The following is a 57,153-nucleotide window of genomic DNA, read 5'->3' on the forward strand; positions in this document are numbered from 1 at the left end:
TGGTCGAGTGCTGACTCAGCGCGTTGACGTCCTCCATGATGTCCAGCTCGCCGATGTTCGGCCAGTTGGTCGCACCCACCGGGCGGGCCGCGGCGCCCATCGCCCAGAACGCCGGCCAATAGCCCAGTCCGTGTGCCGGGTTGGGCTGCTGGATGGAAGCGCTGATCTGCAGCTGACCGCCGGCCGGGGCGGCGAAGTCGGTGCGCTGGGTCTCGATCCGGCCGGAGGTCCAGTGTCCGCCGGCGTCCTTGATCGGCTTGATCACCAGATGGCCCGCACCGTCCTGGTAGACGTTTGCCGTTGAATCGGTCGCCGTCTCCAGTTCACCGGTCCCCCAGTTCGGCGCCGCACCCGGGTAGTTGTAGTTGGTACCGATGTCGTAGAGCCAGTTGGCCCTGTTGAGACCGCTGCCCGACGCGCCGCTGAAGTCATCGCTGAAGACCGTGGTCCAGCCGGCCGGAGGCGCCGGCGCCGCGGCGGCCGACCCGCCCGATAGGGACAGACCCAGGGTGCCGGCGACCAGCATGAGCAGAGCACTGAAGACAGTGAGCGGAACACGCCGCATACGGCGCGCGGCGCTCGACGCGGTTTCGGGCGGGACGTTTTTCCTCATGGGCGGTCGTGGCCTTTCTGCAGAGCTCCGAGACGTACGCGATGTACGAGAGGTGCGGATGGGTTCCGGGGAGGCGACGTCAGCTGAAGGGATCGAGGATGAGTGATGCCTGCTGCGGGCTGCCGTCGTGCACCAGCGACTCGTGGTGGCCGACGTCGTCGAAGGCGAACGCGTACGCGTTCCCGTCGGCCATCTGCGCGTGGATGAAGCGCGCGTAGTGGTTGGTCACCGCGTCCTGGTAGAAGTTCGCGGAACTCGCGTCGGGCTGACCGGTGTTGACCAGCAGTGTCGAGCGGTTGAATCCCGCGCACAGCGTGCGGGAGATCGGGCCGCGCACCAGGTCGTTGGGGGCGTCCAGGAGCTTGTAGCAGCCGAAGACGCTGTCGGCGTCGGGCTTCTGGAAGCTGGTGACGACCGCCCCTGAGGTGTTGGTGAAGTTCATGACGTTCCCCGACACCCGGCCGAAGTACTTCGTGTTCGGCTGGTCGGCGAAGGGCGTCACGGTGAGCGTCGAGGTGGAGTACTTCTGCCACACCCGGTTGATGTAATCGTCGAGGACGCCGTTGGACAGCGCACCGGACTCGATGCCGTGCCCCGGCGCCAGCGCCCGCAGGACCGAACCGTCCGGCGCCGTCTGGATCAGCCCGCCCCAGCCACCGGACTGGCCGCGCAGCGCGTTGAGGACCGCGTTGTATCCGCCGGGCTTCAGATGGCCCGTGGTCTGGCCGGCCCCGGTGGTGGACTGCACCGCGACCGCGTAAGGCGCGGAGAACATGTCCACCTGAGTGCTGTTGATCCACAGCCCGCTGTCGTTGAGCGTGTACTCCGACCAGTTGAACAGGATGTTGCGGTTCGGGTCGCTCGGATTCTGTACCGCGGGCTGCACCAGACCGCCGGTGGTCAGTTTGAACGCCAGCTTCTGGCCGTAGGAGAAGTAGACCCGGCCGGAGAACTTCGGGATCTGGATCGTCACCGACTGCCCGGAGGCGGGGCCGGGGATCGACGCGTCAGGGGCGGGGGTCGGCGGATTGCCGCCTGCCGGCCAGGCGTGGAACCCGCCGTTGGCGTCCGCCCAGCCCTGCTGACCGCTCGACAGCTGGGTGCCCAGGTCGTAGATGTAGACGCTGCCACCGCGCCCCGAGTTGTTGGTGATCTTCAGCGGTATGGTCCCGGGCACCGGCTGCCCGCCACCGCCGCCACCCGTGGTGCCGCCGGTCGTTCCGCCGCCGCCCTGGGTGTAGGTGAACTGGGGGGTGTCGTACTGCGGTCCGCCCTTCTCGTAGGTGAACCAGTAGGTGAGGACCGAGCCCGTCGAGAGCTGGTCGACGGTGCGGGTCCAACTGCCCCCGCTGTTGGTCATCCGGAAGTTCTGCTGGCCGGCGCCGTTCACCTGGTAGTGCACATCGACGTACAGCGCGGTCGTCGTGGGGGTGAAGGTGATCCGCGCCTGAGTGGAACCGGTAGCGGTGACGCTCTGGGTGTAGTCGGACGGTCCGGCCGCCGCGTTCCCCGCGACGGCGGTGAGACCGAACAGTCCCGCGAGCACCAGGACGACGGCGGAGGCGAGTGCGGTGGCGCTGCGGCTCCAGCGCCGTCGGGGCCGATCAAGGCGCGGAAGTGGGGTTCTGCGCATCGGAAAACTGGTATCCCTTCTTCTGTTCACGAAGCGAAAGGGAAGTACTGGTCCGGGCAGGTCGCGCTTTCACCTCACAGCCGAAGGCAAGCGATCATCCCCAGGGATGCCTTCGAACCAGCGAGATGAGAGCGCTCTCACCCAACAGGATCGTGTTGGATTCTTAGCGCACGACGTGTTCGCGTCAAGAAGTTGAACAAGATCTACTTAACGACCAGGACATATACCGGTGATGAGGGGCGCCCCCTCCTCCGCCGGCGCTTTGGGCTTTTCGTCGGCGACGGGAAAACAAGCCACAGGGCTTGTTATTAATCGAACGACGGCCCTACCGACCGCGCTCCCGCCGGCCGAGCAGTTCGAGGGCCGCTTGGACGGTGCCGAGCAGCGTCTCCACGTCCGCTCCGCCGCGCGAGCGCAGGTTCACGCCGTAGGCGAGCAGCGCCAGCGTCTCGGCGGCGGCGTCCGGGGAGACGCCCGGGGCGAGCTGCCCCTGACGCCGGGCCGTCTCGAGTTCCGCGCACAGCGCGTCCCGCAGCAGCCGGTGGTGTTCGTCGAGCAGGGCGCGGACGGCGGGGTCGCTGCCCTCGGGGCCGATATGGGCGTTGACGACCATGCAGCCCCATCCGGCGTACTCACCGGAGCAGCGGGCCTCGATCAGACCGGCGAAGAAGTCCCGCACGGCGGGCAGGCCCCGCCCGTCCTCCGCCAGTTCGCGGAACGCCGGCTGCGCGCGATGCAGCAGATAGCGGCGCAGGGCGGCGAGATAGAGCTCCCGCTTGTCGCCGAAGGTGGTGTACAGACTGGACCGGCTGAGCCCCGTCGCGGTGGCGACGGCCTGGATCGACGCCTTGTCCGAGCCGTGCTGCCAGAACAGCCGCTCGACGCGCTCCAGCGCCGTGTCCGGATCGAAGTGCTTGATGTCGGGCATCACTCACCGCTCCCGAGTACTTGGAATGGTGATTCCAAGATAACCCTTGACGTGCGAACCGACCCGCCATCATCCTGGAACGAGTGTTCCAAGATGTTCGGGATGTGTTCCGCACTCCCCTGCACAGAGAGAGGACGGCGATCGTGAGCCTCCAGGATGAGCTGCGCGACCTGCGCGACCTGTACGAGAACGGACCCCGGAAACTCCCCGCCGAGCTGCTCGAGGTCATGGACCGGGGCGGGTCCGAGCTCGCCGCGTCCGGCCTGGCGGAGCGCGCCCTGGGCCCGGGTGCGCGGGCTCCTCGGTTCACCCTTCCGGCAGCCACCGGGGAGCAGATCGCGCTGGACGCGCTGCTCGCCGAAGGACCCGTGGTCCTCACCTTCTACCGCGGCGCCTGGTGCCCGTACTGCAATCTCGCCCTGCGCTCCCTGCAACTGCACCAGGACGCCGTCACCGCCCGCGGCGCCCGCCTGGTGGCCGTCTCCCCGCAGATCCCGGACGAGACCCTCTCCATCACCGAGAAGGAGCAACTCACCTTCGACGTTCTCAGCGACATCGGCTCCGACGTCGCACACCGGTTCGGCATCGCGTTCGACCTCTCCGGCGAACTGGGCGAGGTGTACGACCGGTTCGGTTTCGAGCTCCAGCGGGTCAACGGCGGCCATGCCCGCACCCTGCCGCTGCCCGCCACCTACGTCATCGACCGCTCCGGCGTCATCCGCTGGGCCTTCGTCAGGTCCGACTACACCGTGCGCGCCGAACCCGCCGACATCCTGGCCGCACTCGACACGCTGGACACGCTCGGCTGAACGCGCTCTTCCCGGGCGGTCGACTATGAGTGGCGGGGCCTGATGATCACCCATAGCTTCGAACCGGCGGGCGCACGCTCTGTACGGGCGAGGAATGCGGTGCCGCTGTCGAACGTCCCTCGGATCCGTCGCCGAGCCCGGCGCTGTTACGGGAGGACCATCCTGGAGAGCGGGTTCCGGTCATGGCTACGCGACGGTTTCATCAACTGGTGGGTACTGCTGTCGGCGTCGCCGCCGTAGGGCTGGCGGCGGCGCCGCCCGTACAGGCGGAGAGCGTACTTCTCGTCAGCAAGGGTCAGTCGATCCAAGAGGCGGTGAACCGGGCGAAACCCGGGGACACGGTCCTCGTGCTGCCGGGCACGTACCAGGAGAGCGTTCAGGTCACGATCCCGAATCTGACGATCCGCGGGTCCGGCGACCGGACGCTGATCACCCCTCCGGCCGTACCGGGCGGCAACACCTGCGCCGCGGGCGGCTACGGGATCTGCGTCACCGGAACGGCGGACCAGCCGGTCACCGGTGTGACCGTCGAGTCGCTCGCGGTCTCCGGGTTCACGAAGCACGCGATCAACGCGTCCGACACCGACGGACTGAGCGTGCGTTTCGTGCTCGCCCAGGACAACGGCCAGTACGGCATCAGCGTCGAGAAGTCGACCCGCGCCCGGCTGTCCATGAACCGGGCACGGAACAACGGGCAGGCCGGCATCTTCATGGCGAACCTGACCAGCGGCGAAGGCGGCGCCATGGACACCCAGAGCGCGATGATCAGCGGCAATGACGTCTCCGGGAACCGGATCGGCGTCGTCGCACGGCGGGTCCGCAATCTGACGGTCGAGAACAACACGATGACCGGCAACTGCGGTGGCGTCTTCGTCGTGGGGGACGAGGGGACGCCGAGGGCCGGAGCGATCGGCATCCGTCTCAACAAGGTGGTGGCGAACAACAAGTTCTGCCCGGCGAACAGCCGGCTGCCGGTCATCCAGGGCTCCGGAATCGTCCTGACCGGCGTGGAGAACACGACCGTGGAGCTGAACAGGATCACCGACAACGTCGGGACCTCACCGCTGTCCGGCGGCGTCGTGCTGTTCCCGAGCTTCGCGGGCGGTCCCAACTCCGGCAACACCGTCAAGGACAACACGGCGCTCCGCAACGGTCCGGCCGACCTGTCCGACCGGGACACCGGCCTCGGCAACACCTTCAACGGAAACCACTGTCTGGTCTCAGCTCCGGTGGGCCGCTGCTGACCGAGTGGTCCGCCGCGCCGCGTCCGACACCCTTCCGATCCCCAGGAGAGGCAGCCCCATGACGACCACCCCTTCCACCGCACCCGTCCCCGCGGCACCCGCATCCGCATCCGCCATCACCCCGCACGCCGGCATGCGCCTGCGGGAACTCGTGTTCGGCGCCGCCTGCGCCGCGGCCGTCCGCGCCGCGGCCCGGCTGCGGGTCGCGGATGCCCTGGGCGACACCCCCGCGACGGTCGAGGAACTGGCCCAGGAGGTCAACGCCGAGCCCAAGCCGCTGCGCCGGCTGCTCCGTGCGCTGTCGTGCTACGGGCTGTTCGCGGAGACGGAGGACGGCCGCTTCACGCACACCGAGATGTCGCGGCTGCTGCGCGAGGACTCCCCCGACAGCCTCCGGTACATCTCGCTGTGGTGCACGGAGCCGTGGACCTGGGACGCGTGGCCGCTGCTCGACGACGCGGTCCGGTCCGGCAAGGACGTCTTCCCCGAGCTGTACGGCAAGAACTTCTTCGACTACCTGCACACCGACGCGAGCGAGTCGGCCGTGGTGTTCGACCGGGCGATGTCGTCGTCCAGCAGGCAGTCCGCAGAGGACCTCGCCGAGTTCGTCGACCTCACCGGGGTGTCGAGCGTCGCGGACATCGGCGGCGGCCAGGGGCTGGCGCTCGCCTGTCTGCTGGAGCGGAACCCGGAGCTGAGCGGGACCCTGCTCGACCTCCCCAAGGTGATCACGAACGCGGACCCGCGGCTGCGGGACGGCGGCCCGCTGGCCGGGCGGGTCCGGCTCGTCCCGGGCGACTGCCGCAACGAGATCCCCGTCCAGGCGGACCTGTACATCATCAAGAACATCCTGGAGTGGGACGACGCCAGCACCCGCGCCACCCTGGCCAACATCGTCAAGGCCGCGCGCCCCGGCGCCCGGGTGCTGGTCGTCGAGAACCTGGTCGACGACAGCCCGTCGATGCGGTTCACCACCGCCATGGACCTGCTGCTGCTCCTGAACGTCGGGGGCGCGAAGCACTCCAAGGTCAGCATGGCCGCCCTGATGGAGGAGGCCGGGCTCGCTGTCGGCCAGATCCGCCCGGTCAACCCCTACCTGCACGCGTTCGAGGCCGTCGTCCCCGTCTAGGGGTCGTCACCGTCACCACGCACTGTGCGCCACGCCCCTCAGGGAGCGTGGCGCACAGTGCGTCGTACGGTCCGGTCAGCCGACCGGTGCGGATTCCTTGCTCGTGTCGCCGTCCCGGTCGGACTCCTCGGCGGTCATCGCGCCGACCAGCCCGGTGGTGTGCAGCGCCGCCTGGAACAGCGGGTGCGCCAGCGTCCTGCGCAGGAAGCCGAGCGTGGTGTGCACACCGGGTCCGCTCACCCGGAACTCGCTGAGCGCGCGGTCCATCCTGGCCAGTGCCTGTTCGCGGTCCGGCGCCCACACGGCCGCCTTCGCCAGCAGCGAGTCGTAGTCGGGCCCGACCGGCCAGCCCGGGTAGGCGTGCGTGTCGACCCGTACGAACGGGCCGCCGGGCGGCACGAACTCGGACAGCAGCCCGGGAGTGGGCGAGAACTCGTTGTCGGGGTTCTCGGCGTTGACGCGGCACTCGACGGCCACGCCGCGCAGGGTGATGTCGCTCTGCCGGAACGACAGCGGCAGCCCGGCGGCCACCGTGATCTGTTCGCGGACGATGTCGATTCCGGTGACCAGTTCGGTGACCGGGTGCTCCACCTGGAGACGGCAGTTGATCTCCATCAGATAGAATCGGTCGTCCGGCGTCACGACGAACTCGAACGTGCCGGCCCCGACGAAGCCCACCGCCGTGGCTCCGTGGACGGCGGCCGTCAGCATCGCCTCGCGCAGCTCCTGCGGCAGCCCGGTGGCCGGCGCCTCCTCGATGAGCTTCTGGTGCCGGCGCTGCACCGAGCAGTCGCGCTCGCCCAGGTGGACGGCGTTGCCGTGCCGGTCGCACAGCACCTGCACCTCGATGTGGCGGGCGTCGTCGACGAACCGTTCGAGGTAGAGCCGGTCGTCGCCGAACACCGCCCGGGCGTGGGCGCGGGTCTCGTTGTAGGCGAGGCGGAGGTCGTCGGCGGACCGGACCACGGCCATGCCGCGGCCGCCACCGCCCGCGACGGCCTTGAGGATCACCGGGTAGCCGACCTGCCGGGCGAGCTCCTTCGCCTCGGCCGGCGAGGTCAGCGCGTCCATGCTGCCGGGCAGTACCGGCAGCCCGGCCTGCGCCATCAGGGAGCGGGCCGCCGCCTTGTCGCCGAGCTGCTGCATGACCTGCGGGGGCGGCCCGATGAAGACGATGTCGTGCGCTTCGCAGATCTCGGCGAAGTCGGGGTCCTCCGAGAGGAAGCCGTACCCGGGGTGGATGGCCTGCGCGCCGGTCTGCAGCGCCGCCTCGATGACGGCGGGGACGTTGAGGTAGCTGCCCTTGGCGGGCGGCGCGCCGATGTGCACGGCCTGGTCCGCGAACCGCACGACCGCGGAGTCGCGGTCCGCGGTGGAGTACACCGCGACCGTACGGATGCCCATTTCACGGCAGGTGCGGGCCACCCGCAGGGCGATCTCCCCGCGGTTGGCGATCAGCACGGTGGAGAACACGGGCATCACCTCGACGGCCCGGAGACGGCCGCCGGCTCACGGACCGCGACCGGGTCCGCACCCGCACCCGCTTCGGCGTCCACCGGCTCCAGCGCGATCAGTTGCTGGTCGAACTCAACCGGCTGCCCGTTCGGCGCGAGCACCTCGGTCACCCGGCCCCCGACCTCCGCCGTGATGGTGCTCATCAGCTTCATGGCCTCCAGAACACCTACCGGCTGACCCGGTGCGACCACATCGCCGACGCACACGTACGGCGGCGCGTCCGGGGAGCTCGCGTGGTAGAACGTGCCGACCATGGGCGCCCGGACGTAGTCCAGCGCCTCGCCGTCCCCGGCGGGCGCGGCGTCGGATTCCGGGGCGGCGACCGGAGCGCCGGCGGCCGGCGCGGGACGGCTCAGGGCCGCCGGGTCCGGCCACTCGACCTCGACGGTGATCTGGCCGTCCTGCATCCGGATGCGGGACGGCGGATGGGCGGTGGTCCCGCTCAGCCGCACGACACTGCGGCACACGGCGTCGAGCACCGCTCCGGCCGGCATCGCGGCGTCCGGCATCACGGCGTCGCGCGTCACCGCGTCCGGTACCGGCGGTGCGCCCGGCACCTGGCCGTCCGCCGGCGGGTTTCCGTCACTGCTGTTCCGCTGCTCGTGGTCCGGCTTCACAGCGCACCTCTTTCCACGCTCAGGTTGTGTGCGGTCCCGAAGCGCTGGAATCGGCTGCTGCGGTCGCGCAGCAGCCGCTCCGGCTCTCAGGGGTCCAGTTCGTTCAGCGCCGCGGTCAGCGCGGCGCCCAGCAGGGCGGCGGACTGCGGGTGGTCGGTGTGCGCACCGCCCGGCGGTTCCGGCACGACACCGTCGACGATGCCGAGTTCGAGCAGCTGCCGGGCATCGACGCGCAGGGCCTCGGCGGCGGTCGGCGCCGCCGACGCGTCCTTCCAGAGGATGGCGGCGCAGCCCTCCGGGCTGATCACCGAGTAGATGCCGTTGGCGCTGATGAGCACCCGGTCCGCGACGGCCAGCGCCAGCGCGCCGCCACTGCCGCCCTCGCCGGTGACGACGGCCACGATCGGCACCGGCAGCCGGGCCATCAGCCGCAGGTTCGCCGCGATGGCACCGGCCTGGCCGGTGCGTTCCGCGTCGGGACCCGGGTTGGCGCCGGGGGTGTCGATCAGCGTGATGACGGGCAGTCCGAGCTTCGCGGCCATCCGCATCAGCCGGGCCGCCTTGCGGTATCCGCCCGGATTCGGCATCCCGAACTTGCGGCGCTTGCGCTCCACGAGTCCGGTGCCGCCCTTCTGATGGCCGATCAGCATGACGGGCCGGCCGTTCAGCAGCCCCGGGCCGCCGACCACCGCCGCGCAGTCCTCCGCGATCCGGTCACCGTGCAGCTCGTGGAAGCCGTCCAGCAGGTGCGCGGCGTAGTCCAGCGTCGTGGGGCGGTCCGGGTGGCGGGCGAGTTGCACCGTCGCCCATGGGTCGGCGCCGGCCAGTTCTTCCGGCCGGCGCAGGATGGCTCCGCTGTCAGTGGCCGTCGCGGCGGGAGCCGCGGTCGCCGCCGCATCCGGTTCCGGGTCCGCGGCCGGTTGCAGCGCGAGGAGCTGGCCGAGCGTCGCCCGCAGTGCGGCCCGCGGCACGACGTCGTCGACCAGTCCGTGGCTCAGCAGGAACTCCGCGGTCTGGAAGCCCTCCGGGAGCGTCTCGCCGGTGGTGTGTTCGATCACCCGCGGCCCGGCGAAGCCCAGCCGCGCACCGGGTTCGGCGATGATCACATCCGCGAGCGTCGCGAACGAGGCGGCCACGCCGCCGTAGGTCGGGTCGGTGATGAGCGAGATCACCAGGATCCCGGCCTCGTCCAGCTCGGCCAGGGCGTTGGTGGTCTTCGCCATCTGCATCAACGACAGCACGCCCTCCTGCATCCGCGCGCCGCCGGAGGCGGTGACGAGCAGCAGGGGGACGCGCATCCGCAGACTGGTGTGCGCCGCCGCCGTGATCAGCGCGCCCTCACCGCAGCCGAGGCTGCCGCCGAGAAACCCGAAGTCCATCGCGGCGACCACCACCGGCCGGCCCTCGATGGTGCCGCGGGCGCAGAGCACCGCCGTCCGCTGTCCGGTCGCCGCCCGCGCGTCCACCAGCCGGTCGACGTACGGGCGGGTGTCGGAGAAGCCCAGCGGGTCGGGTACGCACTCGACCGGGTCCAGCGGTACCGCGGTTCCGGGGTCGAGCAGGTGCTCCAGCCGTTGACGGGCGGTGAGCCGGGTATGGGAACCGCAGTCGGGGCACACCTTGAGTGCCCGGGTGAAGCGTTTGGCGTAGATGAGCGTGACGCAGCTGTCGCACCGCACCCACGCCGGGGGCTCGGCGTTGTGGGGAATCTCGACCTCGACCATGGGAGGTGGTGTCCTTCCAGCCTGCCGTGCAGGGCTCGAACGTGCGGGCATCGCAAGTTGCCTGGGGCCGGAGATCCGGCCCCAGGCTGCTCCGAACTAGTCGGCGTCGCTGCGCTCCCAGCGGTAGAACTCGCGGGCCATCGCGTCCTTGGGCTCGCGCCAGGTGGCCGGGTCGTACGCCTGGACGTGCGCGGCGAGCCGGTCGCTGACGTCCCGGAACTCCGGATGGCCCTTGAACCGGGCCACTTCGGGGCCGGGCGGCCGGTCCGCCTCGATCAGGTGCAGGTACAGGTCGCCGAACTGGAACAGACTGCGCCCGGTCACACCGATGAGGCGCGGCAGTTCCCCGCGGTCGGAGGCGGCGAAGGCCTCGGCGATGTCGGGGGCGGCGTCGGTCCGCATACGGGCGACGATGAGCGAACGGTGCATCGGGGTGGTCCCTTCGGGGTCGGAGCGGGGTCGGTCAGACGACCCGGGCGTGCTGCTCGACCTGCTCGCGGATGCGTTCCATCTGGATCAGCGAGTTGCGGTTGATGTGGTCGGTCATGCCCGCGTCGTCGACCGGCGCGGTGGGCTTCATCGCGAAGTCCTGCAGCCAGCGCATGGACGTGCCGTCCGGCACCTCCCGGTACTCCCAGCGGATGTTCATGTGCTCGAAGGGACCGGTCTCCACGCGGCGGGCCTTTACGGTGAACGTCTTCGGGTCGGCCTCCCGCTCCGAGACCCAGCTCCAGACCGTGCCGTTCTCGTCGGGGTGCATCGTCAGCCGGAAGGTGACGGTGTCGCCCTGGCGCTCGAGCACGTCGACGGACGCGTACTCGCTGAACAGCGTCGGCCAGCGTTCGAGGTCGTTGGTGAGCTCCCAGGTGAGGTCCAGGGGCGCGTTGATGACGATCTCGTTGTCGGTGTGTCCGGTCATGTCAGGCTCCGAGGGTGAGTTGGGCGTTGACGCTCTGCAGGAAGGAGTGCGGGGTCTTGCACGAGTCCGCTTCGTCGCCGATCTGCCGGCCGTAGCGGTTCTCCAGCTCGGAGACGATGCCGAGCAGGCCGAGGGAGTCGAGGTTGAACTCCTCGAACGTCGCCTCGGGCCTCTTCTCCATCTCGCCCGGGTCGACGGACAGGCCGGCGCGGCCCTTCATCAGGGACGCGAGCTCATCGAACGTGACAGGTCCGTTCATCACTGGTTTCTCCTTGGCTCGGGGGAACAGCTCCGGGGAACAGCGGTCGGGGGACGCGGGAACGGCGCCCGGTGGGCGCGCCGTTCCCGTCAGCGCCGGTCGTCGGGAACGCGGCGCAGCACCAGGGCCGAGTTGCAGCCCATCAGACCGCGGCTCAGGACGAGGGCCGTGCGCAGTTCGGTGGCGCGGGCCTCGCCGGTGACGAGGTCGAGGTCGTGGCGGACCTCGGTGATGTTGGGGGTGGGGGGCACCACGCCGTGTTCCAGGGCGAGTACCGCGGTGGCGACGTCCAGTGCCGAGGCCGCGGAGTACGCCCGGCCGAAGCCGGTCTTCGGCGCGGTGACGGGGACGTTCGCGGCGTGCGGGCCGAGGGCGTCGGCGATCGCCAGTGCCTCGGCCTGGTCGGCCGCGGGTACGCCGAGGGCGTCGGCGAAGACCACGTCGATGTCCTCGGCGGAGCAGCCCGCCTCGTCCAGCGCGCCCTGGATCGCCCGCGCCAGACCCGGCCGGGAGTGCTCCCAGCCCGCGGTGCCGGTGAACGTGGCGGCATGTCCCGCGACCACGGCCCGGACCGGGGCGCCGCGGCGGCGCGCCGCGGACTCCTCCTCGACCACGAACATCGCGCCGCCTTCGGCGGGCGAGAATCCGCAGGCGTCGTCGGTGAACGGCAGATAGGCCCGGTGCGGGTCCGTGGCGAGACTGAGCTCGGGGTAGCCGAGCTGGCAGACGACCGAGTAGGGGGCCAGCGGCGCCTCGGTGGCGCCGACGACGACCGCGTCGGTGCCCCGCCGGATCGTGCGGCAGGCGTGTCCGAACGCGTCGAGGCCACCGGCCTCGTCGTTGGCGAGCACTCCGCAGGGGCCCTGGAAGCCGCCCCGGATGGAGATCTGGCCGGTGCTCGCGGCGTAGAACCAGGCGATGGACTGGTACGGCCCGACGAAGTGCGGGCCCTGGCCCCACAACTGCTGCAGTTCGCCCTGACCGAACTCGCCGCCGCCGGAGCCGGCCGCGGTCACCACGCCGATGGCGAAGGGCGACTGCGGGTCGTGCTCCAGCTGGGCGTCGCCGAGGGCGAGATCGGCCGCTGCCATCGCGAAGTGCGTGAAGCGATCGGTCTGGACCAGATAGCGGCCTTCGACCAGGAGGGCCGGGTCGAACCCGGCGACCTCTCCGGCGACCCGCAGCGGCAGCTCGGTGCAGCCCTCGCGGGTGACCGGGCCGAGCACGGACACGCCCTGCTGGACGGCCTTCCAGAAGGCGTCGGTCCCGACGCCGTTCGGCGCGATGACGCCGAGGCCGGTCACCACGGTCTGCCGGCCGGTGGTGCTCCGATCCGGTGACGTTCGCTTCATGACGGGCTCCTCTCCGCGTGCCCGAGCACCACGGCGGACTGGAAGCCGCCGAAGCCGCTGCCGACCGACAGCACGGACCGCAGCGGGGCGGTGCGCGCGGTCCTCGGCACGTAGTCGAGATCGCAGTCGGGGTCGGGGGTGTCGTAGTTCGCGGTCGGCGGCACCACGCCGTGGGTCAGCGCCAGGGCGCAGGCGGCGAGTTCGATCGCCCCGATGGCGCCGAGCGAGTGCCCGACCATCGACTTGATCGAGCTCATCGGTACGGTGTGCGCGTGCGCGCCCAGGGAGCGCTTCACGGCCGCCGTCTCGTGCCGGTCGTTCTGCACGGTGCCGGAGCCGTGCGCGTTCACGTAGTCGATCTCGGTCCGGTCGATACGGGCCTGGTCCAGCGCCTGGTCGATGGCGTGGGACATCTCCAGGCCCTCGGTGGTGAGACCGGTCATGTGGTACGCGTTGCCGAACGTGGCGAAGCCGCGCAGCTCGCAGTAGATCCGGGCGCCGCGCTTCTGCGCGTGCTCCCATTCCTCCAGGAGCAGCACGGCGGCGCCCTCGCCCAGGACGAACCCGTCGCGTTCGGCGTCGAAGGGACGGGAGGCGTGGGCGGGGTCGTCGTTGCGTGTGGAGGTCGCCTTGATCGCGTCGAAGCAGGCCACCGTGATCGGGGAGATCGGTGAGTCCGCGGCTCCGGCGACGATCACGTCGGCCTTGCCGTCCTGGATGGCGTGGAAGGCGTGGCCCACCGCGTCCAGCCCTGACGTGCAGCCCGTCGAGATCGTCTGGACCGGGCCCTTGGCGCCGAGGTCCTCGGCCACTTCGGAGGCGAGCGCGCTGGGCGAGAAGGCCCGGTGCAGATGCGGTCCGGCACCTTCCGGCCGTACGTCCCAGCGCCCACCCGAGTCGCTGACCTTCACGTAGTCGTGTTCGAGCCGGGTGGTACCGCCGACGGCCGACCCGAGGGAGGCCCCGACCCGCCAGGGGTCCTGGGCCTCCATGTCGAGCCCCGAGTCCCGGACCGCTTCGCGGGCGGCGACCAGCGCGAACTGGACGTACCGGTCGGCGCGCTTCTCGAGGTCCGGGCCGAGACCGCAGGCGGCGGCATCGAAGTCGACCTCCGCGGCGATCCTGGAGCGGAAGCCCTCGGGGTCGAACAGCGTGATGCCCCGGGTCGCGGTACGCCCGGCGGTGAGCAGGTCCCAGAAGGCAGGAACCCCCACGCCGCCGGGGGCGACCACGCCCAGTCCGGTGACCGCCACCCGCCGGGTCACGTCCTCGCCCCCGCGGGGTCGGGGGGAGCCATCGTTCCGGCTTGGACGTGCTCGGTCTCCTCGGTGTCCACATGGCCCAGTTCCGGCCGGGGCGCGAGCGGCCCCAGATGGAAGACCATCCGGGCCTCTTCGGTGCCCACGTTGCGGAAGCGGTGCCGGACGTCGAGGGGAACCAGCAGCCCCTGGTCCGGGCGGAGCGAGTGGCTGACGCCGTCCAGGTCCACTTCGAGCGCGCCCGAGACGACGTAGACGAACTCCTCGGAATACGGGTGGTAGTGCTCCGCGATCTGCTCACCGGGCTGGATGATCGCCAGCCCCATGAAGCCGCTCGTGGAGCCCACGGACGTCGGGGTGAGGACGGCGCGGATGTCTCCGCCACGCCGGGTGTTGGGGCTGGTGTCGTCGAGGTGGACGATACGTGCCTGCTGAGGTGTCATGGCCGCTCCTTGGTCGGTGCCGTCCGGTTGCGGAGCCGGACGCGCTGGGGGTTTCAGGCGGCCTGCGCCCGGCGGTCGGTGATGAGGTCCATCGCCGCGACTCCGTACGAGAGTTCACCGGCGGCGGACGGGTCGTGGTGCTTGCCGAGGTCGAGCAGCCGGTTCAGCTCCTCGGGCACGACATCGGCGAGCTCGCCGGCCGGCGAGCGCCGCTGCGGGTCCGCCAGGTCGACGACACGGACGAGGACGTCGTCACGGTGGAAGACCGTGCTGCCCACGAGCCGCTGCCCGGGGTCCGCGGCGGCGGCCGCGTCCAGCTCGGCGAGCAGGCGGGCCGCCTCCTCGCCGCGGCCGGGCTTGACCGGGTAGAAGTACGCCCGGCGGGTGACGCCGTCGTCCGGGGCGGTCGCGGAGCCGGTGACGTGCTCGACGGCGGGGAGCGCCGCGCGGGCGAAGAAGGCGCGGGCGGACGACCCGTCGGTGAGGTCCCGGGCCTCCTCCAGGTACGGGTTGATCGCTTCCTCGACGGCCCTGACCTCGGGCTGGGCGGCGACGTGCCGCAGCGCGTTGCCCAGGTCACCCGTCACCTCGACGGCCCGCACGACGCGGTTGCCGTGCATGAAGAGCGACGTGCGGCGCAGCTGCGTGGTGTCGTCGACGCGGGCCTGCGGCGAGCGGTAGCCGGCCAGGATCTTGGCCACGGCCGGTTCGCTGCCGGGCTTGACGGTGAAGGTGATCGCGTGGCGCACGACGCCGCCGGAGCACAGCGGCGGTGCCGGCAGCGGGTCGGTACCGGCGGCGCGCTTGGCGGCGGCCTTCCCCTTGGCGGGGCCCGGCCGGGCCGCACGCCGCTCCGGGCGGGCCGGGGGGTCCAGCGGGTCGGGGGTCTCCCGGGCGATCACGAAGCGCAGGGACGTGGTGTCCCGGACGCAGCCGTGCAGCGGTTCGACCATCTTGCGGTGGGCCGCGCTCTCCACCCAGGCCAGGAAGGGCTCGCTGCCCTCCCATTCGCTGGTGATGAGCCATTGGGACGAATTTCCGAGCGACTGGCAGAGCTGGTCGCTGACGTGGCCCGGTACTCCGGCCACCTGGTGCCTGATCTCCTCGTACGCCTCCAGGAAGCGCTCCTGTCGGCCGTCGAGGACGTCCAGCAGGAGCACGACGCGCAGTCGCGTCGTCTCCAGGGTGGGGTCCGCTATGCGCCGGTCGTCCAGAGTCGTCACCGTGATCGTTCCTCTCTGTCGGGGGACGGGCGTACCGCCCGCCACGGAATGCGGCTTCGATGACGGGTCGGGAAACTCCGACACCCCTGCCGACTGCCGCAGGCCTTGCCCTCTGCATATGCACCAGGCGTGCTCGGCTACGGCCGATGCTCACATAACGGCATGAATCGCGCACGGTACGTGAGGCGGGCGAGTGACTTCCCGGTCAACAGGCTTGCGACAGGGAAAGGAGGAACGCAGCCGAACGGCCGTCACGAATCCGTGGCGGACCCGCTCCCGCACAACCCTCTCTGGAGACCTCATGACGTCGAAGATCGACGATCGCGTGCCCGTCCTGATCGTTGGTGGCTCCCTGGTGGGGCTGTCCGCCTCGCTGTTCCTGGGCCGGCTCGGCATCGAGCACCTGCTCGTGGAACGGCACGCCCAGACCTCGCACCACCCCCGCGGCCGGGGCAACAACGTCCGCACGATGGAACTGTTCCGGACCGCGGGGGTGGAACCGCTGATCCGCGAGGCCGCCTCCGTCCTGGCGGAGAACCACGGCATCCTGCAGGCCGACACACTGACCGGCTCGGAGCAGGAGTGGCTGTTCAAGCAGATCGACCCCGGCGGGGCGCTGGCCAAGTTCAGCCCGTCGGGCTGGTGCCTGTGCAGCCAGAACGACCTGGAGCCGGTGCTGCTGCGCAGCGCCCGCGAGCTCGGCGGCGACATCCGCTTCGGCACCGAGCTGATTTCCGCCGAGCAGGACGCCGAAGGAGTGACGGCGGTGGTCCGGTCCCGTGAGACGGGTGAGGACCGGACGATCCGGGCGGACTACCTCGTCGCCGCGGACGGGCCGCGCAGCCCGGTGCGCGAGCGGCTCGGCATCGGGATGACCGGGGCCGGCGACCTGTTCCACAACGTGAGCATCACGTTCAAGGCCAAGCGGCTGGCCGACGCGGTCGGCGACCGGCGCTTCATCGTCTGCTACCTGACGAACCCCGAGAGCCCCGGCGCGCTGCTGCCCGTCGACAACGACGAGAACTGGGTGTTCCACGCACCCTGGCGCCCGGACGACGGCGAGACCCTGGAGGACTTCACCGACCAGCGGTGCGAGGCACTGATCCGCACCGCGGTCGGGGTGCCCGACCTCGAGGTGGAGGTCACCGGGAAGGCGCCGTGGCATGCCGCCGAGCGGGTGGCCGAGCGCTACGGCACCGGCCGGATCTTCCTGGCCGGGGACTCGGCGCACGAGATGTCCCCGACCGGGGCGTTCGGCTCCAACACCGGCATCCAGGACGCGCACAACCTCGCCTGGAAGCTCGCCGCGGTGCTGCGCGGCTGGGCGGGCCCCGGGCTGCTGGAGACGTACGACGCCGAGCGGCGGCCGGTGGCGCTGGCCACCGGCGCCCGCGCCTCGACCCGTTCCGCGGAACACCGTCACCCGGGTTACGACGTCAGCCCCGGCGCCGGCCGGAAGCCCGGGATGCTCGCGGTGGTGCTGGGCTACCGCTACCTCGACGGCGCGGTGGTGGGCGCCCCGCAGGACCAGCCGGCCGTCCCGGAGGAGTTCCGTCCGCTGGCCCAGCCGGGCGGCCGGGCCCCGCACATGTGGCTCAGCCAGGAGGGCCGCCGGCTATCCACCCTCGACCTGTACGAGCGGACCCCGGTGCTGCTCAGCGGTCCCGACGGCGGCGCCTGGCACCAGGCCGGTCTGAGCGTCGCCGGGCGCACCGGCATCCCGCTGGCCTGCTTCCGGGTGGGCCCGGACGAGAATCACGACCTCGTCCCCGAAGAGGGCGCCGACTGGGCGCAGTTGCACGGGGCGGAGAACGACGGGGCGGTCCTGATCCGCCCCGACGGATTCATCGCCTGGCGGTCGCGGACCGCGGACGCGAACGCGGAGCGGACGCTGACGGACGTGCTGGAGAAGGTACTGGGCGGCGTTCCCGGCAACGGGTGACGGCTGCCACCGGGAGCGGGCCGCGCGGACGCCGCGCGGCCCGCTCCGCCGTGTCACGCCGGGTGACGCCGCATTTCCCCGTGGTCCGGCCCGCGGGCCGGGGGTGCTGATGCCCCGTCGGGGTGAGGCACCGTCAGCCCGGTGCCGCCCCACTCCCCCACGGCCGGCACCACCCGAAGAGAGCACTCCGTCACCCATTGTGCTCTCTCCGGTGGCACAACCTCGGTATATGACTGACGGTGATGACGTCGCTACTGCGCTTCCTATGGCTGATGCCCTGTCAGCCAGCGCACGTCGCGGCGGAAGGAACCTTCCCATGCGCACTGCTCGCACCCTGCTGGCCGGAGCAACCCTCTCCGCTGTCCTCGCCATCGCCGCTCCCGCCGCCCACGCCGCCACGGGTGCCCACAACGCATACGACCCGAGCGGCTCCTCCAGCTCCAGCTCCAGCGACAGCTGGTCGCCGTCCGAGCAGGGCGCCAAGTCCGAGAACGGCTGGAAGGGCGAGGAGTCCAAGAAGGGCGCCAAGTCCGAGGAAGGGTGGAAGGGCCAGGAGGCCAAGAAGCCGCACGGTGGCATGCACACCGGCGGTGGCGGCATGGCCCTCTCGGGCGGTGGCCTGGCCGCCGGTTCCGTTCTGCTGCTCGGTGGCCTCGGCGCCGGCGCCTTCGTCCTGCGCCGCCGCAACACCTCGGCCGGCGCCGGCCTCGCGGCCTGATCCGACGCACGTTCCGCACCACGCGTTCCGTCGTTGCCACCGTCGTCCCACGATGACGGTGGCAGCGCCGGTTCCGGGCCCGGCCCGCCGCCCCGCTCGCGGGCAGCAGAACCACGAACCGCAGAGCTGATGAAAGGCATCACCGAATGGCCCAGCAGTCCGCACAGCACAGCGCCCGAGCGGCGGAGAACGCACCGGGCGGTGACGGCTCGTCCCGAGTCCTGGGCTGGGCCACCGGCGCGGCTCTGCTCGGCGCGTTCCTGATCTACAACTCCGTCGACGCCTCCGAGGCCGCGCCGCCCCCGGCCGCCGTCGTGGCGCAGGCCACAGCGCACGCGGCGGCCCCGCCGCCGGTCAGCGCCGCCCCCGGACTGCCCGCCTCGCGCCCGACCCTGCTGACGATTCCCGACATCGGCGTGAGCGCACCCTTCACCCCGCTGCACATCGGCACGTCGGGCAAACTGGATCCCCCGCCGTCGGACAACAACAACCTCGCCGGCTGGTACGCGGAAGGCCCCACCCCCGGCGAACGCGGCAACTCCATCGTCGCCGGCCATGTCGACACCAAGACCGGCCCCGCGGTGTTCTTCCTGCTCAGCATGGTCAAGCCGGGCGCCACCGCCGAGATCACCCGCGCCGACGGCGTCATCGCGAAGTTCAAGGTCGATTCCGTCGAGACCTTCTCCAAGAACAACTTCCCCGACCAGCGCGTCTACGCCGACACCCCCAACGCCCAGCTGCGCATCATCACCTGCGGCGGCGCGTACGACCACTCGAAGAAGGACTACACGGACAACGTCGTCGTCTTCGCCCATCTGGAATCCTCCCGCCAGGGCTGACCACCCGGCGGCACACACCCGGGGCAGGGCCGGGGGCGGTCACGGTATCGTCCCCCTGCGGGTCCATGAACCGGACACCGGCCCCGCGGTGTTGCCGCTGGTCCTTCACACCCGGTGGTTCCGTCGCGTCGAAACCACCGGAAGAGGGACGAGGTTCCAGAGATGACCGTCTACGAATCGGTCACGGACGCGATCGGCGGGACGCCGCTGTTCCGGCTGGCGCGGCTGGGCGCGGGAATCGTGACTCCGGTCTACGCGAAGGCGGAGTTCCTCAGCATCGGCGGCAGCGTCAAGGACCGTGCCGCGCTGTCGATGGTGCGGGAGGCCGAGCGTACGGGTGAGCTCCGGCCGGGCGGCACCATCATCGAGGCGACGTCGGGGAACACCGGCATCGGGCTGGCCATCGTCGGACGGCAGCGCGGCTACCGGGTCGTGATCGGGGTGTCCGAGCGGGCCGCCCCGGAGAAGAGCGACATCCTGCGGGCCTACGGCGCCGAGGTCGTGCTTGCCCCGACCGCGCTCTCCAAGGACCATCCGGACCACCTCTTCCATGTCGTGCGCCGGCTCGCGGAGGAGATCCCCGGCGCCTGGCTGGCGAACCAGTACGACAACCCGGCCAACCCGGACGCCCATGTGGTGACCACCGGGCCGGAGATCTGGGAGCAGACCGGCGGGCGGGTCACGCACTTCGTGGCGGGCGTCGGCACCGGCGGCACCATCAGCGGCACCGGCGCCTTCCTGAAGAAGGCATCCGACGGACGGGTCACCGTCGTCGGCGCGGACCCGGAGGCGTCGGTGTACGCCGGCGGCGACGGCAGCTCCTACTTCGTGGAGAGCATCGGCCACTTCGTCCATCCGGAGACCTCGGAGGACGTGTGGCCCGAGTCGTACCACCGGAGCGTGGTCGACGTGTTCGAACGGGTGCCGGACCGGGAGTCGTTGCTGACGGCGCGGCGGATGGCCCGTGAGGAAGGACTGCTGGTGGGCCCCTCCTCGGGGACGGCGGTGGCCGCGGCGCTACGGGTGGCACGGCGGCTGGGCCCCGACGACCTGGTCGTCGTCCTGCTGCCCGACTCGGGCCGCTCCTATCTGTCCTCGGCGCTCAGCGACGACTGGCTGCGGCAGCGCGGCTTCCTGGAGGAGCCCCGGCACCGCGATGACACCGAACCGACGGTGCGCACGGTCCTGGGCGACGCCCGGGGCCACGGCGAAAACTTCGTCACCGTCGCTTCCACCGCCTCGCTGGGCGAGGCACTGGCCGTGCTGCGCGCCGCGCGGACCGATGTCGCGCCCGTGGTGCTCGCCCGCGCCGAGCGGCCGTTCGGTATCGCCGCCTCCGAGATCACCGGCTCGGCCGAGGCCGCCGGACTCCAGCGGGCACTCGACTCGGGTGCGGGTCCTGAGGAGCCGCTGCGCGACCACCTCGCCCCGGCGCTGCCCGTCGTCGGCCTCGGCCAGCCGCTCTCCAGTGCGCTCGCCTGCCTCGACACTCCTCAACGCCGCCACGAGGCCGCCGTCGTCCTGCTCGACGGGCGCGCGGTCGGCGTGGTCGACCGGAAGGCGCTGGAGGGCTGAGCGGTCGCCCGGCCGCGGCGTGGCGAACCGGCGGAATCGGGCAGTTGTGGGGGATGTGCCAGGCCGTTCCCGCCACTGGCATGGCGTTTGCGACGCGTGCCGGAACGGGTGCGCGGAGTGTGGCTACGGTGAAGGGACACGACGGGCCAAGCCCGACATTCCACTCACTTTGCGAGGCGCACCTTCATGAGTCTGAGCATCCGCAACCAGATTCCCGGCACCGTCACCGACGTCACCGCCGGCGAGGTCATGGCGACCGTCAAGGTCCGGCTGGACGGCGGCCAGGACATCACCGCGGCCATCACGCTGGAAGCCGTCAAGGAGCTCGGGATCGCCGAGGGTACGGCCGTCCGCACCCTGGTGAAGTCGACGGAGGTCTCCCTGGCCACCGGCCCGGTCGAAGGCCTGAGCATCCGCAACCAGCTCGCCGGCACCATCTCCGAGGTCGCCACCGGCGGCGCGATGGCCAGCGTCAAGGTCACCGTCCCGGGCGGCGAACTGACCGCGGCCATCACCAAGGACGCCGTCACCGACCTCGGCCTGACCGCCGGCACCTCCGTGGTCGCGCTCATCAAGTCGACCGAGATCTCCCTCGCCACCGTCTGATCCGGGCGACAGCCCGCCGCGCGGAGTCCGCGCCGGCGGGCTATTTACCGTTGTCCTCGGCGAGGGTGTGCGCGACCAGGGCGTTCGCATGGCCATGGCCCATGCCGTGCTCGGCCTTGAGCCACCCGACCAGTTCCATGTGCCTGGTCAGCGGCGAGGACCGGATGAGGTCCTTCCATTCGGCGATCGGGCGGCCGTACTTCTGCTCGATCGAGGGGAAATAGGCGGCGGGGCCCTTCACAGTCTCAGTCATGGGAAAAGTGTGGCATCCGGTTCTGACAACTCACCTGGGCCGTAGCGTCTGCGGGGTGGTTGCCGACCAGGTCACCAGGGGCGGCCGCACCCGCCCGCACAGCGGCCGGCCCTCGGCGGTCGTCAGCCGCAGCCGCGCGGTCAGCCGGCCACCGCGCACCGCCTCGTCGAACGTCTCCGACGGGACGTCGGCGAACATCAGCTTCGCCCGGCGCAGCATGTCGGTCACACCCGCCGCGTCCACCGTGACCCAGGACAGGAAGACGAACTGCCCGCCCAGCCGGTTCTGGATGTAAGGGCCTTCGAGTTCCGTCCCGGTGGCGGTCGCCACGGCGACGGCCTCCAGGGTCCAGCTCGCCGACGCGGCGTCACCCGGGTGGAGGCCCGTCCACTCGCCCGGCCGGTCCTTGCGCTGCACGCCGATGTGAACGTTGCCCGCGGCGGGGAAGTCCGGGCCGAGGACGAAGGCACGGCCGGGCAGGTCTGAGGCCTCGATACGGATCTCCACCCGGTCATCATCCCCCGCCGGCCCGGCCATGGGCGTGTCCCGGCACCATGACTCTGCGTCAGGTGCCCCATGGAGACATGACGTCCGGTGGAGCTCCCGCCCTCCCGCGGCGGCCTGCCGTGCCGTGGCCCGGTGCTCGCTGCTCGTTGGTCACGTGTTCACCGATTGCCCCCTTCGCCTCCCTCCCGGTCCCCGCAAAGGTGTTGATGGGTCCACGACCAGGGCTCGCACCGACAGGTCGAGAAGGGATGTTCATGGCCGAGTTGACGCGACGCAGACTCCTCGGATCGGCGGCGGGGGCGATGGGAGGCGCGGCGGCGCTCTCCCTGCTGCCGCCCAGCGTGCAGAAGGCCGTCGCGGCGGGACCACCGCGGCACGGTTCGCTGAACGACATCGAGCATGTCGTCATGCTGATGCAGGAGAACCGCTCCTTCGACCACTACTTCGGCACCCTCTCCGGCGTCCGCGGCTTCAACGATCCGCACGCGCTGAAGCTGGACAACAGGCGCTCGGTCTTCTACCAGCCCGACACCGTCAACCCGGACGGCTATCTGCTGCCGTTCCATCTGGACACCCACAAGTCCAGCGCCCAGGCCATCCCGTCCACCAGCCACGCCTGGGCCGTGCAGCACGCCGCCTGGAACGGCGGCAGGATGGACCAGTGGCTGCCCGCACACCGCAAGGCCGACGGGGTCAACGGCCCGTACGTGATGGGCTACTACACGCGGAAGGACATCCCCTTCCAGTTCGCCCTCGCGGAGACCTTCACCATCTGCGACAACTACTTCTGCTCGGTCTTCGGCCCGACCTGGCCGAACCGCCTGTACTGGATGACCGGCACCATCGACCCCGGCGGCACGATGGGCGGCCCGGTGCTCACCAACAAGGCGCCCACGCCGTACCGGTGGCCGACCTACGCGGAGCGCCTGCAGGCCGCCGGCATCAGCTGGAAGGTGTACCAGCAGGACGACGACTACGGCTGCAACATGCTGGAGCAGTTCAAGACGTTCCGGGACTCCAAGCCGGGCGAGGACCTCTACGAGCGCGGCATGCGCCCGCAGCCCGAGGGCACCTTCGAGGACGACGCGCGCAACGACCGGCTGCCGACGGTCTCCTGGATCATGCCGACGAGCTTCCAGTCCGAGCACCCGGACTACCTGCCGGCGGCCGGCGCCGACTTCGTGGCGCAGAAGATCGAGGCCATCGCGTCCAATCCGAAGGTGTGGGCGAAGACCGCGTTCATCCTCAACTACGACGAGAACGACGGCCTGTTCGACCATGTGGCCCCGCCCACGCCGAAGGCAGGCACGGTCGACGAGTTCGTCCAGGGGCTGCCGATCGGCGGTGGCTTCCGGGTCCCGGCGATCATCGTCTCGCCCTGGACCGTGGGCGGCTGGGTGGCGAGCGAGGCCTTCGACCACACCTCGGCACTGCAGTTCCTGGAGCGGTTCACCGGCGTCGAGGCACCGAACGTCACACAGTGGCGGCGGCGCACCTTCGGCGATCTGACCTCGGCGTTCCGCTTCTCCCACGCCACCGTGCGGCCGCCGCGGCTGCCGCACGACACGGCGAAGCAGCTGGAGGAGGCCAAGAAGGAAGTGGCCACCCTCCCCAAGCCGGTTCTCCCCGGCGCCGACCAGACGTTCCCGAAGCAGGAGAAGGGCCGGCGGCCGCACACCTGAGCCGGCCCCGCACAGCGATCCGTGCCGAGCGCGGGGAACCCGGCCTGTCAGGTTCCCCGCGCTCGGCGCGTGTTCAACCCTCGTTGTCAGCAGGTGGGTTGGGGCGATTATGGAGCTACTTCTTGACGCCGAGGAAACGCGGTTGTAAACATCACCCCACCGGGAGAGCGCTCTCTCGACGTTTCCGGCTCCATCACGGACCCCCACCCGTTCAGGAGATGCCATGTCAGGCGATCGTTCCTTGCTGGTGCGCCATCGGTTGAGCCGCGACAAGCGCCGACCGTATGTCCTCATCGCCCTGCTCACCGCGTTACTTGCGAGCCTGCTCTTCGTCGTGACGCAGCCGCCGGCCCACGCGGCGGGCGCGCTGCTCTCGCAGGGGAAGCCGGCCACCGCGTCCTCCGCCGAGAACGCCGGAACCCTCGCCGGCGCCGCCGTCGACGGCAACACCGGCACCCGCTGGTCCAGCGCCTTCAGCGACCCGCAGTGGATCCAGGTCGACCTCGGGGCCACCGCCTCGGTCAGCCAGATCGGGCTGACCTGGGAGGCGGCGTACGCGAGCGGCTTCCAGATCCAGGTCTCCGACACCGGAACCGGCAACTGGACCACCGTCTACTCCACCACCACCGGAACCGGCGGCACCCAGACCCTCGACGTCAACGGCACCGGCCGTTACGTCCGCATGAACGGCACCACGCGCGCCACCGCCTACGGCTACTCCCTGTGGGAGTTCCAGGTCTACGGCGTCCTCACCCCCGGCGGCTGCGGCTCCGCCAACGCGGCGCTGAACCGTCCGGCCACCGCGTCGTCCACGGAGAACGCCGCGAGTCCGGCGAGCGCCGCGTTCGACGGCAACACCGGCACCCGCTGGTCCAGCGCGTTCAGCGATCCGCAGTGGGTCCAGGTCGACCTCGGCGCGTCGCAGCAGATCTGCCAGGTCGTCCTGCAGTGGGAGGCGGCGTACGCGAAGGGCTTCCAGATCCAGGTCTCCGACAGCGGAACGGGCAACTGGACCACGGTCTACTCCGCCACCACCGGAACCGGTGGCACCCAGACCCTCGACGTCAACGGCACCGGCCGCTACGTCCGCATGAACGGCACCACGCGCGCCACCGCCTACGGCTACTCCCTGTGGGAGTTCCAGGTGCGCTCCGGTTCACCGGGCACCCCGCCCACCACTCCCCCGACGGACCCCGGTTCGTTCTGGGGCGACACCAGCACCATCCCGCCCGCGCAGAACGTCGTCATGCTCAAGATCCTCAACCGGACCAACGGCAAGTACCCGGACAGCCAGGTCTACTGGAGCTACAACGGGCAGGTCCACTCGATCGCCGATCAGCCGTACTTCGACATGCCCGTCAACTCCGCCGGGCGGATGTACTTCTACGTCGGCACGCCGAACGGCCAGTACTTCGACTTCATCGAGTTCACCGTCGGAGCGAACGTCTTCAACGGCAACACCACACGGGTCGACGCGTTCGGCCTGAAGCTCGCGATGCGGCTGCACACCCGCGACGGTTACGACGTGTCCGTGGGTGAGGACCAGGCCACCTTCGCCGAGGACCGGTCGGTCACCTTCCAGAAGTTCATCAACGAGGTGCCGGCGCAGTTCAAGGTGCTGGCGCAGTCCCAGGCCCCGTACCGGATCATCGCGCCGGGCAGCGACCCGACGTTCCGGGCCGGCGGGGTGAACGCCAACTACTACACCGCCTACGCGAACTCGGTCGGTGTCAACGCTCCCACGTCCGATGTCTTCGGCTGCGCGGGCACCCTGTCCGAGAGCCCGGGGATGTGCTCGGCGCTCAACCGGCATGTCGCCACGCTGCCGCAGTCGCAGTGGTCGGACCCCAGCCTGTACTACCAGGCGGGCCCGGCGAACTACTACGCGAAGTTCTGGCACGACCACGGCATCAGCAAGCTGGCGTACGGGTTCCCGTACGACGACTACGCCGGCCAGTCCTCGTTCGTCTCCCACGCGAATCCGCAGTACCTGCTGGTCGCGGTGGGCTGGTAAGCACGCTCCGTGTCCGGGTGCGGTGGTCACCGCACCCGGAGGACGAGGTGGGACCTACAGTCCTTCCTCGGCGGCCAGCGCCCGCACGGTGGACACCGTGTCCGCCTCGGCCGCGGTCTTGTCGTCGCGGTAGCGCAGCACGCGCGCGAAGCGCAGGGCGAGGCCCGCCGGGTAGCGGGGGCTGCGCTGGAGGCCGTCGAAGGCGACCTCGACGACCAACTCCGGCCGGACGTGGACGACATACCGGTCGCGGGTCTCCTCCCGCTCCAGCAGTTCGGTGGTCTGCCAGGTCAGCAGCTCGTCGGTGAGCCCCTTGAAGGTCTTGCCGAGCATCACCCAGGGGGCGGGGTCGGATTCCTCGCCGCGTGCCGCGAGATGCAGATTGCTCAGCCACCCCTGGCGCCTGCCATGACCCCATTCGGCGGCCGTCACCACCAGGTCCAGGGTGTGCCGCGGCTTCACCTTGATCCACCCGGCGCCGCGGCGGCCCGCCGCGTACGGCGCGGCCGGGTCCTTGGCCACCACGCCTTCGTGGCCGCGGGCGAGTGCCTCCTGGAAGAAGCGCGCGGCGTCGTCGGCGTCCGCGGTGACGGTGCGCGGCACGCGCAGTTCCGCCGGCACCACGTCGTCGAGTTCCGCCCAGCGGCGTTCCGCGGGCAGGTCGAGCAGATCGGCGCCGTCGCGGTGCAGCAGGTCGAAGAAGAAGACGCTCAGCGGCACCTCGGCCCGCAGCTGTTCCGGGTCCTGCCGCGAGGCGGTGCGGGCGGCGGTCACCTGGAACGGGCGGGGCCGGCCGTCCGGGCCGAGGGTGATGGCCTCGCCGTCGAGCACGGCCGTCCGCACGGGCAGTGAGCGTACGGCTTCCACCACTTCCGGTACGCGGGAGGTGATGTCGTCCAGGCTCCGGGTGAACACGGAGACGTCGTCCCCGTCCCGGTGCGCCTGGACCCGGATCCCGTCGAGTTTCCACTCCAGCGCGGCGGGGCTCACCCGCTCCAGGGCGGCGGCGACGTCCGGGGCCGCCGCGGCGAGCATCGGCCGTACCGGGCGCCCGACCTCCAGCCCGAACGCGCGCAGCGCCTCCTTCCCGCCCGACATGGCGGCCGCCGCGACGGCGCGGGCGGAGCCGCGGAACATCAGCGCCCGGCGGACGTCCGCCGCCGGCACACCGGCCGCCTTGGCGACGGCGTCCGCCACCACCGCGTCCAGTGCGCCCTGCCGCAGTTCGCCGACCAGCACCGCGCTCAGGAACGTCTGCTCCTGCGCGGTGGCCCTGGCGAACAGCTCCTCCAGCAGCCGGCGCCGTTCGCCCTGCGCGCCGGATCCGTGCACGGCGGCGAGCGCGGCCAGTACGTCCTGGGTCTCCCGCACGCCGAGCTCCGGTTCGCCGGCGGGTGGCGGCAGTTCGCGCAGGCCGGCGGGGCCGACCCCGATCCGCATCCGCCGGGACTCACCGGACAGCAGGGCCACGGCCGCGGGCAGCTCGTCGGGCCCCAGGCTCCGGAGGTATCCGGCCAGCAGGGCGATCTTCGCGTTGCGGGCCGGCTCGGCGCCGACGGCCTGGGAGGTGACGGCCAGTTCGTGAAGCAGCATGGGCGGGGAACTCCAGGGCTGGGGCGGTGAAGGCTGCGCGTGGCCCATGCGTACCCGCTTTCCCGTTCCGTCTCCCGGGGCGAAGCGGCCCGGCCCCCGCCCGGACCCGACCCGATCCCGTCCGCTACCGGTTCAGCGCACCCCGCGCGGCCGGAACTGCACACTGATCCGGGGTCCCACCGGCCGCGCCGTCTTGGGAATCGCGTGTTCCCAGGAGCGCTGGCAGCTGCCGCCCATGACGATGAGGTCACCGTGTCCGAGCGGCATGCGCACGGCGGCCGGACCGCCGGAGCGCGGCCGCAGCACCAGGTTCCGCGGCGCCCCCAGGGAGACGATCGCGACCATGGTGTCCTCGGTGCCGCCGCGGCCGATGGTGTCGCCGTGCCAGGCGACACCATCGCGTCCGTCGCGGTAGAAGCAGAGCCCGGCCGTGGTGAACGGCTCACCGAGCTCGGCGGCGTAGTGCCCGCTCAGCGCCGAGCGGGCCGTGTCGAGCGCCGGGTGCGGCAGGGCGTCGCGGTCGCCGAAGAACGACAGCAGCCGCGGCACGTCCACCGTGCGCTCGTACATGACGCGCTGCTCGGCACGCCACTCGACGTCCCGCGCCAGCGCCTCGAAGAGCGCGTCCGCCCCGACGAGCCACTGCGGCAGCACGTCGATCCAGGCGCCGAGCCCGATGTCGGTACGGCGCAGCCCGTCGAGCGGGCGCGGTGCGATCTCGTCCTCCTGGTCGAAGAGCGAGTTCTGCAGATGTACGGCCATGGGACCAGCCTATACGCATTCGTACATCTGTGCGATTAACGTGGCGGGCATGATGGCGGTGGCCTGGTACTGGAGATCCACGTACCGGCGCGGGACGAGGCCGGGCGTCTGATGGACCATGCGGCCGATGCTGACAGAGCGGTTTCCGGGCACCCCGCTGGGCACCGCCCGCGGGAGACCGGTCAGACGACGCCCTGGGAGAGCATCGCGGAGGCCACGCGCTCGAAGCCGGCGATGTTGGCGCCGGTGACGTAGTCGCCCGGGGCACCGAAGCGCTCGGCGGTGTCGTAGCAGGTGTCGTGGATGCCGCGCATGATGGTCGCGAGCTCCTCCGCCGTGCGCTCGAAGGACCACGACTCACGGCTGGAGTTCTGCCGCATCTCCAGTGCGCTGGTGGCGACACCGCCCGCGTTGGCCGCCTTGCCGGGCCCGAAGGAGACCCCGGCGGTTTGCAGCAGCTTGACCGCGTCCGGGGTGGTGGGCATGTTGGCGCCCTCGGAAACGGCCTTCACACCGTTGCGGACGAGAACGGCGGCGGCGTCCGCGTCGAGCTCGTTCTGGGTCGCCGACGGCAGGGCGACGTCGGCGGGCACGTCCCACACCCGGCCGCCTGCCACGTACCGGGCCGAGGCGCCGCGCCGCTCCGCGTAGTCACTGACCCGGCCGCGCTCGACCTCCTTGATCTGCTGCAGCAGTTCGAGGTCGATGCCCTTCTCGTCGACGACATAGCCGCCGGAGTCGGAGCAGGTCAGGACGTTGGCGCCGAGGGACTGGGCCTTCTCGATGGTGTAGATCGCGACATTGCCCGATCCGGAGACCGTGACCTGCTGGCCGTCGAAGTCCTCGCCGCGCTTCTTCAGCATCTCGGCGGTGAACAGGACGTTGCCGTAGCCGGTGGCCTGCGTACGCGCCTGGGAGCCGCCCCATTCCAGGCCCTTGCCGGTGAGGACGCCCGCTTCCCACCGGTTGGTGATGCGCTTGTACTGGCCGAAGAGGTAGCCGATCTCGCGGCCGCCGACGCCGATGTCGCCCGCCGGGACGTCCGTGTGCTCGCCGAGGTGGCGGTGGAGTTCGGTCATGAACGACTGACAGAAGCGCATCACTTCGGAGTCCGACCTGCCGTGCGGGTCGAAGTCGCTGCCGCCCTTGCCGCCACCGATGTTCAGTCCGGTGAGGGCGTTCTTGAAGATCTGCTCGAACCCGAGGAACTTCACGATGCCCAGGTTCACCGACGGGTGGAAGCGCAGACCGCCCTTGAACGGACCCAGCGCGCTGTTGAACTCCACCCGGAATCCCCGGTTGACGTGGATCTCGCCCGAGTCGTCCTGCCACGGGACCCGGAACATCAGCTGGCGCTCCGGTTCACAGATGCGCTCGACCAGCTTCGCCTCGGCGAACTCGGGACGCGCCGCGAGCAGCGGCGCGAGGGTCTCCAGCACCTCCTGTGTGGCCTGGTGGAACTCGGGCTCGCCCGGGTTCCGCTCTATCAGCTGGGCACGGAAGGAAGGCTTCATATCGAGTCCATTCAGGAGCGGCTGCCGGGCGGAAAACACTGTGCGGTGTTCTACGGGCGCGGCGGGCCCGGCGTTCAGGGCGGTCCCGCCGGCTCCGTAGCGGTCGATGTTCACACCGAGCCCCGGACGTCCACAAGTACCGCAGAACAGATCAGGGGTTACCTCCTGGTAAGTGTGGAGGGGGCATCAACGACGGCCGCTCGAGACCGCGTCGAGCGGCCCGGAAACCGCCGCAGCGGTGCCGCACCGGGTGCGTCCCCCATCCCGCAGCCGCCTCCCCCTACCGCCGGGTAGCACCGCGGCGAATACTGACTGCCATGACGACGGTGGCCCACTGGGGCGGAACCAGCCGCTACGCGGACCTCGGCGGGCGCGTCCACTGGGTCGACTTCGGGGGGCCGCCCGGCGCACCCCGGGTGGTCCTGGTGCACGGGCTCGGCGGGTCCCACCTCAACTGGTGTCTGCTCGCCCCGCTGCTGACCGCCCGGCTGCGGGTGACCGCCGTGGACCTGGCCGGATTCGGGCTGACGGAGCCGGCGGGCCGGGGCACGGCGGTACGGGACAACGTCGCGCTGCTCGACCGCTTCCTGCGGGAGGTCGTCGGGGAGCCGGCGCTGCTGGTGGGCAACTCGATGGGCGGGATGATCTCGATCCTGCAGGCGGCGGCCCGTCCGGGGACGGCCACCGGACTCGTGCTGGTGGACCCCGCCCTTCCACTGCCGTTCGGGGCCCGGCCCGATCCGCTGGTCCTGTCGGCGTTCCTGCTCTACGCCGTGCCGGGGGTGGGGGAACGGGTGCTCGCGCGGTCGCGGGCCGGGAGCACGGCCCGGCAGCAGGTACGGCGGCTGCTCAGTCTCGTGTGCGCCGACCCGTCGGCGGTTCCCGAGGAGCTGGTCAGCGCCTCGGTCGAGCTGGCGGAACGGCGGGCGGGGGTGCCGGGGCTCGACGCGGCCTTCCTGGCCGCAGCGCGCTCACTGGTGCTGGTGAACGCGCGGCGGACCACGTACTGGTCCGCCATGCGGTCGCTGCGGGTGCCGGTCTTCCTCATGAGCGGGGAGCGGGACCGGCTGGTGCCGGTGCGGTCGGCCCGCGCGGCGGCGGCGCGCAATCCCGGCTGGCGCTTCGAGACCTTCCCCGGCGTCGGCCATGTGCCGCAGCTGGAGATACCGGACGTCGTCGCCGCGCGGATGCTGGACTGGCTGGACGACGTCCGGCTCGCCGGCTAGCCCTGGAGCGGCTGCTCGCTCCAGATGACCTTGCCGTCGGCGGTGTAGCGGGTGCCCCAGCGCTCGGCGAACTGGGCGACGAGGAAGAGTCCCCGGCCGCCTTCGTCCATCGTGGCGGCGTAGCGCAGGTGCGGTGAGGTGTCGCTGGTGTCGGACACCTCGCAGATCAGGGTGCGGTCGAGCAGCAACCGGACCTTGATCGGCTCCGCCCCGTAGCGGATGGCGTTGGTGACGAGCTCGCTGAGGATCAGCTCGGTCACGAAGGCCGTCTCGTCCAGGCCCCAGCTCGCCAGCTTCCGGCTGACCGCGGCACGGACCTCGGACACGGCCGCGGGGTCGGACGGTACCTCCCACTCCGCCATCCGGTCGGCCGGCAGCACGTGGGTGCGGGCGACGAGCAGGGCGATGTCGTCCTTCGGGTGGGCGGGGAGGAGGGCCTCCAGGACCGCCTCACACGTCTCCTCCGGGGTCCGGTCGGTGTCCTTGAGGGCACTGCGCAGCCGTTCGAGGCCGTCGTCGATGTCCCGCTCACGGTCCTCGACGAGCCCGTCGGTGTAGAGCACCAGCCGGCTGCCCTCGGGCAGCCTGATCTCCGCCGTCGCGAACGGCAGACCGCCGACGCCGAGCGGCGGGCCGGCGGGCAGGTCGGGGAATTCCACCGTCCCGTCCGGGTGGACCAGCGCGGGCGGCGGATGGCCCGCCCTGGCCATGGTGCACAGCCGCGAGACCGGGTCGTAGATCGCGTACAGGCAGGTCGCGCCCGTGACGTCGTCGCCGGAGCCGGCGGCCGTCTGGTCCTGGTCGATCCGGCCGACCAGCTCGTCGAGATGCCCGAGGACCTCGTCCGGCGGCAGGTCCAGCGTGGAGAAGTTGTGGACCGCGGTGCGCAGCCGCCCCATGGTGGCGGCGGCGTGCAGGCCGTGGCCGACGACATCACCCACCACCAGCGCGACCCGGGCGCCCGGCAGGGGGATGACGTCGAACCAGTCCCCGCCGACGCCGGCCTGCGCGGGCAGATAGCGGTAGGCGGCCTCGACGGCGTTCTGCTCGGGCAGGCCGTGCGGCAGCAGGCTGTGCTGGAGGGTGACGGCCATGGCGTGCTCGCGTGTGTAGCGGCGGGCGTTGTCGATGCACACCGCCGCGCGGGTGACCAGTTCCTCGGCGAAGGAGAGATCGTCCTCGTCGAAGCGCTCCGGCCGCTCGGAGCGCCAGAACTTGGCGATGCCCAGCAGCACGCCACGGGCCAGCAGCGGGACCCTGACGACCGAGTGGACCCCGTACGCGAGCATCGCGTCGGCGCGCTCGGGATCCTGCACCTTCCAGTCGGTGGACGACGCGAGGTCGGGGTCGAACACGCCCTGTCCGGTGTCGAGACTCCAGGCCTGCGGAGTGGACGGGATGATGGTGATCGGCTCGCCCACCGGATACAGCGGGGCATCGTCCCTGATGGCGCTGACGGCCACCCGCTGCATCTGGGTGCCGGAGCTCCCCGAGGGCTCCTCACCGCGCAGCACGGGCACCGCGAGGTCGACGGAGACGAAGTCGGCGAACCGGGGGACGGCCACCCGGGCGAGTTCCTGGGCGGTCTGCACCACGTCCAGGGTGGTGCCGATGGCCACGCTGGCCTCGTAGAGCAGTCGCAGGCGTCTGCGGCCCGCCTCGGCCTTGTCCGACAGCGCGTGCAGCTCCGTGGAGTCCCGCAGGGTCGCGACCATGCCAGGGGGCCCGCCGTTACGGTCCGTGGGCCGGACGTTCACCACCAGCAACCGGTCACCGGCCGGCAGGACTTCGTCGCTCATGGCCTGTTCCGAGGCCAGCAGCTCGACTGCCCGGCTGCTGAGTCCCAGGCCGGCCACGGGGCGCCCCTCGGCGTCCGCCGGCAGTCCGAGGAGCCGGCGCGCCTCATCGTTGGCGAGCAGCAGCCTGCCGTCCCCGCCAACGATGACCACGCCCTCCCGGACCGCGTGCAGCACCGCGTCGTGGTGCTCGTACATCCGGGTCATCTCGGTCGGCCCCAGACCGTGGGTCTGGCGCAGTAGCCGTTTGCTGGTGAGTGCCGCCCCGACCGTGGCCAGCGAGAGCGCGACGGTCGCGGCGCCGAGGATGAGCGGCAGCTGTCGGTCGACGACCCCGCTGACCTTGGTGATCGTGATCCCGGCGGAGACCACGCCGACGACCTTGCCGTTGGTGTCGTAGACGGGGACCGTGGCCTGGACGAGCGGCCCGATGGTTCCGACGATCTTCTCGGTGATCACCTGGCCCTGCAGGGCCGACTCGTAGTTGCCGACGAACTTCTTGCCGATGCGGTCCGGCTTGGGGTGCGTGTAGCGGATGCCGTCGGTGTTGAGCACGACGATGAAGTCCACCCCGGACGCCATCCGGGCGGCCTCGGCCTTCGGCTGGAGGATCGCGGTCGGGTGCGGGGCCTTCAGCGCCGCCACGATTCCCGGCGAGTTCGCGAAGGTCTGCGCGACGGCGACCGAGCGGTTGCGGGCCTCCTGGGTGCTGTCGTGCTCCGATTCCAGGACGAGCGCCAACACCGCCGCCAGGACGAGCAGCAGCACCACGACCACCTGCAGCGCGAAGACCTGGCCGGCGACGCTGCGTATCCCCCTGATCCACCTGCGTCGGCCGGCCGGCAGGGCGCCCGAGGATCGGACCGTCAACCGGGCCATGGCCTATGTGTACCCCGGTTGACCCCGGTAAGCGAGTGGTCGGAGTGCACGAGCCCGGCGCTCAGCCGGGCGGAGGGGGAACATCGCGCGGGTCCGGCACTCGCGGCGACGCCTCGGAAGCCGTCTCGCCCACCTCTGCGGGCACGAGCGGAACAGCGCCGCCACCCTGGAGACGCTCCAGGTCGGAGGGGCGTACCTGGATGACCAGCAGGGCGATCAGTGCGCCGACGACAGCGAAGACGGCGGCGGCGACGAATGCGGTCGAGATGCCCGAAGTCAGCACCTGGTCGCCCCAGGGCGACGGGAGCTGTCCGGTCCTGCGGAACTCCAGTTGCTGGGCCGGGGTCGCCTGCGCCAGGAACCGGGGGACCTGGTCGGTGGCCTCGTTGCGACTGGCCGTGCCGAAGACGGTGACCAGCACGGACAGGCCGAGCGACCCGCCCACCTGCTGGGTGGCGTTGAGGATCCCGGAGGCCGCACCCGTCTCCTTCGCCTCGACGCCCGATACCGCCATCAGCGTCAGGGACACGAACTGCAGACCCATGCCGGTGCCGAAGACCAGGATGGGGCCGAGGATGCTGCCCAGGTACGAACTGTCGACATCGGTCATCGTCAGCCAGCCGAGTCCCACCGCGGCCAGCACCGCCCCCACCACCATGAAGGGCTTGGGTCCCCACTTGGGCAGCAGTTGCGAGGTGAACCCCGCGGCCACCGCGATGATCGCGCTCACCGGCAGGAAGGCGAGACCGGCCCGCAGCGGACTGAATCCCAGAATGTTCTGCACGAAGAGCGTCAGGAAGAAGAACATCCCGAAAATCGCGGCGGACAGACTCAGCATCATTCCGTACACACCGGCGCGATTGCGGTCACGGAACATCCACAGTGGGGTGATGGGCTGCCGCGACCGGCGCTCGATGGTGATGAACAGGTACAGGAACACCACGGCCGCCACGAAGGCCCCGATGGTGACGCTGTCGCTCCAGCCGTCCTTGGAGGCCCGGATGAATCCGTAGACGAGCAGCACCATGCCCAGCGTGGACGTGAGCGCGCCCATGATGTCGAAGTGGCCGGCATGGCGCTCGGACTCCCGGATGAACCGGGGGGTCGCGAGCACGATCAGCAGGCCGATGGGCACGTTCACGAAGAAGACCCAGCGCCAGTCGAGCCACTCCACGAGCAGTCCGCCGGCGAGCAGTCCGATCGCGCTGCCGCCCGCCGAGACGGCGGCGAACACACCGAACGCCCTGTTCCGCTCGGGTCCTTCGCGGAAGGTCGTGGTGATGAGCGCGAGGGCGGTGGGAGAGGCGACGGCGCCGCCGACGCCCTGCAGCGAGCGGGCCGCGAGCAACTGCCAGGATTCCTGGGAGAGTCCGCCGAGCAGCGAGGCGAGCACGAAGAGCAGCACGCCGAAGATGAAGACCCGGCGACGGCCGAGGATGTCGCCCAGCCGCCCGCCGAGCAGCAGCAGTCCGCCGAAGGTCAGCGTGTAGGCGTTGATGACCCAGGACAGGTTCTCGGTCGAGAAACCGAGCGAGGTCTGGATGTGCGGAAGGGCGATGTTCACGATGGTGATGTCGAGGACCACCATCAGCTGGCACGAACAGATGACGAGGAGTGCGATACCGCTGCCGTGGCCCCGCTCCGGGGATGCGGCAGACTCCGGGGATGCCGTCTGAGAGTCCGTCATGGGAGTGCCTGCGCGATTGCCTGCGCCTCAGGTCGGAAGTGAACGAATTCGGTCACTCCTTCGAGGCTAAGCCTGCCCGCACGGCCCCGCCAATCGATCACCGGGGCCGCGACGGAGCGCGTGTCAGGTCAGCGCGAGCAGTTCGTCGAAGCCCTCGCGGATGCCGTCCGCGAGCACCTGGATGTCGGGTACGCCGTCGAAGTCGGCGTTGATGCCGAAGGTGATCTGGCCCAGGTAGGAGAAGATCCCGACGCTGATCCGCATGGTGCTGGCGATCGGCACGTACGGGTAGATCTCGGCCAGCCGCCGGCCCAGCATGTACAGCGGCACCCGCGGGCCCGGCACGTTGGTGGTGACGGTCTGCAGGAACTGCTGCGGGAAGCGCATGGCGGTGCGCGAGCCCAGCGCGAGCAGGGTGGGCGCCGCGAAGTTCGCCATACCCGTGATCGCGTCGGCGCCCGCCGCCTGGCGGCTGCTCTTGAGGTCGTCCATCTGCTCGCGCACCGCGGCCAGCCGCGCCTGCGGATCCGGCTCGCTCACCGGCAGGTTCAGCAGGACGGCGCTCACCCGGTTGTCCAGCTTGTTGCGCTGGTCCCGCGAGCGCACGGAGACCGGCACCATCGTGCGGACCACCATGCCCTCGGACAGCTCACCGCGGCTCTCCAGCAGATCGCGGAAACCGCGGGTGATCGCGGCGAGGATGACGTCGTTGACCGTTCCGCCGGTCACCTTGCGGATCTGCTTGGTCTCCGTCAGATCCGCCTTCGCCCACACCCAGCGGCGGTGCGGACCGAGGGACCCGTTGAGGGAGCCGGCCGCGCGGGTGGTGAGCCGGCGGGCCGTGTTCGGCAGGCTGCCGGCCAGGGCGCGGGCGATGCCGAGCAGTTCGGAACCGCTGCGCAACCGCCGGGCGAGCGCGGGGACGGCGGACAGGTGTTCCAGCGGCGTCAGGACCGCGTCGCGCACTCCGTCGGCGACGAGGTCGAGCGTGGACGGGCTCGGCTCCGGCGTCCAGGGCCGGGGTTCCGACAGCTCGCTGTCCTTACGCCAGTCCAGCACCAGCTGCATCATGTCGGTGCCGGCTATTCCGTCGATCATGCAGTGGTGGACCTTGGAGATGAGCGCCCAACGGCCGCCCTCCAGCCCTTCCACGAGCCAGATCTCCCACAGCGGCTTCGTGAGGTCCAGACGCTGGGCGAAGAGCCGGCCGGCGAGGTTGCGCAGCTGGTCGTCGCCGCCCGGTGCGGGCACCGCGGTGTGGCGTACGTGGTAGAGGATCTGGAAGTGCTCGTCGTCGACCCAGACGGGACGGCCCAGATGCATCGGCAGGCTCTTGACCCGCTGCCGGTACCGGGGCACGTCGGGGAGCTTGGACACCAGAAGTCTGATGACATCGCCGTACGACGGCACCGGCCCCTCGAACACCAGGACCGATCCCACGTGCATCGGCACGTTCTCGTCCTCGATGAAGTAGAAACCCGCATCCAAGGCGCTCATCCGGTCCACGGACGCAACCGTAGAGGGGAGCACCGGCTCCGTCCAGGGCGCCTGGGATCGGATACCGGCCGCCGGCCGAACGTATCCGGCCTCCTGACCGGCGAAGGCGCGCCAATTCTTGACGGGCCCCTGCCAAGGATCCTGTCCGTACCGTCATGCTTCGTCCCGGCGCCCACCCGGCGCCCCAAGAGCGAGGCGCCACCGCGCCCGCGCCGGCGACAGGAAGGCAGTCAGATGCGACGGAGACTCACCGCCGGGGCCGTTCTCGCGGCCGCGGCGCTGCTGGCGTCGGTCATGGGTGCGGGCACCGGGACGGCCGCCGCCGACTCCCCCGCCCTCGGTACGGGCTACGGGGTGCATGACGGCCAGGTGCCGCTGACCACCACGAAGACGATCTCGTCCTATCTGCTCCAGGACCCGACGCGTGGCAACACCGTCACCGTCGACGGCCGTACCAACACCATCCTCACGGACGCGGACAACATCTGGGGCAACGGGCTGCCGACCAATCTCCAGTCCGCGGGCGTCGACGCCCAGTTCGCCGCCGTCTCCGTGTGGGACTACTTCAAGTACTCGTTCAACCGGCTCGGGGTCAGGAACGACGGCAAGGGCGTCCGCAGCGTCGTCCACTACGGCAGCCACTACACCAACGTCTTCTGGAGCGATGCCTGCGGCTGTGTCAACTACGGCGACGGATCGGACAACGCCCATCCGCTGACCACCATCGACATCGGCGCGCACGAGATCACCCACGGCATCACCTCCGCCACCGCCGGGCTCACCTACAGCGGCGAGGCGGGCGCGCTCAACGAGAGCACCTCCGACATCTTCGCCACCATGGTGGAGTTCTCCGCGAACATCCCGGCCGACGTGCCGGACTACCTCATCGGCGAGAAGGCGAACCTCAACGGGAACGGCACCCCGCTGCGCTACATGGACCGGCCGTCCAGGGACGGTGTCTCACCCGACTACTGGTCGACGTCGGTCCCGAACCTCGACCCGCACGTGGCCTCGGGGATCGGCAACCACTTCTTCTTCCTGCTCGCCGAGGGCAGCGGCCCGCGGGTCATCAACGGGATCTCCTACAACAGCCCGACCGTCAACGGCTCGGTGCTGACCGGGATCGGGCAGAACACCGCGGCGGCGATCTGGTACCGGGCGCTGACCGTGTACATGACGTCCACCACCAACTACCACGCCGCGCGGACCGCGACCCTCGCGGCGGCGCGCGACCTCTACGGGGCAGCCAGCAGCCAGTACGCCGCGGTCGGCGCCGCGTGGACCGCCGTCAACGTGGTCGGCCGCGCCGTGCCGTCGCCGGCTCACGACGGCACGGCACGGACCGGCCACGTCGGCGAGGTCAGGACCGGCTGACGGTCCACACGAAGCCGGCCGTGTCGGTCGCGCCGGTGGGGCCGGTCGCGGTGACCGAGACCGTGCTGGTGCCCGGGGCCGTCGCGGTACCGGAGATCAGCCCGGCCGGGCTGATCGACAGACCCTCGGGCAGCCCGGTCGCGGTGAACACCGGGCCGGTCCCGGCGGATCCGGTGGTGCGGGCCGCGATGGCCAGCCGCACCGGGGTGCCGGCACGGCTGCTCATACCGTGCGGGTTGGTCACGGTGACGCTGCCCGTGCTGGTAACGGTGCTGGTCACCGTCCTGGCCGAGAGCGGTGTGCCGACCGTCAGGGTCCCGGTCAACGGCAGCTCACGGGACGAGTCGCCGACCTGGATCCGGTAGTCGCCCGGGGTGGTCGTCCAGCCGGCCGTGGTGTCCGACCAGTGCGCCAGATCGTGCGCGGTGACGGTGAACTGCACCCGCCGGCTCGCCCCCGGCTGCAGTTCCACCCGCTGGAACCCCTTGAGCTGCCGGGCCGGTTCACCCGTCGCGGCGGGAGCGCCGACGTAGAGCTGGGCGATCTCCGCGCCGGCGCGGCTGCCGGTGTTGGTGACGGTCGCGGAGACGGTGGTGTTGCCGCTCGCGTCCGGCGTCCCGACCTGGAGTCCGGAGAAGGCGAACGTCGTGTACGACAGCCCGAACCCGAACGGGAAGAGCGGGGTGACGTCGCCGGCGTCGTACCACCGGTAGCCGACCTTCAGGCCCTCCGAGTACTGCACCTTGCCGTCGGTGCCCGGCCACTGGGCCGCGGTGTGCGCGGGCACGTCGGCCAGGCTCGCCGGGAAGGTGACGGGCAGCTTCCCCGACGGGTTGGCGTCGCCGAACAGCAGCCGGGCGACGGAGTTGCCGACCTCCTGCCCGGCGTACCACTCCTCCAGCACGCCCTGCACCTGGCCCAGCCACGGCATGGTGACCGCGGAGCCGGTGTTGAGCACCACCACAGTCCTCGGGTTGGCGGCCGCGACCTGCGCCACCAGCTCGTTCTGCTGGGCGGGCAGATCGATGCCCGTCAGGTCGGTGCCCTCCTTCTCCCCGTACCCGACGAAGACGACCGCCACCTCGGAGGCGCGGGCCAGGGCGACCGCGGCGGCGATGTCCGTGCCGTCGTTGTACTGGACGGTGGTGCCGGTGCCCGCGACCCGGTTCTGGATCCCGGCCAGCGGCGAGACGGTGCCGGAGCTGGTGACGACGGCACTGCCGCCGCCCACGCTGCGCACGCCCGCGCCGGCGTCGGGGCCGAGCAGCGCGATCGAGTGCGTCGACGCCGTCGACAGCGGCAGCACACCGGTGTTCTTCAGCAGGACGCTGCCCTGTTCGGCGATCCGACGGGCGGTCGCCTGATGGGCGGCGGAGGTCACCAGGGCCGTGGTCGACCCGGTGTGCTTCCGGTCGAAGAGGCCGAAGGCGAACATCTGCGTGAGTACCCGGCTCACCATGGTGTCCAGCGTGGCCTGGCTCACCTGGCCGTTGGCGACCGCCTGGGCGAGGTAGTTGGAGTAGTAGTACCCGCCGGGCATCTCCATCGTCATCCCGCTGTTCGCGGACTCCACGGTGGAGTGGGTCGCGCCCCAGTCGCTGGTGACGAACCCGCCGAAGTCCGCCTGCTGGTAGAGGGCGGTGTTCAGCAGGTACGGGTGCTGGCAGTCGTAGGCGCCGTTGACGGTGCTGTAGCCGCACATCACCGACGCCGCCGCGCCCTTGCTGACCGCGGTCTGGAACCCGGGCAGATAGATCTCCTGCAGGGTGCGGGTGTCGATGACCGCGTTGTCCTTCGGCCCGTTGCGGTTGGTCTCCTGGTTGTAGACCGCCACATGCTTGGCCTGAGCCATGACGCCCTGGCTCTGGATGCCCTGGATGTTGGCGACGGCCATCTCGCCGGACAGGTACGGGTCCTCGCTGTAGCTCTCGAAGGCCCGGCCCCAGCGCGGGTCCCGCACGATGTTGAGCGTCGGGCCGAGTGCCACATCGGCGCCCTTGCCCGCGAACTCGTTCCCGGCGACGGCGCCGTACTGGTGCTGCAGTGCCGTGTCCCAGCTGGCCGCGGCCGACACGGGCGCGGGCAGCTGGGTCACACCGGAGAAAGCGTCGCCCACCCCGCCGGGGCCGTCGTGGAAGCCCACCGAGGGGATGCACAGGGACGGGATCGCGGCGAGGTTCCCGACGTACGGCGAGGTGTTGCCGGTGCCGTGCACCATCTGGATCTTCTGGGCCTGCGTCATCTGCGCCATGACCTGCGTGACACGCTCGGCCACGGGCGCGCTGGACCCCGACCAGGGGCAGCTGCCGTCGCCGCCGCCGGGCGGGCTGCTGGTGCCGCCGGGGGTGAGGACGCTGAACTCCCAGAGCGAATAGCCCCACGAGGTGGCTCGCTGGATGCCGGCCAGCCGCACATAGCGGCCGGTTCCGTTCAGCGCCACCGTCTCGATGCCGCCCTGGCCCGCGGTGGTGGAGTAGACGGTGGTCCAGTCGGTGCCGTCGTCGGAGACCTGGATCCGGTACGCCCTCGCGTACGCGTTCTCCCAGGCCAGTTGCACTCCGCAGACCGGCCGGCTGGATCCGAGGTCGACCTGCAGCCACTGCGGATCGGCGGCGGCGCTGGACCAGCGGGTGCCCGCGTTGCCGTCGAACGCCGCTTCCGCCGGGGTGTCGGACTTCTCGGTCGACGAGGCGGTGGCTGGCCGGTTCAGCGCAGCCGTCGTGATGCCGCAGGGGACGACGGGGTCGGAGCCCGGCGCCGCCTGCGCCGCCGATCCCGCCACCGCGGGCGTCAGACTCGCCGACAGGGCCGCCACGAGCAGGACGGCGAGGTGCCTCGGGCGTCCGCGACGGGTTCGGGGACGGTTTCCGCGGCGAGGAGCGCCGCGCCGTAGGGAGAAGTGGGGAGTGCCTGGCACGGGCGTCTCCTAGTCGGTGATCACCGCAGCTGTGAGAGGGCGAACCGATGACGGACCTTCACTTCTCGGCCTGCAGAGCCTCGATGATGATAGGAGTTGACCGATTTAGCCCATATTGCGACGCCGAGCCTATACAGCTTGTATGACATATCCCGGCATCCAGGGCTGTTCCGGGTGTGTCGGCATGCCGGAACGCCGGATGTCGTGATGCGGGAGTGCGGGATGTCGTGGTGCCGGACTGCCGTGGTGCCGGATGCCGAGTGCGGTCAGTCGCCGGCCCGCGGCAGTGCCGGGAGCCGGGGCTCGCGCAGCCACGCCGTGAACAGGGCGTCCAGCGGGCGCGGGGTGTACTGCTGCGCGAGGGCGGTGAACTGCTCGGTGGTGACGGTGCGGTGGCGGTGCTGCGACGTCCAGGTGCGCAGCAGCGCGAAGAAGGCCGTGTCGCCCATCGTCGTCCGCAGCGCGTGCAGCGTGAGCGCGCCGCGCTTGTAGAGCCGGTCGTCGAACATTCGCCGTACGCCCGGGTCGGCGAGCCGCAGATCCTGCGGCAGTCCGGCGAGCCGGGTGTGCGCACGGGTGGCCAGGACGGTGGCGGGGGCGCCGCCCGCGGCCTCCGACCACAGCCACTCGGCGTAGCAGGCGAAGCCCTCGTTCAGCCATATGTGGCGCCAGTCGGCGAGGGTGAGGCTGTTGCCGAACCACTGGTGGGCCAGTTCATGGGCTACCAGGCGCTCGAAGCCGCGCCGTCCGTCGATGTGGTTGGCACCGAAGACCGACAGGGCCTGCGCCTCGACCGGAACCTCCAGCTCCTCGTCGACCACGACCACCGCGTAGTCGTCGAAGGGGTACGGGCCGAAGAGCTCCTGGAACAGCTCCATCATCTCCGGCTGGCGGCCGAAGTCATGGGCGAACGGGGCGAGCAGGGCGGCCGGGACGGCCGCGGGCTGCGCGATCGGGCCGCCGAGGTGCTCCACCAGCTCGTAGGGGCCGATCTGGACGCTGGCCAGATAGCTGGCCATCGGCGCCCGCTGCTCGTAGACCCAGGTCGTGGTGGAACCGCCGATGGTGCACGACTCCAGGGTGCCGTTGGCGAGCACCGTGCACACCGACGGCGCCGTCACCGCGATGCGGTAGACGGCCTTGTCCGACGGATGGTCGTTGCAGGGGAACCAGGAGGGCGCGCCGATCGGCTGGGCGGCCACCAGCGCGCCGTACTCCAGCGGCTCCCAGCCCAGGTCACCCCAGTAGCGGCTGCGGATCGGCCGCGGGGTGCCGACGTAGCGCACCTCGACGGCGAAGGGCGTTCCCGCGGGCAGTTCACGGGCGGGGCGCACCCGCAGCTTCCCGGCGCGGTGGGTGTAGCGGGCGGGCCGTTTGCCGTCCACCAGGACCCGGTCGATCCGGAACGCTCCGAGGTCGAGGCTGAACTCGGAGAGCGCGTGCTCGGTGACCGCGGAGATCCGGGCCCGGCCGGACAGCCGGTCGGCGCTCGGCCGGAAGTCCAGTTCCAGGTCGTAGCGCACCGTACGGTAGCCGCCGTTGCCGTGCTCGGGCAGGTACGAATCGGTGGAGACGGCCGCCCCGGGCCTGGCCGGGGCGGCCGCACGGCCGCCCCCCGGTGCCTTGTTCACTAACTGCGGGTCCCCTCTGCGTGCCGGTCGGTGTGCCAGGCGGCGATCGGGTTGCCGAGCCAGCGGGTGCCCTCGGGCACCGATTCGCCGCGCATGACGAGCGAGGCGGGACCGATGGTGGTGCGCGGCCCGACGGTCGCGCCGGGGAGCACGATGCCATGCGGACCCAGGGTTGATCCATCCCCCAGCGTCACCGTGTCCATGCGCATGATCCGGTCGTGGAACAGATGGGTCTGCACCACGCAGCCCCGGTTGACGGTGGCCCCGGCGCCGACCCGCACGAGGTCGGCCTCCGGCAGCCAGTACGTCTCGCACCAGGCGCCGCGGCCGATCCGCGCGCCCAGCGTCCGCAGCCACAGGTTCATCAGCGGGGTGCCGGGGACCGATCCCACCAGCCACGGCACGGCGAGCACCTCGACGAAGGTGTCCGCGAGCTCGTTGCGCCACACGAACGAGCTCCACAGCGGATGCTCGACCGTCCGGAACCTGCCGACCAGCAGCCACTTGGCCGCGGCGGCGACCACGCACGCCAGCAGACCCGCGGCCGCCATCAACAGGCCGCCGCACAGGGCGGCGACGGCGAGTCCCGCCGTGCTCACCAGGGCCTCGAACGCGCCCACGAACAGGACCGCGAGGGCGACGGTGCACATGACCGGGACGACCCGGCACACCTCGACGGCGGCGCGCGCCACCATCAGGGCGCGGGGCGGGTCGTAGGTGCGGCTCTGGTCGCCGGCCTCGGCGGCCCGGGGCAGTTTCATCGGCGGCATGCCCAGCCAGGAGCTGCCCGCCTTGGCGCCCTTCGGCGTCGAGGACAGGACACCGACCAGGCCGTTCTTCGGTACCGAGCGGCCGGGCGCGGTCATCCCGGAGTTGCCCAGGAACGCCCGCTTGCCGACCCGGGCGGCGGCGATACGCATCCACCCGCCGCCCAGTTCGTAGGTGGCGACCATCGTGTCGTCGGCGAGGAAGGCGCCGTCGCCGACCGTGGTCATCGCGGGCAGCGCCAGGACGGTCGACGCCTCGACGCGCCGCCCGACCTTCATGCCGAGGGCGCGCAGCCATACCGGGGTGAAGAGGCTCGCGTACAGCGGGAAGAGCACGACGCGGGCGGTGTTCATCAGCCGCTCGGTGGCCCAGGCCCGCCAGGCGACGCCGCTGTGCACGGCGTGATACCCCTCGCGCAGTCCGGTGCCCAGCGCCCTGACCAGGACCAGGACGAGCAGCGCGTAAGTGGCCAGCGACACCACCGTGGCGAGCGGTACGGCGATCAGCGCGGCGGCGAGCGCGGCGCCGGGCGCGGACTCGCCGCGGACGAAGAACAGCAGCGTCAGCAGTCCGGGCAGCGCCGCCAGCGCGGGCAGCAGGCCCAGCGCGGTGGAGGTGAGGCCGTAGACCAGGGACCACCCACGGGTGCGCGGCGGGCGGCTGCCGGGCCAGCGGTGGGCGGCCTTGCCGGAGCGGGCCGCCGGAACGCCCGACCAGCGCTGGCCGGCCGGCACCGCCCCGGTCACACCGGAGCCCGGCGCGATCTCGGCGCGCTTGCCGACGCGGGCGCCGGGGAAAAGGGTGCTGCGCGCGCCGACCGTGGCCGCCGCGCCGATCCGGATCTTGCCGATGTGCAGCAGGTCCCCGTCGAGCCAGTGGCCCGACAGGTCCACCTCGGGTTCGACGGCGCAGCCCTTGCCGAGCCGCAGCATCCCGGTGACGGGCGGCAGCGAGTGCAGATCGGCGTCCGCGCCGATCCGCGCGCCGAGCGCACGGGCGTAGTGGGTGATCCAGGTGCCGGTCAGCCGGTTCGCGCCGACGCGCTCGGCGAGGCGTTCCGCGGTCCACAGCCGCAGGTGGACGCTGCCACCGCGCGGATAGGTACCAGGGCGGACGCCGCGCAGCAGCAGCCGCGCGCCGCCGGCCGCGACGGCGACCCGGCCGGCCGAGCTGACGCACAGCACCCAGCCCAGTGCCACCCACCACCAGGACACGGCGGGCGCCCACGGGAAGTCCCCGTACCGGGCGAGCACGTTGTTCAGCGCGGCGACGCCCACGGCCCAGCGCAGCCCCGAGATCGTCAGCAGCGGAAGCATCAGCGCCACCTGTACGGCACCGGCGCGGCGCGGGGTGGGCTGTACGGTCCGCACGGCGCTCTCACGGGCGTCCGACGCCTCCAGGACGCGGGCCAGCGCGCCCAGCGACGGGTTCTGGTAGATGTCGCTGACGGAGACGTTGGGGAAGCGCGCCCGGATGAGGGCGACCAGGCGGGCGGCGCCGAGGCTGCTGCCGCCGATCGCGAAGAACTCGGCGTCGGCGGTGCCGACGGAGGTGCCGAGGATCTCGGCCCACTGTTCCGCGAGCCACCCCTCGGTGCCTTCCAGCGGGCCCTCCTGCCCGGAGGTGTCCACGGTGGGCAGCGGCCAGGGCAGCGCGGCCCGGTCGACCTTGCCGGAGGTCCGGGTGGGCAGGGTGTCGACCACCGCGATGAGCGGCACGAGCGAGGCGGGCAGCGCCTCGCGCAGCCGGCGCAGCGCGTCGACGGGGTCGAACACCCCGCTGACGGCGCCCACTTCAGCCTCACCGGCCTGGGCCTCGTCGGTCTGGGCCTGGTCTGTCTGGGTTTCGTCGGCTCGGGTTTCGTCGGTTTCGGACGGCTCGCCGGCCTGCGCCGCGCCGTCGGGGGCCTTGTCGTCGCCGACCGGGGTGTCACCGGCCGTGTCCTGCGCCGCGCTCACCACATAACCGACGAGGATCTGGTTGCCGCCCCGGGTGGTGCGGACGGCGGCCGCGGCACCGGCGACGTTCGGCAGCGCCTGCAGCGCCGCGTCGACCTCGCCGAGTTCGATCCGGCGGCCGCCCAGTTTGATCTGCTCGTCCGCCCTGCCGACGAACAGCAGCCCTTCGGCGTCGGCACGGACCAGGTCACCGCTGCGGTAGGCGCGCTCCCAGCCCAGCGAGGGCAGCGGCGCGTACTTCTCGGCGTCCTTGTCCGCGTCGAGGTAACGGGCCAGCCCGACCCCGCCGATGACGAGTTCGCCGACCTCGCCCATGGGCACGAGCTCGCCCCGCGCGTCCACGACCGCCAGGTCCCAGCCATCGAGCGGCAGCCCGATCCTGACCGGGCCCTCGCCGGTGAGCTGAGCGGCGCAGGCGACCACGGTGGCCTCGGTGGGCCCGTAGGTGTTCCACACCTCGCGGCCCTCGACGGCCATCCGCTCGGCGAGTTCGGGCGGGCACGCCTCGCCGCCGAAGATCAGCAGCCGGACGTCGTCGAGCGCTTCCGACGGCCACAGCGCCGCCAGGGTGGGCACCGTCGACACGACGGTGATGCGCTGTTCGACCAGCCACGGGCCCAGGTCGAGCCCGGTGCGGACCAGTGACCGCGGCGCGGCGACGAGGCAGGCGCCGTACCGCCAGGCCAGCCACATCTCCTCGCAGGAGGCGTCGAAGGCGACCGACAGCCCGGCCAGCACCCGGTCACCGGGGCCGATGGGCTCCTCGGTGAGGAAGAGCCCGGCCTCGGCGTCGACGAACGCCGCGGCGCTGCGGTGGGTGACGGCAACGCCCTTGGGCTTGCCGGTCGACCCTGAGGTGAAGATGATCCAGGCGTCGTCGTCGGGTCCGGGCCGCCGGCCCACGACGCCGTGCGGGGTACCGCAGGGACGGAACTCGCGGTGCGCGCCGATGACGGCGCTCACTCCCGCTTCGGAGAAGACCAACTCGGCGCGTTCGTCGGGGTCTTCGGCGTCCACCGGCACATAGGCGGCGCCTGCCGCCAGCACCGCGAGGATCGAGACGTACAGGTCGTTGGTGCCGGACGGCACCCGGATGCCGACCCGGTCGCCGGCGCCGATGCCGGCCGCCGCGAGCCGCAGCCGCATCGCCTCGGTCTCGGCCGCCAGGGCGCGGTAGTTCAGCGCCGTGGAACCGTCGTCGACGGCTGGGCCATTCGGGTGTCTTCGGGTGGTCTCCGCGAGGATGTCGAGCAGGGTCCGCTCGGGCGCGGGACCCTTCCCGGAGAAGACCGCGCGCGGTGGTGCCAGCAGCTCGGCCGGGTCGATCAGGGTGTCGAGCGTCAGCTCGGGTGCCTCTGCCAGCGTCATACAGCGCTCCCGTTCCCGGCCGGGGTGAAGGACGGCGGCGCACAGCGCGCGTCGATCCGATCAGTGCCGGCCAGGAACGGACGCATGTCTTACCCTCCGAGGTACGTGGACTGCTTGCCGGGTGCCGCGGGCGCGCTCCGGGGACGGACCTTCCCGGCCCTCCGGGTGAGCGCCGTATCCGGGTTTTCCACCGGGGCCGCGCTGCGCTCGGGCTCCGCGGCAACCGCGCCGTGGCAAGGGGGCCGAAGGGCACGTTACCGGTGCAAGGTGAACACGGCCTGTCGGGTTTGACCCGAGTGGCCGGTATCACAACAGCCGTGACCCGCCTCGGTGCAGTCGTTCAGCTCCGGCTCAGAAGCCGAAAACCGCCCCGGTACCCCCTGCCTTGATGCAGGAGTTCGCGTAGGTGTGGGAGTACGAGACGCGTTGCCCCTGCCACACTCCGTCCGCGGTGACCACCACCGGATCCCAGATCTTGGGGCAGATCCGGTTGGGGTCGGAGGCTAACAGCGCGTCGAAGTTCCCGCCCGCCAGGGTCAGTTCCGTGCATGCGGCCTGTGCGTCCGGGTGGTCGCCTCCGGCGGTGGGGCGACAGCGCAGCAGCACGGCCCGCTGGACAGCGGCGGTCGCGGCGTCCTCGCCCTTGCCGATGGTCAGCACCATCGACGAGGGCGCGTACAGACTGTGCGGCTGGGCGGATTCGGCTCGGGCGGTCCCACTGGTGCCCGCCACGCAGCTGAGAGCCAGGGCGGCCCCCACTCCGATCGCACCTAGGGTGTATCGCATTCCGAACACTCCTTCTCCGTTGGTTGCAGATAACGGACAGGAGTATTACGGAGGTGTTTCGTGGCCGCACTTCGAACGACCACTTCCGGTCGCGTTGTGTGATCGGACGATGGCTCATTGTTCGATACGGGCAGCTCAGTGGCCGCCCCGAACGCACTCGGCGAACCGTCCAGCATGCGGACACCCGCGCGTGGCGCGGCCACTGAGATGTCCGTGAGCTGGGAGAACGTCGGGCCCTGAGTGTTCCCGGCCCACCGCTCTCGACCTGAAACCACCGCTTTTCGCGTTCGAAAGGGGGGTCGGCGGTACGCCAGGCGTCGCAGACAGGGACGGGTCAGGTGGCCGAGCCGGCGGCGGCACCGGTCTTCAGGTCCGGACCCCAGCGGTCGAGCGACTCCTGGAGATCCAGCGCCCGCAGCTTCGGCTCGTCCCCGGCCGGCCAGTCCTCGCGCGGCACCCGCCACATGATCTCGAACTCGTTGCCGTCGGGGTCCTTGGCGTACAGGGACTTCGACACTCCGTGGTTGGTCGCGCCGACCAGCGAACCGCGCTCCGTCAGCTTGGCGGCGGTGTCGGCGAGTTCGCCGAGCGTGCCGACCTCCCAGGCCAGGTGGTAGAGGCCGACCCGGCCCTGCTCGGGGCCGGGGGCGTCCGCACCGATCGCGAAGAGGCCGAGGTCGTGGTCGTTGAGGGTGTCCTGGGCGCTGAGGAAGGCGGCCCGTCCGGGGATCTCCACATCGATCTTGAAGCCGAAGACATCGGTGTAGAACTCGACGGCGCGCGCGACATCGCGGATGTAGAGCACGGCGTGGTTGAGGCGGCGTACAGGCATGGTGGCGCTCCTGGTCGGACATCGGTCGGCCCCGTGGTCGGCGGGCCTGTTCCGACGGTACGCCGACTCAGTTGAAACTTCAAGCAATCTGCACTTGAAGGTTCAAGTACTCAGTGATGAGCTTACCGGGTGCGCCGTCCGCGACGCCTCAGTGCACGGCGTCGGAGAGCCGGACGAACCGGTGGCCGGCCGCGAGCAGCGCGGGCAGGGCACGGGCCATGCCCTCGGCCGTACCGCCCGCGGGGTGGTTCATATGGCCGATGACAACCGATCCGGCGGTGGCCGTGAGGGCGGCGCGGCGCACCTGGGCAGGGGTGAACGTGGCCCCCGCGTCGGCGTTGACGCTGAATCCGGCGAACCGCTCCCCCAGTTCGGCGACGATGCGCGCCGCGATGTCGTCGCAGTACGCGGTGCCGGAGCGGAAGAAGCGCGGCGGATGTCCGAGCAGGGCGGTGAGCTTGTCCTGGTTCCCCGCGACCTCGTCGAAGACCTCCCCGGCGTCGCGTGTCCCGGCGATGCCGTACGCGGAGCGGCCCGATACCGACAGCGGCCGGTGACGCGTCCCGTGGTTGGCGATCTCGAACAGCGGATCGCTCGCGAGCTGCTCGAAGTGCGCGCGGTTGGCGTCGATCCAGCGCGCGTTGAGGAAGAGCGTCGCGGGCACCTTGCGGGCTCGCAGCAGGTCGATCAGCTCCCGGTCGTAGCCGCCGCCACCCGGTCCCCCGCAGGCGTCGAAGGTCAGCGCTATCGCCCGTCCCGCGGCGGGCGGCAGCTTGGTGACCACCCCGGGAGCGGTGAAACCCCAGCCGGTGGGGGTCATCCGGCCGTAGCGGGCGACGGTCGCGGCCCGGGTCACCCGGGGAGCCGGCTTGGGCGACGGGGTTGCGGGGGACGGTGGCGCGACGGACGGCGTGGGGACCGTGCCGGGGCCGGATCCGGGCGGGGACGACGGGTCCTGCGACCGCTCGGCGGGGCCGGGAGCCGACGTGCATCCCGTCAGGAATCCGCCCGCCACGGCTGTGAGTACCCATCGGCGACCCAGCGACATCCGTTCCCCCGTACATGATCCACAACGCACTCGCCCGGCCGCTACCAGCCAATTCCGATGACCATACGATATGACCGGTCGAGTGACGGCAGAAGATCGCGGAGCCGGAGTGTCGGCACGGCCTCCGGACACCCGGCGCCCGGTTTACGGAACTTTCGTCCCCGGCAGCGCGTCCAGTAGACCGGAGGAGACGATCTCCGCGGCAGGACACAGTGGTACGGGAACGGAGCTCTTGGTGTACATCGGCCTTCTGACAGCCGTCGCGGCATCGGCCTGCTACGGCACGGGGTCGGTCCTACAGGCCGTGGGATCACGTAAGTCGGCCCGACGCGAAGCGGCCGCCGCCTCCACCACCGGCACCACCGAGCACGGCGGCCCGAGCCTCTCCTCCACCGCCAAAGCCGCCGTGACCTGGGAATTCATGCTCGGCACGGTGCTGGACTTCATCGGCTTCGGGCTCGGGGCGCTGGCCGCCCGGCTGCTGCCGCTGTTCCTCTCCCAGACGGTGATCAGCGCCAACCTGGTGATCACCGCGGTGCTGAGCATCAGGATGCTCGGCATCCGGCTGAGCAGGCCCGAGTGGATCTCCATCGGCGTCGTCTGCTCCGCCCTGGTGCTGCTGGCCACGGCGGCGGGTCCCGAGGGCAGCGGTCACACCGCACGCGCCACCCACTGGTGGCTGCTCGTCGCCGCCGTGACGATCATCGGGGCCGGCAGCCTGCTGGTGCGACGCCTCGGCGCACGCGGCGCGATCCTGGCCGGTCTGCTGTCCGGGCTGGGCTTCGGCGCCCTGGGCGTCGGCGTGCGAGTGCTGGACGGCGTGGACCCGTTCGACCTCCCGACGCTGCTGGCGGACCCCGCCCTGTACGCGATCCTGGTCGCCGGCATCGGCGGCATGTACCTGCACACGGTGGCCCTGCAGATCGGTTCGATCAACGGCGCCACGGCCGCCCTGGTGGTCGGCGAGACCGTGGTCCCGGGCATCCTCGGGGTCCTCTGGCTCGGTGACACCTCCCGCGACGGCTTCGGCTGGGTGGCGATCGCCGGCTTCGTCCTGGCCGTGACGGGCGCGGTGGCCGTCGCCTGGTACGGGCAGCCGGAGAGCGCCGACGCCGCGGAACCGGCGGCCGAGCTCGCCCCCGCCGGAAGCTGACACGGCCGCGGAGGGGGGTGCGCGGTCGCGCGCGGCCACTGGGCGTAGCGTCGCGGGGGTTGAGCACGAAAGAGAAGAGGGACCCGCCATGGGTGAACTGATCGTGGTCCGGCACGGCGAGACCGAGTGGAGCGCGTCGGGGCAGCACACCAGCTACACCGACCTCCCGCTCACTCCCCGGGGCGAGGAGCAGGCCCGCGGTCTGGCACCCCTGCTGGCGGAATTCCGCATCGCGCTCGTCCTGACCAGCCCGTTCGGACGCGCGGTGCACACGGCCGAGCTGGCGGGCCTCGGGCACACCACCGTGGATCCCGATATGCACGAGTGGGACTACGGCGGCTACGAGGGCATCACCACGAACGAGATCCACCGGACGCGGCCGGACTGGGACCTGTGGACCGACGGTGTACCCCCCGGTATCCCGGGACACCCCGGTGAGCTGCCGGCGGAGGTCGGCGCGCGCGCCGACCGGGTCCTCGCCCGGGTGGACGCCGCGTTCCGCGACCTCGGGGACGACGGGGACATCGTCCTGGTGGCCCACGCCCACTTCCTGCGGGTGCTGACCGCCCGCCGGCTGGGACTCCCGCCGGCGGACGGCGCCCTGTTCCAGCTGGCCACCGGGACCGTCAGCCGGATCGGCACCGAGCACGGCCGTCCGGTCCTCGTGTCCTGGAACCGCATGCCCTGAGCCGCACCGGGCAGTCGCACCGTGCGGGCCGGACGATTCGGGGACACGCCGGGTCACCCGGAATGTCGCCCTCTGTGCACGAGGCGTCCGCACCCCCGACACTGAGGCGAAACACCCACTAGGGAGCGGGTATGACGGTGACAGCCGACCGGCAGGTATCCCGCCTCACCTCGCCCTGGACGCGCGGCCTCGCCGCGGCCGCTGCGGGCGCGCTGCCGGCGCTGGCCTTCCCCGCGATGTCGCTGTGGTGGCTGGCCTACGTGGCGCTGGTGCCGTGGATCCTGCTCGCGCGCTCCGCGCCGACGGGCCGCCGCGCCGCGCTCGACGGCTGGCTGGGCGGGGCCGGCTTCATGCTGGCCGTGCACCACTGGCTGTTCCCGAGCCTCAACGTCTTCATCGTCGTGCTGGCCCTGCTGCTGGGGACCCTGTGGGCGCCGTGGGGCTGGCTGCTGCGGCGGACGCTGAGCGGGCATCCCGGACCGCGGCGGGTGGCCGCCGCCCTGGTGCTGGCGCCGTGCGGATGGCTGATGGTCGAGCTGGTGCGCTCCTGGCAGTACCTGGGCGGACCGTGGGGGCTGCTGGGGGCCAGCCAGTGGCAGGTCGCCCCCGCGCTGCGGCTGGCGTCGGTCGGCGGGGTCTGGCTGATCAGCGCGCTGGTCGTGACGGTGAACACGGCGGTGGCGGCGCTCATCGCGGCGCCCTCCGTCCGCGCCCCGGCCGGCGCCGCGCTGGCCGCGGTGGCGGTCGGCACGACCGCCGTGTGGCTGGGCGCGCCGGTGCCCGACCGGACCAGGACGGTACGGATCGCGGTGGTGCAGCCGGGCGTGATCGAGGGGGCGGAGGCCCGGTTCGACCGCGAGGAGCAGCTGACCCGCACACTGGCCGGGCAGCGGGTGGACCTGGTGGTGTGGGGCGAGAGCAGCGTCGGCTTCGACCTGTCGTCCCGGCCGGACCTCGCCGACCGGCTCGCCGCGCTCGCCCGGGAGGCCGACGCGGACGTCCTGGTGAACGTGGACGCCCAGCGGGCGGACGGGCGCGGGATCTCCAAGACGTCGGTGCTGGTGGGAGCGGACGGCATCACCGGCCCGAGCTACGACAAGATGCGTCTGGTGCCGTTCGGCGAGTACATCCCGTTCCGCTCGGTGCTGGGCTGGGCCACGTCGGTCGGCAAGGCGGCCGGCGAGGACCGCAGGCGCGGCGACCGCCAGGTGGTCATGACCGCGGGGAACCTGCGCTTCGGGCCGCTGGTGTGCTTCGAGTCCGCCTTCCCCGACATGAGCCGGAAGCTGGCCGACGACGGGGCGCAGCTGCTGGTGGCGCAGTCGTCCACCTCGTCGTTCCAGGGCAGTTGGGCGCCGCCCCAGCACGCCTCGCTCGCCGCGCTGCGGGCCGCGGAGACCTGGCGTCCGATGGTGCACGCCACCCTGACCGGGGTGAGCGCGGTCTACGACGGTCAGGGGCGCCAGGTGGGCTCGTGGCTGGGCACCAGCGCGAGCACGGCGGCGGTCTACCAGGTGCCGCTGTCGGAGGGCCGCAGCCCGTACGTCCGGTTCGGCGACTGGGTGCCGCACCTCGCGCTGCTGGTCGTCCTGCTGGCCGCGGGGTACGAGGTCTCGCTGCGGGTCAGGCGGACTGCTCGCGAATCGCGGTGACGATCCGCTCGCACAGCTCATGGGTGCGCAGCGCGTCCTGGGCATCGAGCAGCTTGCCGCTGCGCACCGCGTCCAGGAAGACCAGGATGATCTGCTCGATGCCGCGCTGGCGGGCGACCGGAACCCAGTCGCCGCGGCGGCGCAGGGTCGGCTGGCCCTTGTGGTCGATGACGTCGGCGAGGTTGACGACCTGGCGCTTGGTGTCGTCGCCGCTCACCTCGAGGATCTCCTCGGTGGAGCCGCTCATCCGGTTCATCGTGCCGATGGCGGTGAACCCGTCACCGGACAGCTGCAGGACGACATGGTGCAGCAGACCGTCGCGGACCTTGGCGCGGACATCGGTGTGCTCGATGGGCCCGGGCGCGAGATAGCGCAGCGTGTCGACGACATGGATGAAGTCGTCGAACACCACGGAGCGGGGCTCCTCGGCGAGCCCGACCCGGTTCTTCTGCATCAGGATCAGATCGCGCGGGTGGTCCGCGCACTGGGTGTAGCCCGGCGCGTAGCGGCGGTTGAAGCCTGCCATCAGGCTGACCCGGCGCTGCTCGGCGAGGTTCACCAGGTGCCGCGCCCCGTCGAGGTCGGGCGCGAACGGCTTGTCGACGTAGGCCGGGACGCCGGCTTCGATCAGTGCCTCGGTGATCTCGACGTGCCGGTCGGTGGGCGCGTGCACGAAGGCGGCGTCGAGCCCCTGCCCGATCAGCGCCTCCAGGCTGGTGTGCCGGTGCGGCAGCCGCAGGGCGTCACCGACCCGGTCCAGGGTGGCGGGGGTACGGGTGTGCAGATGCACTTCGATCCCCGGCTGGGCGGCGAGCACCGGCAGATATGCCTTCTGGGCGATGTCACCGAGGCCGATCACCCCGATTTTCAGGGGGGCGTTGCCGGATCCCATGTGCCTCTCCCGTTCTGCCGCTACCGCTTCGACCGCGCCCGCCGCCGCTGCCGCGCGCGTCTCCGCCCGCGTCACCGTGGCAACAGGTCTGATGTGTTCTGGCAGCATACGGGGCCTGCCGGAGCCGTCCTCCGGCGGTGTCACTCCGCGTCACTCCTGCGGGGAATACCCAACGGTGCCGCCGACCGGCAGAGTTGTCCGAATGCGTCATTTAGCAGCAGTAGTGCTCATTGCGGCGGCCTCGGCCGTCACCGGGTGTACGACGGTGCCCTCGCAGCCCGCCCCCGGCCCCTCGTCGGCGCCGGCGCTGCCCGTCCTCCCGCTCCCCCAGGACCGGACGGTCGTCCGGCAGCCCGACCAGCAGTCGCTCGCGACCGTTCCGGTGGAACCGGAGCCCGGTCCGCGGACCTCCGCCGCGGCCCCAGCACCGCCGCGGCACGTGCGGCGCCATCACCGGGCGCGGACCCCGGTGGAGCCCGCCGAACGGGATCCGGTGCCCGCCGCCAAGGCCGCTCCGCACCCCCGCCCGGCGGCGTCACTGCCCGGCGGGGCGGGGGTCTGCGCGCTGGGCGAGACCTACGGCGGCTGGGCCAAGGACAGCGACGCGGCGCGGATCTGCCACGAGTCCTACGGACGGTGACCGGAGCCGTCCAGCCTCAGCTCCATCCGCCCGATCGCGGCCCGCAGGCCGTCGCCGTAGTCGTCGTCACCGAGCGCGCCCGCAGCGCTCCTCGCCCGGACGAGGTGGTTGCGCGCCAGCTCCCGCTCGCCGACCTTCAGGTAGTCGGCGGCGAGGTTCAGGTGCAGTGACGGATAGAAGCCCCGCACGGCGAGCGACTCGTGGTGCCGGCCGGTGCGTTCGTCGGAGAGACCGTCGGCCGCCCGCAGGGCTCTGAGGTCCCACTCCAGTTCGTCCTCGGGATCGTCCTGGGTGTCGGCCATGAAGTGCGCCAGCGTGCAGCGGTGGAGGGGATCGCCGTCCTCGCCGATCTCCTCCCACAGACGGCCGAACCGGGTCCTGGCCTCTTCACGGTCGCCGCCGTGCAGCAGCATCATGACCTGGCCGATCCGCGTCATGACCGTGTCCTGGCCGACACCCCAGCTCTGTTCCTGATCCGTCACTGCCGCCTCCTGCGCCCCGCGGGCGTCCCGTTCCCGCTGATCCTGCTGACGCTAGCCGCAGGGTCCGGAAAACCCGGTCAGGCGCGGACACCGAGGTCGGGCACCCGCCAGTCGATCGGGTCGTGGCCCTGGGCCTTGACCGCGTCGTCGATCTGCGTGAAGGGGCGGCTGCCGAGGAAGAGCTTCGCGGACAGCGGTGAGGGGTGCGCGCCCTGGATCACCGTGTGCCGCTCCGTGTCGATCAGCGGGAGCTTCTTCTTGGCGTAGTTCCCCCACAGCACGAACACCGCCGGGTCCGAGCGGTCGGAGACGGCCTTGATCACCGCGTCAGTGACCTTCTCCCAGCCCTTGCTCTTGTGCGAGTTCGCCTCGCCCTCCCGCACCGTCAGCACCGCGTTGAGCAGCAGGACGCCCTGCTCGGCCCACGGCATCAAGTAGCCGTTGTCCGGCACCGGGTGGCCGAGCTCCTCCTTCATCTCCTTGAAGATGTTGCGCAGCGACGGCGGGGTCCTGACGCCAGGGCGCACCGAGAAGCACAGCCCGTGCCCCTGTCCCTCACCGTGGTACGGGTCCTGGCCGAGGATCAGCACCTTCACCCGGTCGAAAGGCGTGGCCTCCAGAGCCGCGAAGACCTCGTCCCGGGGCGGGAAGATCTTGTGCGTGGCCCGCTCGGTCTCCACGAACTCGGTGAGCTGCTGGAAGTACGGCTTGTCCAACTCCTCGCCGAGGACGTCCTGCCAGGAGTCGGGCAGCATGCTGGGCACGTCAGGAACCTCCGGTACACGATCCGTTGCTGGTACTCAGAACGTACCGGGAGGCACTGACAACGCGCTCCGCGGGTGCGTACGCGACGCCCGGCGGCACACGGGGAAACAGCTGAGCCGGGCCCGGGCCGAAGCCCGGACCCGGCCCGGACAGCGGACTCAGGCGACGCCCGCGTGCAGGAACAACCCGCCGTCGACGACGAGGGTCTGGCCGGTGATCCACCCGGCCTGCTCGGAGAGCAGGAAGGCGGCGGCGCCGCCGATGTCCTCCGGGACGCCCAGCCGCTTGAGCGGGTAGCCCGCGGCGGCCTCCTCCTCGCGGCCCTCGTACAGCGCCGCGGCGAACTTCGTCTTGACCACCGCCGGGGCGATGGCGTTCACCCGCACGCCCGGCGCCATTTCGGCGGCGAGCTGGATCGTCAGGTTGACCATGGCGGCCTTGCTGATGCCGTAGGCGCCGATGAAGGGCGACGGGGCGAGACCGGCGACCGAGGCGATGTTGACGATCGCCCCGCCGTTCTCCTTCTGCCAGGCCTTCCAGGTCTGCTGCGCGAAGCCGAGCGCCGAGATCACATTGGTCTCGAAGACCTTGCGCGCGACGTTCAGGTCGAGTTCGGCGATCGGGCCGAAGACCGGGTTGGTGCCCGCGTTGTTCGCCAGGAAGTCGACGCGGCCGAACGCCTCCATGGTGCGTTCGACGGCGACGGCCTGGTGAGCCTCGTCGTGCGCCTTGCCGGCCACGCCGATCACCCGGTCGGCGCCGAGCTTCTCGACGGCCTCCTTGAGCGCGTCCTCGTTCCGGCCGGTGATGCAGACGCGGTCGCCACGGGCCACCAGGGCCTCGGCGATGCCGTAGCCGATACCGCGGCTGGCGCCGGTGACGAGCGCGACCTTGCCGCTGTCGGTGGGAATCTCACGTGTCATGGTGCTCAGATCTCCGATGCGCGTCAGTTGAGCGGGCCGCCGGCCACGTACAGGACCTGGCCGGAGACGAAGCCGGCCTGCTCACCGGTGAAGAAGGCGATCGCGTTGGCGATGTCGTCCGGGTTGCCGACCCGCTGGACGGGGATCTGGGTCGCGGCGGCGGCCTGGAACTCCTCGAAGCCCATACCGATCCGGGCGGCCGTGGCGGCGGTCATGTCGGTGACGATGAAGCCGGGCGCCACGGCGTTGGCGGTGACGCCGAACTTGCCGAGCTCGAAGGCCAGCGTCTTGGTGAAGCCCTGCAGACCCGCCTTGGCGGCCGAGTAGTTGACCTGGCCGCGGTTGCCGAGCGCGGAGCTCGACGACAGGTTGACGATCCGGCCGAAATTGGCCGCCACCATGTGCTTCTGCACCGCGCGGGACATCAGGAAGGCACCCCGGAGGTGCACGTTCATGACGGTGTCCCAGTCGGTCGCGCTCATCTTGAACAGCAGGTTGTCGCGGAGCACACCCGCGTTG

The 57,153-nt window shown here is 71.3% G+C and carries 47 protein-coding genes and 2 pseudogenes (2 of these 49 cut by a window edge); 16 read left to right on the top strand and 33 right to left on the bottom strand.

Features of this window, described 5'->3' with window-relative positions; genetic code table 11:
• From C6N31_RS25445 to C6N31_RS25455, 4 genes and pseudogenes are all read right to left on the bottom strand, one after another.
• Positions 1 to 613: the 5' end (the start) of a glycoside hydrolase family 16 protein gene (locus C6N31_RS25445; protein ID WP_198358287.1), read on the bottom strand. The gene continues 746 nt to the left of window position 1, outside the view; only the first 613 of its 1,359 coding nucleotides appear in the window; it begins with the start codon at positions 611 to 613; its stop codon lies off the left edge, out of view.
• Between the two features lie 79 nt (positions 614 to 692).
• Positions 693 to 1,790, bottom strand: a pseudogene (locus tag C6N31_RS25450) (glycoside hydrolase family 64 protein); the annotation flags it as partial.
• 135 nt (positions 1,791 to 1,925) lie between these two features.
• Positions 1,926 to 2,246: pseudogene (locus tag C6N31_RS46975) on the bottom strand (hypothetical protein); the annotation flags it as partial.
• A gap of 325 nt (positions 2,247 to 2,571) precedes the next feature.
• Complete coding sequence (locus C6N31_RS25455; protein ID WP_138356908.1) at positions 2,572 to 3,174, bottom strand: TetR/AcrR family transcriptional regulator; 603 nt, start codon at positions 3,172 to 3,174, stop codon at positions 2,572 to 2,574.
• Positions 3,175 to 3,317: 143 nt separating this feature from the next.
• Here C6N31_RS25455 and C6N31_RS25460 point away from each other — a divergent pair, with 143 nt between their 5' ends.
• From C6N31_RS25460 to C6N31_RS25470, 3 genes are all read left to right on the top strand, one after another.
• The gene (locus tag C6N31_RS25460) at positions 3,318 to 3,983 is read left to right on the top strand and encodes a peroxiredoxin-like family protein (protein WP_244809012.1); all 666 of its coding nucleotides are present in this window, start codon (positions 3,318 to 3,320) and stop codon (positions 3,981 to 3,983) included.
• A gap of 182 nt (positions 3,984 to 4,165) precedes the next feature.
• Positions 4,166 to 5,227 carry a right-handed parallel beta-helix repeat-containing protein gene (locus tag C6N31_RS25465; protein ID WP_198358288.1) on the top strand — a complete coding sequence of 354 codons (1,062 nt, stop codon included), beginning with the start codon at positions 4,166 to 4,168 and terminating at the stop codon, positions 5,225 to 5,227.
• Positions 5,228 to 5,285: 58 nt separating this feature from the next.
• Positions 5,286 to 6,356, top strand: a complete 1,071-nt coding sequence (locus C6N31_RS25470) for a methyltransferase (RefSeq protein WP_138356906.1) — start codon at positions 5,286 to 5,288, stop codon at positions 6,354 to 6,356.
• Between the two features lie 75 nt (positions 6,357 to 6,431).
• Here C6N31_RS25470 and C6N31_RS25475 read toward each other — a convergent pair whose 3' ends face one another.
• The 10 genes from C6N31_RS25475 to C6N31_RS25520 all read right to left on the bottom strand — a co-directional run bounded on the left by C6N31_RS25475 (position 6,432) and on the right by C6N31_RS25520 (position 15,667).
• On the bottom strand, positions 6,432 to 7,829 hold the full coding sequence (locus C6N31_RS25475) for an acetyl-CoA carboxylase biotin carboxylase subunit (protein ID WP_138356905.1): 1,398 nt from the start codon (positions 7,827 to 7,829) through the stop codon (positions 6,432 to 6,434).
• Between the two features lie 5 nt (positions 7,830 to 7,834).
• Positions 7,835 to 8,488 (bottom strand): acetyl-CoA carboxylase biotin carboxyl carrier protein, encoded by a 654-nt coding sequence (locus C6N31_RS25480; RefSeq protein WP_244809014.1) that lies wholly within the window; start codon positions 8,486 to 8,488, stop codon positions 7,835 to 7,837.
• Between the two features lie 86 nt (positions 8,489 to 8,574).
• Complete coding sequence (accD, locus tag C6N31_RS25485; protein WP_198358289.1) at positions 8,575 to 10,212, bottom strand: acetyl-CoA carboxylase, carboxyltransferase subunit beta; 1,638 nt, start codon at positions 10,210 to 10,212, stop codon at positions 8,575 to 8,577.
• A gap of 96 nt (positions 10,213 to 10,308) precedes the next feature.
• Positions 10,309 to 10,641 (bottom strand): TcmI family type II polyketide cyclase, encoded by a 333-nt coding sequence (locus C6N31_RS25490; protein WP_138356903.1) that lies wholly within the window; start codon positions 10,639 to 10,641, stop codon positions 10,309 to 10,311.
• A 34-nt stretch (positions 10,642 to 10,675) separates the two neighbouring features.
• Positions 10,676 to 11,131 (bottom strand): SRPBCC family protein, encoded by a 456-nt coding sequence (locus tag C6N31_RS25495; RefSeq protein WP_138356902.1) that lies wholly within the window; start codon positions 11,129 to 11,131, stop codon positions 10,676 to 10,678.
• Position 11,132: 1 nt separating this feature from the next.
• On the bottom strand, positions 11,133 to 11,390 hold the full coding sequence (locus C6N31_RS25500; protein WP_138356901.1) for an acyl carrier protein: 258 nt from the start codon (positions 11,388 to 11,390) through the stop codon (positions 11,133 to 11,135).
• Between the two features lie 89 nt (positions 11,391 to 11,479).
• Positions 11,480 to 12,742, bottom strand: a complete 1,263-nt coding sequence (locus C6N31_RS25505; RefSeq protein WP_138356900.1) for a beta-ketoacyl synthase N-terminal-like domain-containing protein — start codon at positions 12,740 to 12,742, stop codon at positions 11,480 to 11,482.
• Positions 12,739 to 14,007 carry a beta-ketoacyl-[acyl-carrier-protein] synthase family protein gene (locus tag C6N31_RS25510; protein ID WP_138356899.1) on the bottom strand — a complete coding sequence of 423 codons (1,269 nt, stop codon included), beginning with the start codon at positions 14,005 to 14,007 and terminating at the stop codon, positions 12,739 to 12,741. The genes C6N31_RS25505 and C6N31_RS25510 overlap by 4 nt, the downstream gene beginning before the upstream one ends.
• Positions 14,004 to 14,444, bottom strand: a complete 441-nt coding sequence (locus C6N31_RS25515; protein WP_138356898.1) for a cupin domain-containing protein — start codon at positions 14,442 to 14,444, stop codon at positions 14,004 to 14,006. Before C6N31_RS25515 ends, C6N31_RS25510 begins: the two co-directional genes overlap by 4 nt.
• 53 nt (positions 14,445 to 14,497) lie before the next feature.
• On the bottom strand, positions 14,498 to 15,667 hold the full coding sequence (locus C6N31_RS25520; protein ID WP_198358290.1) for a SchA/CurD-like domain-containing protein: 1,170 nt from the start codon (positions 15,665 to 15,667) through the stop codon (positions 14,498 to 14,500).
• A 301-nt stretch (positions 15,668 to 15,968) separates the two neighbouring features.
• Here C6N31_RS25520 and C6N31_RS25525 point away from each other — a divergent pair, with 301 nt between their 5' ends.
• The 5 genes from C6N31_RS25525 (at position 15,969) to C6N31_RS25545 (ending at position 21,347) form a co-directional block, all read left to right on the top strand.
• Positions 15,969 to 17,609: an FAD-dependent oxidoreductase gene (locus C6N31_RS25525; protein WP_138356896.1), complete on the top strand. Its 1,641-nt coding sequence runs from the start codon at positions 15,969 to 15,971 to the stop codon at positions 17,607 to 17,609.
• A 316-nt stretch (positions 17,610 to 17,925) separates the two neighbouring features.
• On the top strand, positions 17,926 to 18,327 hold the full coding sequence (locus C6N31_RS25530) for a hypothetical protein (protein ID WP_138356895.1): 402 nt from the start codon (positions 17,926 to 17,928) through the stop codon (positions 18,325 to 18,327).
• A gap of 146 nt (positions 18,328 to 18,473) precedes the next feature.
• Complete coding sequence (locus C6N31_RS25535) at positions 18,474 to 19,166, top strand: class F sortase (RefSeq protein WP_138356894.1); 693 nt, start codon at positions 18,474 to 18,476, stop codon at positions 19,164 to 19,166.
• Between the two features lie 162 nt (positions 19,167 to 19,328).
• Positions 19,329 to 20,741 (top strand): pyridoxal-phosphate dependent enzyme, encoded by a 1,413-nt coding sequence (locus C6N31_RS25540; protein WP_198358291.1) that lies wholly within the window; start codon positions 19,329 to 19,331, stop codon positions 20,739 to 20,741.
• 186 nt (positions 20,742 to 20,927) lie between these two features.
• Positions 20,928 to 21,347, top strand: a complete 420-nt coding sequence (locus C6N31_RS25545; RefSeq protein ID WP_138356892.1) for a TOBE domain-containing protein — start codon at positions 20,928 to 20,930, stop codon at positions 21,345 to 21,347.
• A 40-nt stretch (positions 21,348 to 21,387) separates the two neighbouring features.
• Here the strand turns inward: C6N31_RS25545 and C6N31_RS25550 are convergent, their stop codons facing one another.
• The gene (locus C6N31_RS25550; protein ID WP_138356891.1) at positions 21,388 to 21,600 is read right to left on the bottom strand and encodes a DUF4287 domain-containing protein; all 213 of its coding nucleotides are present in this window, start codon (positions 21,598 to 21,600) and stop codon (positions 21,388 to 21,390) included.
• Positions 21,601 to 21,630: 30 nt separating this feature from the next.
• Positions 21,631 to 22,107 carry a DUF5990 family protein gene (locus tag C6N31_RS25555; protein WP_244809015.1) on the bottom strand — a complete coding sequence of 159 codons (477 nt, stop codon included), beginning with the start codon at positions 22,105 to 22,107 and terminating at the stop codon, positions 21,631 to 21,633.
• Between the two features lie 254 nt (positions 22,108 to 22,361).
• Between C6N31_RS25555 and C6N31_RS25560 the strand changes: the two genes are divergently transcribed.
• Complete coding sequence (locus C6N31_RS25560) at positions 22,362 to 23,789, top strand: alkaline phosphatase family protein (protein WP_138356889.1); 1,428 nt, start codon at positions 22,362 to 22,364, stop codon at positions 23,787 to 23,789.
• 223 nt (positions 23,790 to 24,012) lie between these two features.
• A complete protein-coding gene (locus C6N31_RS46980; protein WP_138356888.1) occupies positions 24,013 to 25,803 on the top strand; it encodes a galactose-binding domain-containing protein in 1,791 nt (596 codons plus the stop codon).
• Between the two features lie 54 nt (positions 25,804 to 25,857).
• Here the strand turns inward: C6N31_RS46980 and C6N31_RS25570 are convergent, their stop codons facing one another.
• From C6N31_RS25570 to gdhA, 3 genes are all read right to left on the bottom strand, one after another.
• Positions 25,858 to 27,396, bottom strand: a complete 1,539-nt coding sequence (locus C6N31_RS25570) for an ATP-dependent DNA ligase (RefSeq protein WP_138356887.1) — start codon at positions 27,394 to 27,396, stop codon at positions 25,858 to 25,860.
• 132 nt (positions 27,397 to 27,528) lie between these two features.
• The gene (locus tag C6N31_RS25575) at positions 27,529 to 28,158 is read right to left on the bottom strand and encodes an alpha-ketoglutarate-dependent dioxygenase AlkB (protein ID WP_138356886.1); all 630 of its coding nucleotides are present in this window, start codon (positions 28,156 to 28,158) and stop codon (positions 27,529 to 27,531) included.
• A 182-nt stretch (positions 28,159 to 28,340) separates the two neighbouring features.
• Complete coding sequence (gene gdhA / locus C6N31_RS25580) at positions 28,341 to 29,672, bottom strand: NADP-specific glutamate dehydrogenase (protein WP_138356885.1); 1,332 nt, start codon at positions 29,670 to 29,672, stop codon at positions 28,341 to 28,343.
• A 317-nt stretch (positions 29,673 to 29,989) separates the two neighbouring features.
• Here gdhA and C6N31_RS25585 point away from each other — a divergent pair, with 317 nt between their 5' ends.
• Complete coding sequence (locus C6N31_RS25585; RefSeq protein WP_138356884.1) at positions 29,990 to 30,898, top strand: alpha/beta fold hydrolase; 909 nt, start codon at positions 29,990 to 29,992, stop codon at positions 30,896 to 30,898.
• Here C6N31_RS25585 and C6N31_RS25590 read toward each other — a convergent pair.
• From C6N31_RS25590 to C6N31_RS25600, 3 genes are all read right to left on the bottom strand, one after another.
• Positions 30,895 to 33,573 (bottom strand): SpoIIE family protein phosphatase, encoded by a 2,679-nt coding sequence (locus C6N31_RS25590; protein ID WP_138356883.1) that lies wholly within the window; start codon positions 33,571 to 33,573, stop codon positions 30,895 to 30,897. The genes C6N31_RS25585 and C6N31_RS25590 overlap by 4 nt on opposite strands.
• 61 nt (positions 33,574 to 33,634) lie before the next feature.
• Positions 33,635 to 35,260 (bottom strand): MFS transporter, encoded by a 1,626-nt coding sequence (locus C6N31_RS25595; RefSeq protein WP_138356882.1) that lies wholly within the window; start codon positions 35,258 to 35,260, stop codon positions 33,635 to 33,637.
• Between the two features lie 123 nt (positions 35,261 to 35,383).
• Positions 35,384 to 36,757, bottom strand: coding sequence for a WS/DGAT/MGAT family O-acyltransferase (locus C6N31_RS25600; RefSeq protein WP_198358292.1), 1,374 nt, complete (start codon positions 36,755 to 36,757; stop codon positions 35,384 to 35,386).
• 234 nt (positions 36,758 to 36,991) lie between these two features.
• On the opposite strand from C6N31_RS25600, the gene C6N31_RS25605 reads away from it, so the two are divergent.
• Positions 36,992 to 38,131: a M4 family metallopeptidase gene (locus C6N31_RS25605; protein ID WP_138356880.1), complete on the top strand. Its 1,140-nt coding sequence runs from the start codon at positions 36,992 to 36,994 to the stop codon at positions 38,129 to 38,131.
• Here C6N31_RS25605 and C6N31_RS25610 read toward each other — a convergent pair.
• From C6N31_RS25610 to C6N31_RS25635, 6 genes are all read right to left on the bottom strand, one after another.
• Positions 38,118 to 40,946 (bottom strand): glycoside hydrolase family 3 C-terminal domain-containing protein, encoded by a 2,829-nt coding sequence (locus tag C6N31_RS25610; RefSeq protein ID WP_198358293.1) that lies wholly within the window; start codon positions 40,944 to 40,946, stop codon positions 38,118 to 38,120. The two genes, C6N31_RS25605 and C6N31_RS25610, sit on opposite strands and share 14 nt — an antisense overlap.
• Positions 40,947 to 41,314: 368 nt before the next feature.
• Entirely contained in the window at positions 41,315 to 42,679 is a 1,365-nt protein-coding gene (locus tag C6N31_RS25615) for a M1 family metallopeptidase (protein WP_138356878.1), read from the bottom strand.
• Positions 42,679 to 46,773, bottom strand: coding sequence for a Pls/PosA family non-ribosomal peptide synthetase (locus tag C6N31_RS25620; protein ID WP_232485639.1), 4,095 nt, complete (start codon positions 46,771 to 46,773; stop codon positions 42,679 to 42,681). Before C6N31_RS25620 ends, C6N31_RS25615 begins: the two co-directional genes overlap by 1 nt.
• Before the next feature lie 351 nt (positions 46,774 to 47,124).
• Positions 47,125 to 47,559: a subtilase-type protease inhibitor gene (locus C6N31_RS25625; RefSeq protein WP_138356877.1), complete on the bottom strand. Its 435-nt coding sequence runs from the start codon at positions 47,557 to 47,559 to the stop codon at positions 47,125 to 47,127.
• Between the two features lie 334 nt (positions 47,560 to 47,893).
• Complete coding sequence (locus C6N31_RS25630) at positions 47,894 to 48,391, bottom strand: VOC family protein (RefSeq protein WP_138356876.1); 498 nt, start codon at positions 48,389 to 48,391, stop codon at positions 47,894 to 47,896.
• Between the two features lie 148 nt (positions 48,392 to 48,539).
• Positions 48,540 to 49,406 carry a polysaccharide deacetylase family protein gene (locus C6N31_RS25635; protein WP_244809016.1) on the bottom strand — a complete coding sequence of 289 codons (867 nt, stop codon included), beginning with the start codon at positions 49,404 to 49,406 and terminating at the stop codon, positions 48,540 to 48,542.
• 268 nt (positions 49,407 to 49,674) lie between these two features.
• Between C6N31_RS25635 and C6N31_RS25640 the strand changes: the two genes are divergently transcribed.
• From C6N31_RS25640 to lnt, 3 genes are all read left to right on the top strand, one after another.
• Positions 49,675 to 50,592, top strand: coding sequence for a DMT family protein (locus C6N31_RS25640; RefSeq protein WP_138356874.1), 918 nt, complete (start codon positions 49,675 to 49,677; stop codon positions 50,590 to 50,592).
• 88 nt (positions 50,593 to 50,680) lie between these two features.
• Positions 50,681 to 51,280, top strand: coding sequence for a histidine phosphatase family protein (locus C6N31_RS25645; RefSeq protein ID WP_198358294.1), 600 nt, complete (start codon positions 50,681 to 50,683; stop codon positions 51,278 to 51,280).
• 131 nt (positions 51,281 to 51,411) lie between these two features.
• On the top strand, positions 51,412 to 52,932 hold the full coding sequence (gene lnt / locus C6N31_RS25650) for an apolipoprotein N-acyltransferase (RefSeq protein ID WP_198358295.1): 1,521 nt from the start codon (positions 51,412 to 51,414) through the stop codon (positions 52,930 to 52,932).
• On the opposite strand, the gene C6N31_RS25655 is transcribed toward lnt, so the two are convergent.
• On the bottom strand, positions 52,904 to 53,803 hold the full coding sequence (locus tag C6N31_RS25655) for a Gfo/Idh/MocA family protein (RefSeq protein ID WP_138356911.1): 900 nt from the start codon (positions 53,801 to 53,803) through the stop codon (positions 52,904 to 52,906). The genes lnt and C6N31_RS25655 overlap by 29 nt on opposite strands.
• A gap of 286 nt (positions 53,804 to 54,089) precedes the next feature.
• On the opposite strand from C6N31_RS25655, the gene C6N31_RS25660 reads away from it, so the two are divergent.
• The gene (locus C6N31_RS25660) at positions 54,090 to 54,464 is read left to right on the top strand and encodes a hypothetical protein (RefSeq protein WP_187144768.1); all 375 of its coding nucleotides are present in this window, start codon (positions 54,090 to 54,092) and stop codon (positions 54,462 to 54,464) included.
• Here the strand turns inward: C6N31_RS25660 and C6N31_RS25665 are convergent.
• From C6N31_RS25665 to fabG, 4 genes are all read right to left on the bottom strand, one after another.
• On the bottom strand, positions 54,452 to 54,901 hold the full coding sequence (locus C6N31_RS25665; protein WP_203675256.1) for a hypothetical protein: 450 nt from the start codon (positions 54,899 to 54,901) through the stop codon (positions 54,452 to 54,454). The two genes, C6N31_RS25660 and C6N31_RS25665, sit on opposite strands and share 13 nt — an antisense overlap.
• A 122-nt stretch (positions 54,902 to 55,023) precedes the next feature.
• A complete protein-coding gene (gene ung, locus C6N31_RS25670) occupies positions 55,024 to 55,701 on the bottom strand; it encodes a uracil-DNA glycosylase (protein ID WP_138356910.1) in 678 nt (225 codons plus the stop codon).
• Between the two features lie 168 nt (positions 55,702 to 55,869).
• On the bottom strand, positions 55,870 to 56,634 hold the full coding sequence (locus tag C6N31_RS25675; protein ID WP_138356869.1) for an SDR family oxidoreductase: 765 nt from the start codon (positions 56,632 to 56,634) through the stop codon (positions 55,870 to 55,872).
• Between the two features lie 23 nt (positions 56,635 to 56,657).
• Positions 56,658 to 57,153 carry the 3' portion of a 3-oxoacyl-ACP reductase FabG gene (gene fabG, locus C6N31_RS25680; protein ID WP_138356868.1) on the bottom strand. Its footprint extends 266 nt past the window's final position, so the window shows 496 of its 762 coding nt (coding positions 267–762); its start codon lies beyond the right edge, outside the window; the stop codon is at positions 56,658 to 56,660.

It is taken from the genome of Streptomyces fildesensis (assembly GCF_016107395.1).
GTDB lineage: Bacteria > Actinomycetota > Actinomycetes > Streptomycetales > Streptomycetaceae > Actinacidiphila > Actinacidiphila fildesensis.

What these genes read in the sequence shown, in the direction of transcription:
- C6N31_RS25455 (WP_138356908.1), bottom strand. Translation starts at nt 3,174, where the DNA reads ATGCCCGACATCAAGCACTTCGATCCGGACACGGCGCTGGAGCGCGTC.
- C6N31_RS25465 (WP_198358288.1), top strand. Translation starts at nt 4,166, where the DNA reads ATGGCTACGCGACGGTTTCATCAACTGGTGGGTACTGCTGTCGGCGTC.
- C6N31_RS25470 (WP_138356906.1), top strand. Translation starts at nt 5,286, where the DNA reads ATGACGACCACCCCTTCCACCGCACCCGTCCCCGCGGCACCCGCATCC.
- accD (WP_198358289.1), bottom strand. Translation starts at nt 10,212, where the DNA reads ATGGTCGAGGTCGAGATTCCCCACAACGCCGAGCCCCCGGCGTGGGTG.
- C6N31_RS25490 (WP_138356903.1), bottom strand. Translation starts at nt 10,641, where the DNA reads ATGCACCGTTCGCTCATCGTCGCCCGTATGCGGACCGACGCCGCCCCC.
- C6N31_RS25495 (WP_138356902.1), bottom strand. Translation starts at nt 11,131, where the DNA reads ATGACCGGACACACCGACAACGAGATCGTCATCAACGCGCCCCTGGAC.
- C6N31_RS25500 (WP_138356901.1), bottom strand. Translation starts at nt 11,390, where the DNA reads ATGAACGGACCTGTCACGTTCGATGAGCTCGCGTCCCTGATGAAGGGC.
- C6N31_RS25505 (WP_138356900.1), bottom strand. Translation starts at nt 12,742, where the DNA reads ATGAAGCGAACGTCACCGGATCGGAGCACCACCGGCCGGCAGACCGTG.
- C6N31_RS25515 (WP_138356898.1), bottom strand. Translation starts at nt 14,444, where the DNA reads ATGACACCTCAGCAGGCACGTATCGTCCACCTCGACGACACCAGCCCC.
- C6N31_RS25525 (WP_138356896.1), top strand. Translation starts at nt 15,969, where the DNA reads ATGACGTCGAAGATCGACGATCGCGTGCCCGTCCTGATCGTTGGTGGC.
- C6N31_RS25530 (WP_138356895.1), top strand. Translation starts at nt 17,926, where the DNA reads ATGCGCACTGCTCGCACCCTGCTGGCCGGAGCAACCCTCTCCGCTGTC.
- C6N31_RS25535 (WP_138356894.1), top strand. Translation starts at nt 18,474, where the DNA reads ATGGCCCAGCAGTCCGCACAGCACAGCGCCCGAGCGGCGGAGAACGCA.
- C6N31_RS25540 (WP_198358291.1), top strand. Translation starts at nt 19,329, where the DNA reads ATGACCGTCTACGAATCGGTCACGGACGCGATCGGCGGGACGCCGCTG.
- C6N31_RS25545 (WP_138356892.1), top strand. Translation starts at nt 20,928, where the DNA reads ATGAGTCTGAGCATCCGCAACCAGATTCCCGGCACCGTCACCGACGTC.
- C6N31_RS25550 (WP_138356891.1), bottom strand. Translation starts at nt 21,600, where the DNA reads ATGACTGAGACTGTGAAGGGCCCCGCCGCCTATTTCCCCTCGATCGAG.
- C6N31_RS25560 (WP_138356889.1), top strand. Translation starts at nt 22,362, where the DNA reads ATGGCCGAGTTGACGCGACGCAGACTCCTCGGATCGGCGGCGGGGGCG.
- C6N31_RS46980 (WP_138356888.1), top strand. Translation starts at nt 24,013, where the DNA reads ATGTCAGGCGATCGTTCCTTGCTGGTGCGCCATCGGTTGAGCCGCGAC.
- C6N31_RS25570 (WP_138356887.1), bottom strand. Translation starts at nt 27,396, where the DNA reads ATGCTGCTTCACGAACTGGCCGTCACCTCCCAGGCCGTCGGCGCCGAG.
- C6N31_RS25575 (WP_138356886.1), bottom strand. Translation starts at nt 28,158, where the DNA reads ATGGCCGTACATCTGCAGAACTCGCTCTTCGACCAGGAGGACGAGATC.
- gdhA (WP_138356885.1), bottom strand. Translation starts at nt 29,672, where the DNA reads ATGAAGCCTTCCTTCCGTGCCCAGCTGATAGAGCGGAACCCGGGCGAG.
- C6N31_RS25585 (WP_138356884.1), top strand. Translation starts at nt 29,990, where the DNA reads ATGACGACGGTGGCCCACTGGGGCGGAACCAGCCGCTACGCGGACCTC.
- C6N31_RS25590 (WP_138356883.1), bottom strand. Translation starts at nt 33,573, where the DNA reads ATGGCCCGGTTGACGGTCCGATCCTCGGGCGCCCTGCCGGCCGGCCGA.
- C6N31_RS25595 (WP_138356882.1), bottom strand. Translation starts at nt 35,260, where the DNA reads ATGACGGACTCTCAGACGGCATCCCCGGAGTCTGCCGCATCCCCGGAG.
- C6N31_RS25600 (WP_198358292.1), bottom strand. Translation starts at nt 36,757, where the DNA reads ATGAGCGCCTTGGATGCGGGTTTCTACTTCATCGAGGACGAGAACGTG.
- C6N31_RS25605 (WP_138356880.1), top strand. Translation starts at nt 36,992, where the DNA reads ATGCGACGGAGACTCACCGCCGGGGCCGTTCTCGCGGCCGCGGCGCTG.
- C6N31_RS25620 (WP_232485639.1), bottom strand. Translation starts at nt 46,773, where the DNA reads ATGACGCTGGCAGAGGCACCCGAGCTGACGCTCGACACCCTGATCGAC.
- C6N31_RS25625 (WP_138356877.1), bottom strand. Translation starts at nt 47,559, where the DNA reads ATGCGATACACCCTAGGTGCGATCGGAGTGGGGGCCGCCCTGGCTCTC.
- C6N31_RS25630 (WP_138356876.1), bottom strand. Translation starts at nt 48,391, where the DNA reads ATGCCTGTACGCCGCCTCAACCACGCCGTGCTCTACATCCGCGATGTC.
- C6N31_RS25645 (WP_198358294.1), top strand. Translation starts at nt 50,681, where the DNA reads ATGGGTGAACTGATCGTGGTCCGGCACGGCGAGACCGAGTGGAGCGCG.
- lnt (WP_198358295.1), top strand. Translation starts at nt 51,412, where the DNA reads ATGACGGTGACAGCCGACCGGCAGGTATCCCGCCTCACCTCGCCCTGG.
- C6N31_RS25665 (WP_203675256.1), bottom strand. Translation starts at nt 54,901, where the DNA reads ATGACGCGGATCGGCCAGGTCATGATGCTGCTGCACGGCGGCGACCGT.
- ung (WP_138356910.1), bottom strand. Translation starts at nt 55,701, where the DNA reads ATGCTGCCCGACTCCTGGCAGGACGTCCTCGGCGAGGAGTTGGACAAG.
- C6N31_RS25675 (WP_138356869.1), bottom strand. Translation starts at nt 56,634, where the DNA reads ATGACACGTGAGATTCCCACCGACAGCGGCAAGGTCGCGCTCGTCACC.